The 55517-nt window shown below is 65.7% G+C and carries 60 protein-coding genes and 1 pseudogene (1 of these 61 running past the window's edge); 30 read left to right on the top strand and 31 right to left on the bottom strand.

The features are described 5' to 3' along the window. The 4 genes from A5707_RS02545 to A5707_RS02530 all read left to right on the top strand — a co-directional run. Positions 1–134 carry part of the coding region annotated (locus A5707_RS02545; RefSeq protein WP_065012955.1) for a thiolase domain-containing protein on the top strand (this coding region is incomplete at its 5' end). 789 nt of the annotated region lie to the left of the window's left edge, so 134 of the 923 annotated nt are shown. A 1-nt stretch (position 135) separates the two neighbouring features. Continuing rightward, positions 136–1305 (top strand): thiolase domain-containing protein, encoded by a 1170-nt coding sequence (locus A5707_RS02540; RefSeq protein ID WP_065012954.1) that lies wholly within the window; start codon positions 136–138, stop codon positions 1303–1305. Continuing rightward, positions 1302–2183, top strand: a complete 882-nt coding sequence (locus tag A5707_RS02535) for a TIGR03619 family F420-dependent LLM class oxidoreductase (RefSeq protein WP_065012953.1) — start codon at positions 1302–1304, stop codon at positions 2181–2183. The genes A5707_RS02540 and A5707_RS02535 overlap by 4 nt, the downstream gene beginning before the upstream one ends. Further along, positions 2180–2584 carry a nuclear transport factor 2 family protein gene (locus A5707_RS02530; RefSeq protein WP_065012952.1) on the top strand — a complete coding sequence of 135 codons (405 nt, stop codon included), beginning with the start codon at positions 2180–2182 and terminating at the stop codon, positions 2582–2584. The genes A5707_RS02535 and A5707_RS02530 overlap by 4 nt, the downstream gene beginning before the upstream one ends. Here the strand turns inward: A5707_RS02530 and A5707_RS02525 are convergent. After that, the gene (locus A5707_RS02525; protein ID WP_065012951.1) at positions 2581–3105 is read right to left on the bottom strand and encodes a gamma carbonic anhydrase family protein; all 525 of its coding nucleotides are present in this window, start codon (positions 3103–3105) and stop codon (positions 2581–2583) included. The genes A5707_RS02530 and A5707_RS02525 overlap by 4 nt on opposite strands. Positions 3106–3220: 115 nt before the next feature. Between A5707_RS02525 and A5707_RS02520 the strand changes: the two genes are divergently transcribed. Together A5707_RS02520 and A5707_RS02515 are read left to right on the top strand one after the other, a co-directional pair. Further along, positions 3221–4375 (top strand): Rieske 2Fe-2S domain-containing protein, encoded by a 1155-nt coding sequence (locus A5707_RS02520; protein WP_065012950.1) that lies wholly within the window; start codon positions 3221–3223, stop codon positions 4373–4375. Continuing rightward, complete coding sequence (locus A5707_RS02515; protein ID WP_065012949.1) at positions 4372–4833, top strand: hypothetical protein; 462 nt, start codon at positions 4372–4374, stop codon at positions 4831–4833. The genes A5707_RS02520 and A5707_RS02515 overlap by 4 nt, the downstream gene beginning before the upstream one ends. A gap of 3 nt (positions 4834–4836) precedes the next feature. Here the strand turns inward: A5707_RS02515 and A5707_RS02510 are convergent, their stop codons facing one another. The 5 genes from A5707_RS02510 to A5707_RS23660 form a co-directional block, all read right to left on the bottom strand. Continuing rightward, a complete protein-coding gene (locus A5707_RS02510; protein ID WP_065012948.1) occupies positions 4837–5982 on the bottom strand; it encodes a sulfotransferase family protein in 1146 nt (381 codons plus the stop codon). Further along, a complete protein-coding gene (locus tag A5707_RS02505; RefSeq protein ID WP_065012947.1) occupies positions 5982–6764 on the bottom strand; it encodes an SDR family oxidoreductase in 783 nt (260 codons plus the stop codon). The genes A5707_RS02510 and A5707_RS02505 overlap by 1 nt, the downstream gene beginning before the upstream one ends. Before the next feature lie 2 nt (positions 6765–6766). Beyond that, the gene (locus A5707_RS02500) at positions 6767–7894 is read right to left on the bottom strand and encodes a hypothetical protein (RefSeq protein WP_065012946.1); all 1128 of its coding nucleotides are present in this window, start codon (positions 7892–7894) and stop codon (positions 6767–6769) included. Positions 7895–7982: 88 nt separating this feature from the next. Then, entirely contained in the window at positions 7983–8297 is a 315-nt protein-coding gene (locus A5707_RS02495) for a hypothetical protein (RefSeq protein ID WP_065012945.1), read from the bottom strand. 104 nt (positions 8298–8401) lie between these two features. Beyond that, positions 8402–8581, bottom strand: a complete 180-nt coding sequence (locus A5707_RS23660; protein WP_156657490.1) for a hypothetical protein — start codon at positions 8579–8581, stop codon at positions 8402–8404. A 161-nt stretch (positions 8582–8742) separates the two neighbouring features. On the opposite strand from A5707_RS23660, the gene A5707_RS02490 reads away from it, so the two are divergent. Continuing rightward, positions 8743–9678, top strand: coding sequence for a TIGR03619 family F420-dependent LLM class oxidoreductase (locus A5707_RS02490; RefSeq protein WP_065012944.1), 936 nt, complete (start codon positions 8743–8745; stop codon positions 9676–9678). Here the strand turns inward: A5707_RS02490 and dmpG are convergent. From dmpG to A5707_RS02475, 3 genes are read right to left on the bottom strand one after another with little or no spacing between them, the layout of a single operon-like run. Next, a complete protein-coding gene (gene dmpG / locus A5707_RS02485) occupies positions 9668–10696 on the bottom strand; it encodes a 4-hydroxy-2-oxovalerate aldolase (RefSeq protein ID WP_065012943.1) in 1029 nt (342 codons plus the stop codon). The two genes, A5707_RS02490 and dmpG, sit on opposite strands and share 11 nt — an antisense overlap. After that, positions 10693–11610: an acetaldehyde dehydrogenase (acetylating) gene (locus tag A5707_RS02480; RefSeq protein ID WP_065012942.1), complete on the bottom strand. Its 918-nt coding sequence runs from the start codon at positions 11608–11610 to the stop codon at positions 10693–10695. Before A5707_RS02480 ends, dmpG begins: the two co-directional genes overlap by 4 nt. A gap of 11 nt (positions 11611–11621) precedes the next feature. Beyond that, positions 11622–12407, bottom strand: coding sequence for a 2-keto-4-pentenoate hydratase (locus A5707_RS02475; protein WP_065012941.1), 786 nt, complete (start codon positions 12405–12407; stop codon positions 11622–11624). A 72-nt stretch (positions 12408–12479) separates the two neighbouring features. On the opposite strand from A5707_RS02475, the gene kstD reads away from it, so the two are divergent. Continuing rightward, positions 12480–14159, top strand: a complete 1680-nt coding sequence (gene kstD, locus A5707_RS02470; protein WP_065012959.1) for a 3-oxosteroid 1-dehydrogenase — start codon at positions 12480–12482, stop codon at positions 14157–14159. A 2-nt stretch (positions 14160–14161) separates the two neighbouring features. Further along, complete coding sequence (locus A5707_RS02465) at positions 14162–15022, top strand: MaoC family dehydratase (protein WP_065012940.1); 861 nt, start codon at positions 14162–14164, stop codon at positions 15020–15022. A 63-nt stretch (positions 15023–15085) separates the two neighbouring features. Here the strand turns inward: A5707_RS02465 and A5707_RS02460 are convergent. The 7 genes and pseudogenes from A5707_RS02460 to A5707_RS02430 form a co-directional block, all read right to left on the bottom strand. Continuing rightward, positions 15086–15923 (bottom strand): annotated as a pseudogene (locus tag A5707_RS02460) (DUF559 domain-containing protein). A gap of 117 nt (positions 15924–16040) precedes the next feature. Further along, positions 16041–17201, bottom strand: a complete 1161-nt coding sequence (locus tag A5707_RS02455; RefSeq protein WP_065012939.1) for a lipid-transfer protein — start codon at positions 17199–17201, stop codon at positions 16041–16043. Beyond that, positions 17201–17602: a MaoC family dehydratase gene (locus A5707_RS02450; RefSeq protein ID WP_065012938.1), complete on the bottom strand. Its 402-nt coding sequence runs from the start codon at positions 17600–17602 to the stop codon at positions 17201–17203. The genes A5707_RS02455 and A5707_RS02450 overlap by 1 nt, the downstream gene beginning before the upstream one ends. After that, positions 17599–18552 (bottom strand): bifunctional MaoC family dehydratase N-terminal/OB-fold nucleic acid binding domain-containing protein, encoded by a 954-nt coding sequence (locus A5707_RS02445; protein ID WP_065012937.1) that lies wholly within the window; start codon positions 18550–18552, stop codon positions 17599–17601. Before A5707_RS02445 ends, A5707_RS02450 begins: the two co-directional genes overlap by 4 nt. After that, entirely contained in the window at positions 18549–19712 is a 1164-nt protein-coding gene (fadE29, locus tag A5707_RS02440) for an acyl-CoA dehydrogenase FadE29 (protein ID WP_065012936.1), read from the bottom strand. Before fadE29 ends, A5707_RS02445 begins: the two co-directional genes overlap by 4 nt. Beyond that, complete coding sequence (locus tag A5707_RS02435) at positions 19697–20710, bottom strand: acyl-CoA dehydrogenase family protein (RefSeq protein ID WP_065012935.1); 1014 nt, start codon at positions 20708–20710, stop codon at positions 19697–19699. The genes fadE29 and A5707_RS02435 overlap by 16 nt, the downstream gene beginning before the upstream one ends. Positions 20711–20747: 37 nt before the next feature. Then, positions 20748–22001 carry a cytochrome P450 gene (locus A5707_RS02430; RefSeq protein ID WP_065012934.1) on the bottom strand — a complete coding sequence of 418 codons (1254 nt, stop codon included), beginning with the start codon at positions 21999–22001 and terminating at the stop codon, positions 20748–20750. A gap of 119 nt (positions 22002–22120) precedes the next feature. Between A5707_RS02430 and A5707_RS02425 the strand changes: the two genes are divergently transcribed. From A5707_RS02425 to A5707_RS02410, 4 genes are read left to right on the top strand one after another with little or no spacing between them, the layout of a single operon-like run. Further along, complete coding sequence (locus A5707_RS02425) at positions 22121–23284, top strand: steroid 3-ketoacyl-CoA thiolase (RefSeq protein ID WP_065012933.1); 1164 nt, start codon at positions 22121–22123, stop codon at positions 23282–23284. Beyond that, positions 23285–23656 carry a hypothetical protein gene (locus A5707_RS02420; RefSeq protein WP_065012932.1) on the top strand — a complete coding sequence of 124 codons (372 nt, stop codon included), beginning with the start codon at positions 23285–23287 and terminating at the stop codon, positions 23654–23656. 12 nt (positions 23657–23668) lie between these two features. Further along, on the top strand, positions 23669–24121 hold the full coding sequence (locus A5707_RS02415) for a nitroreductase family deazaflavin-dependent oxidoreductase (protein ID WP_065012931.1): 453 nt from the start codon (positions 23669–23671) through the stop codon (positions 24119–24121). 17 nt (positions 24122–24138) lie between these two features. After that, positions 24139–24591 carry a nitroreductase family deazaflavin-dependent oxidoreductase gene (locus tag A5707_RS02410; protein ID WP_065012930.1) on the top strand — a complete coding sequence of 151 codons (453 nt, stop codon included), beginning with the start codon at positions 24139–24141 and terminating at the stop codon, positions 24589–24591. Between the two features lie 4 nt (positions 24592–24595). Here A5707_RS02410 and A5707_RS02405 read toward each other — a convergent pair whose 3' ends face one another. The 3 genes from A5707_RS02405 to A5707_RS02395 are packed head-to-tail and all read right to left on the bottom strand — an operon-like array spanning position 24596 to position 27314. Continuing rightward, positions 24596–25591, bottom strand: a complete 996-nt coding sequence (locus tag A5707_RS02405; protein WP_065012929.1) for an SDR family NAD(P)-dependent oxidoreductase — start codon at positions 25589–25591, stop codon at positions 24596–24598. Positions 25592–25603: 12 nt separating this feature from the next. Beyond that, positions 25604–26509, bottom strand: coding sequence for an SDR family oxidoreductase (locus tag A5707_RS02400; RefSeq protein ID WP_065012928.1), 906 nt, complete (start codon positions 26507–26509; stop codon positions 25604–25606). A 25-nt stretch (positions 26510–26534) separates the two neighbouring features. After that, the gene (locus A5707_RS02395; protein WP_419866380.1) at positions 26535–27314 is read right to left on the bottom strand and encodes an SDR family oxidoreductase; all 780 of its coding nucleotides are present in this window, start codon (positions 27312–27314) and stop codon (positions 26535–26537) included. Between the two features lie 56 nt (positions 27315–27370). Between A5707_RS02395 and echA20 the strand changes: the two genes are divergently transcribed. Genes echA20 through ipdC form a run of 4 tightly spaced genes read left to right on the top strand, consistent with a single transcriptional unit; the run spans position 27371 to position 30849 of the window. Then, the gene (gene echA20 / locus A5707_RS02390) at positions 27371–28126 is read left to right on the top strand and encodes a (7aS)-7a-methyl-1,5-dioxo-2,3,5,6,7,7a-hexahydro-1H-indene-carboxyl-CoA hydrolase (RefSeq protein WP_065012927.1); all 756 of its coding nucleotides are present in this window, start codon (positions 27371–27373) and stop codon (positions 28124–28126) included. Further along, positions 28123–29001 (top strand): cholesterol ring-cleaving hydrolase subunit IpdA, encoded by an 879-nt coding sequence (gene ipdA / locus A5707_RS02385; RefSeq protein ID WP_065012926.1) that lies wholly within the window; start codon positions 28123–28125, stop codon positions 28999–29001. The genes echA20 and ipdA overlap by 4 nt, the downstream gene beginning before the upstream one ends. Next, complete coding sequence (gene ipdB / locus A5707_RS02380; protein WP_065012925.1) at positions 28998–29741, top strand: cholesterol ring-cleaving hydrolase subunit IpdB; 744 nt, start codon at positions 28998–29000, stop codon at positions 29739–29741. The genes ipdA and ipdB overlap by 4 nt, the downstream gene beginning before the upstream one ends. A gap of 49 nt (positions 29742–29790) precedes the next feature. Continuing rightward, positions 29791–30849, top strand: coding sequence for a (3aS,4S,5R,7aS)-5-hydroxy-7a-methyl-1-oxo-octahydro-1H-indene-4-carboxyl-CoA dehydrogenase (ipdC, locus tag A5707_RS02375; RefSeq protein ID WP_065012924.1), 1059 nt, complete (start codon positions 29791–29793; stop codon positions 30847–30849). 91 nt (positions 30850–30940) lie between these two features. Here ipdC and A5707_RS02370 read toward each other — a convergent pair whose 3' ends face one another. Further along, positions 30941–31621, bottom strand: coding sequence for a DUF899 domain-containing protein (locus A5707_RS02370; RefSeq protein ID WP_156657487.1), 681 nt, complete (start codon positions 31619–31621; stop codon positions 30941–30943). After that, positions 31618–32148: a polyketide cyclase gene (locus A5707_RS02365; protein ID WP_065012923.1), complete on the bottom strand. Its 531-nt coding sequence runs from the start codon at positions 32146–32148 to the stop codon at positions 31618–31620. The genes A5707_RS02370 and A5707_RS02365 overlap by 4 nt, the downstream gene beginning before the upstream one ends. Before the next feature lie 94 nt (positions 32149–32242). On the opposite strand from A5707_RS02365, the gene A5707_RS02360 reads away from it, so the two are divergent. After that, on the top strand, positions 32243–32851 hold the full coding sequence (locus A5707_RS02360; protein WP_065012922.1) for a TetR/AcrR family transcriptional regulator: 609 nt from the start codon (positions 32243–32245) through the stop codon (positions 32849–32851). An 87-nt stretch (positions 32852–32938) separates the two neighbouring features. On the opposite strand, the gene fadA6 is transcribed toward A5707_RS02360, so the two are convergent. The 4 genes from fadA6 to ipdE1 are packed head-to-tail and all read right to left on the bottom strand — an operon-like array spanning position 32939 to position 36627. Then, positions 32939–34087, bottom strand: a complete 1149-nt coding sequence (fadA6, locus tag A5707_RS02355) for a steroid 3-ketoacyl-CoA thiolase FadA6 (RefSeq protein ID WP_065012921.1) — start codon at positions 34085–34087, stop codon at positions 32939–32941. Between the two features lies 1 nt (position 34088). Next, positions 34089–34673, bottom strand: coding sequence for a TetR family transcriptional regulator KstR2 (kstR2, locus tag A5707_RS02350; protein ID WP_065012920.1), 585 nt, complete (start codon positions 34671–34673; stop codon positions 34089–34091). Then, complete coding sequence (gene ipdF, locus A5707_RS02345) at positions 34670–35458, bottom strand: (5R,7aS)-5-hydroxy-7a-methyl-1-oxo-2,3,5,6,7,7a-hexahydro-1H-indene-carboxyl-CoA reductase (RefSeq protein WP_065012919.1); 789 nt, start codon at positions 35456–35458, stop codon at positions 34670–34672. Before ipdF ends, kstR2 begins: the two co-directional genes overlap by 4 nt. Beyond that, positions 35455–36627 (bottom strand): acyl-CoA dehydrogenase IpdE1, encoded by a 1173-nt coding sequence (gene ipdE1 / locus A5707_RS02340; RefSeq protein WP_065012918.1) that lies wholly within the window; start codon positions 36625–36627, stop codon positions 35455–35457. Before ipdE1 ends, ipdF begins: the two co-directional genes overlap by 4 nt. 84 nt (positions 36628–36711) lie before the next feature. Between ipdE1 and fadD3 the strand changes: the two genes are divergently transcribed. Genes fadD3 through A5707_RS02310 form a run of 6 tightly spaced genes read left to right on the top strand, consistent with a single transcriptional unit; the run spans position 36712 to position 43686 of the window. Next, the gene (fadD3, locus tag A5707_RS02335) at positions 36712–38241 is read left to right on the top strand and encodes a 3-((3aS,4S,7aS)-7a-methyl-1,5-dioxo-octahydro-1H-inden-4-yl)propanoate--CoA ligase FadD3 (protein WP_065012917.1); all 1530 of its coding nucleotides are present in this window, start codon (positions 36712–36714) and stop codon (positions 38239–38241) included. Beyond that, positions 38242–39375, top strand: a complete 1134-nt coding sequence (locus A5707_RS02330; protein WP_065012916.1) for an acyl-CoA dehydrogenase family protein — start codon at positions 38242–38244, stop codon at positions 39373–39375. It begins immediately after the preceding gene. Next, on the top strand, positions 39372–40322 hold the full coding sequence (locus tag A5707_RS02325) for an acyl-CoA dehydrogenase (protein ID WP_065012915.1): 951 nt from the start codon (positions 39372–39374) through the stop codon (positions 40320–40322). Before A5707_RS02330 ends, A5707_RS02325 begins: the two co-directional genes overlap by 4 nt. A gap of 2 nt (positions 40323–40324) precedes the next feature. After that, positions 40325–41266: an acyl-CoA dehydrogenase family protein gene (locus A5707_RS02320; protein WP_065012914.1), complete on the top strand. Its 942-nt coding sequence runs from the start codon at positions 40325–40327 to the stop codon at positions 41264–41266. A 9-nt stretch (positions 41267–41275) separates the two neighbouring features. After that, positions 41276–42439: a pyridoxal phosphate-dependent aminotransferase gene (locus A5707_RS02315; protein ID WP_065012913.1), complete on the top strand. Its 1164-nt coding sequence runs from the start codon at positions 41276–41278 to the stop codon at positions 42437–42439. After that, a complete protein-coding gene (locus A5707_RS02310; protein ID WP_065012956.1) occupies positions 42436–43686 on the top strand; it encodes a hypothetical protein in 1251 nt (416 codons plus the stop codon). Before A5707_RS02315 ends, A5707_RS02310 begins: the two co-directional genes overlap by 4 nt. Positions 43687–43701: 15 nt before the next feature. On the opposite strand, the gene hsaB is transcribed toward A5707_RS02310, so the two are convergent. The 4 genes from hsaB to hsaA are packed head-to-tail and all read right to left on the bottom strand — an operon-like array spanning position 43702 to position 47226. Beyond that, entirely contained in the window at positions 43702–44268 is a 567-nt protein-coding gene (gene hsaB, locus A5707_RS02305) for a 3-hydroxy-9,10-secoandrosta-1,3,5(10)-triene-9,17-dione monooxygenase reductase subunit (protein WP_065012912.1), read from the bottom strand. After that, on the bottom strand, positions 44268–45173 hold the full coding sequence (gene hsaC, locus A5707_RS02300) for an iron-dependent extradiol dioxygenase HsaC (protein WP_065012911.1): 906 nt from the start codon (positions 45171–45173) through the stop codon (positions 44268–44270). Before hsaC ends, hsaB begins: the two co-directional genes overlap by 1 nt. After that, entirely contained in the window at positions 45173–46045 is an 873-nt protein-coding gene (hsaD, locus tag A5707_RS02295) for a 4,5:9,10-diseco-3-hydroxy-5,9,17-trioxoandrosta-1(10),2-diene-4-oate hydrolase (RefSeq protein ID WP_065012910.1), read from the bottom strand. The genes hsaC and hsaD overlap by 1 nt, the downstream gene beginning before the upstream one ends. Further along, positions 46042–47226 carry a 3-hydroxy-9,10-secoandrosta-1,3,5(10)-triene-9,17-dione monooxygenase oxygenase subunit gene (gene hsaA, locus A5707_RS02290; protein ID WP_065012909.1) on the bottom strand — a complete coding sequence of 395 codons (1185 nt, stop codon included), beginning with the start codon at positions 47224–47226 and terminating at the stop codon, positions 46042–46044. The genes hsaD and hsaA overlap by 4 nt, the downstream gene beginning before the upstream one ends. Positions 47227–47369: 143 nt before the next feature. On the opposite strand from hsaA, the gene A5707_RS02285 reads away from it, so the two are divergent. Both A5707_RS02285 and A5707_RS02280 read left to right on the top strand, forming a co-directional pair. Beyond that, positions 47370–48437: a ferredoxin--NADP reductase gene (locus A5707_RS02285; protein WP_065012908.1), complete on the top strand. Its 1068-nt coding sequence runs from the start codon at positions 47370–47372 to the stop codon at positions 48435–48437. A gap of 22 nt (positions 48438–48459) precedes the next feature. Then, positions 48460–48990 carry a hypothetical protein gene (locus A5707_RS02280; protein WP_065012907.1) on the top strand — a complete coding sequence of 177 codons (531 nt, stop codon included), beginning with the start codon at positions 48460–48462 and terminating at the stop codon, positions 48988–48990. A 75-nt stretch (positions 48991–49065) separates the two neighbouring features. Here the strand turns inward: A5707_RS02280 and A5707_RS02275 are convergent, their stop codons facing one another. After that, complete coding sequence (locus tag A5707_RS02275) at positions 49066–51174, bottom strand: acyl-CoA dehydrogenase (protein ID WP_065012906.1); 2109 nt, start codon at positions 51172–51174, stop codon at positions 49066–49068. A 263-nt stretch (positions 51175–51437) separates the two neighbouring features. On the opposite strand from A5707_RS02275, the gene kstR reads away from it, so the two are divergent. Continuing rightward, the gene (kstR, locus tag A5707_RS02270; protein WP_197495224.1) at positions 51438–52037 is read left to right on the top strand and encodes a cholesterol catabolism transcriptional regulator KstR; all 600 of its coding nucleotides are present in this window, start codon (positions 51438–51440) and stop codon (positions 52035–52037) included. A gap of 51 nt (positions 52038–52088) precedes the next feature. On the opposite strand, the gene A5707_RS02265 is transcribed toward kstR, so the two are convergent. Next, complete coding sequence (locus A5707_RS02265) at positions 52089–53168, bottom strand: LacI family DNA-binding transcriptional regulator (protein WP_065012904.1); 1080 nt, start codon at positions 53166–53168, stop codon at positions 52089–52091. A gap of 42 nt (positions 53169–53210) precedes the next feature. Between A5707_RS02265 and A5707_RS02260 the strand changes: the two genes are divergently transcribed. The 3 genes from A5707_RS02260 to A5707_RS02250 all read left to right on the top strand — a co-directional run. Next, positions 53211–53969: a LamB/YcsF family protein gene (locus A5707_RS02260; RefSeq protein WP_065012903.1), complete on the top strand. Its 759-nt coding sequence runs from the start codon at positions 53211–53213 to the stop codon at positions 53967–53969. Then, positions 53969–54889: an MBL fold metallo-hydrolase gene (locus tag A5707_RS02255; protein WP_065012902.1), complete on the top strand. Its 921-nt coding sequence runs from the start codon at positions 53969–53971 to the stop codon at positions 54887–54889. Before A5707_RS02260 ends, A5707_RS02255 begins: the two co-directional genes overlap by 1 nt. A 6-nt stretch (positions 54890–54895) precedes the next feature. Then, the coding region (locus A5707_RS02250) for an SLC13 family permease (RefSeq protein WP_269455129.1) at positions 54896–55517 on the top strand (622 nt) is incomplete at its 3' end.

Below are 55517 nucleotides of genomic sequence, written 5' to 3'. Positions count from 1 at the left end.
TCTCTGCCGGGCTGGAGCGCATTGGCTTTGCCGCACAACACATTTTCGACGGCTCCGCAGGGCGGGTGCTGGCGCACGCGACCAGTGGGCCGGTGTTGCAACAGAATCTCGTCGCCGTGCTGGAAGGGAAATAAGATGGCAGGCCAGCTTGCGGCGGTGCTCGGCACCGGACAGACGAAGTACGTCGCCAAGCGCCAGGACGTCTCGATGAACGGCCTGGTTCGCGAGGCTATCGACAAGGCATTGGCCGACTCCGGTTCGACCATGGCAGACATCGACGCCGTGGTGGTCGGCAAGGCGCCCGACTTCTTCGAGGGCGTGATGATGCCGGAGCTGTTCATGGCCGACGCCGTCGGCGCGACCGGCAAGCCGCTGATCCGCGTGCACACCGCGGGATCGGTGGGCGGGTCGACCGGCGTGGTGGCGGCCAGCCTGGTGCAGTCCGGTAAGTACCGCCGAGTGCTGGCGATGGCCTGGGAAAAGCAGTCCGAATCAAATGCCATGTGGGCGTTGAGTATTCCCGTGCCGTTCACCAAGCCGGTCGGCGCCGGCGCAGGAGGCTATTTCGCGCCGCATGTGCGCTCCTACATCCGCCGATCCGGCGCGCCGACCCACATCGGCGCGATGGTGGCGGTCAAGGACCGGCTGAACGGCGCCAAGAATCCGCTGGCGCATTTGCATCAACCGGACATCACGCTGGACAAGGTGATGTCGTCGCAGATGCTGTGGGACCCCATCCGCTTCGACGAGACCTGCCCGTCGTCCGACGGCGCCTGTGCGGTGGTGATCGGCAACGAGGACGCCGCCGACAAACGCGTCGCCGACGGCCAGCCGGTGGCATGGATTCACGCCACCGCGTTGCGCACCGAGCCGCTGGCGTACTCCGGCCGCGACCAAGTCAACCCGCAGGCCGGCCGCGACGCCGCCAAGGCACTGTGGAAGGCCGCGGGTATCACCAGCCCGATCGACGAAATCGACGCGGCCGAGATCTACGTGCCGTTCTCCTGGTTCGAGCCGATGTGGCTGGAAAACCTCGGGTTCGCCCCCGAAGGCGAGGGCTGGAAGCTCACCGAGGCCGGCGAAACCGCAATCGGCGGGCGCATCCCGCTCAACGCCTCCGGCGGCGTGCTGTCGTCGAACCCGATCGGCGCCTCGGGCCTGATCCGGTTCGCCGAGGCGGCCATCCAGGTGATGGGCAAGGGTGAGGCACACCAGGTTCCGGGTGCCCGCAAAGCTCTGGGTCATGCCTACGGCGGTGGATCGCAGTACTACTCGATGTGGGTCGTCGGAGCAGACAAGCCATGAAGTACACCTGCAGCGTCGCGATGGGTCCGATCGACCAGCTGACCGAGCTGGCCAAGACCGCCGAAGAGGTGGGCTTCGACGCCATCGCGCTGCCCGACTCGCTGTTCTACATGGAAAAGGCCGCCGCCGATTACCCGTATACCCCCGATGGGTCGCGGATGTGGAACGAGGACACCCCGTGGGTGGATCCGCTGATCGCAGCCGGTGCGATGGGAGCGGTCACCTCGACGCTGCGGTTCTACACCAACGTGATGAAACTCGGCTCGCGCAACCCGCTGCTGCTGGCTCGCCAGGTCGGCTCGGTGGCCAACCTGACCGGCAACCGGTTTGGCTTCGGCGTCGGGATCGGCTGGGCCCCGGAGGAATTCGAATGGTGTGGCGTTCCGTACAAACGCCGCGGCGCTCGCGTCGACGAGATGATCGAGGTCATCAAACTGGTGCTGGGCGGCGGGATGGTCGAATTCCACGGCGAGTTCTACGACTTCGACCGACTGCAGATGAGCCCGGCGCCCAGCCAGCCGGTGCCGTTCTACGTCGGCGGCCACACCGACGTCGCACTCAAGCGCGCGGCCCGGGTCAGCGACGGCTGGACCAGCGCGATGATGACCGCAGACCAACTAGCCGAGACCATCGGCAAGCTCAGGGCATTGCTTTCCGAATACGGCCGAGCTGACGTTCCTTTCGAATACCAGGCGGTGTGCATCGACAAGTTCGGCGTCGACGGCCATCGCGAACTTGCTGACATCGGGGTGACCGACAACATCGTCATCCCGTGGGTGTTCGACGGGCTGGGCTTCGACGCGCCGCTGGACAAGAAGAAAGACTCGCTGAAGCGCTTCGCCGACACGTACATCCACTCGGGATGGCAGGACAAATGACCAACAACGCCCACCTGGCCGGCCAGCGCTCCCGCGACGCCGTCGCCGCCCGCGACAAAGACGCGTGGCTGGCGGTGTTCGCCGACGACGCGATCGTCGAAGACCCCATCGGCCCGTCGCATTTCGACCCGGAGGGTAAGGGCTACCGCGGCCGCGACGCCATCTCGGCGTTCTGGGACAAGGCGATCGCCCCGACCGACAAGATCGAGTTCAACTTCCTCGACACCTTCCAGTGTGGGAACGAGGAAGCCAACGTCGGCAACATCGTGATCACCATGGGCGGGTACCGAATCACCACCGACGGCGTCTTCACCTACAAAGCCGACGACGACGGCAAGCTGGTTGCCCTGCGCGCGTATTGGGAGGTCGACCGCGCGACGGCGTCCGCGCGCAAAATCTAGAGCGGTTCCAGCCCGGTCAAATAACGGCGGCCCAGATCCTGATACGCCTGCGGATTGGCCTTCACCCACATCTCGGCGCCGGTGCCTGCAATCGGCCCCTTCACCGTGGCCGGTGCTCCCACCACCAGGACCTCGTCGGGAATCTTCGTGCCACCGAGCACGAGCGCACCGGCTGCGACCATGCTGCGCGCACCGATCACCGCCCCGTCCAAGACCGTGGCGTGGTTGGCGATCAACGCCTCGGCCCCGACGTGCACGCCGTGGATGGTGCACATATGGGCCACCGTGGCCCCTGGGCCGATGTCGACCGGGATGCCCGGCGGTGAATGCAACACCGATCCGTCCTGAACATTGGCGCCCTCGCGCACGACGACCGGCCCGTAGTCGGCGCGCAGTACGGCGTTGAACCACACTGACGCGCCGGCTTCGATCGTCACATCACCGATCAACGTCGCGGTAGGCGCAACAAAGGCAGTGGGATCGACCTTTGGCGCGCGGCCTTCGAAGGAAAACAACGGCATCGTTCAGATATACCTCAGAGCGGGTAGGCCCTAGTGAGAGCGGCCGTGATTGCGCGATCCGATGGAAAAACTGTAACGTGTTCTAGTTAGAAGCTGACGAAGTTGGAGGCGTGGGATGGCTACCGAGACGGCCGGCATTCGCGAGATCGACACAGGCACCCTGCCCGACAGGTACGCCCGGGGTTGGCATTGCTTGGGCCCAGTCAAGAACTTCCTGGACGGGCAGCCCCACGGCATCGAGATCTTCGGCACCCACCTCGTCGTGTTCGCCGACTCGCACGGGGATCTGAAGGTCCTCGACGGCTATTGCCGCCACATGGGCGGCAACTTGGCGCAGGGCACCATCAAGGGCGATGAACTTGCCTGCCCATTCCACGATTGGCGCTGGGGCGGTGACGGGAAGTGCAAACTGGTGCCCTACGCCAAGCGCACGCCGCGGCTGGCCCGCACCCGCGCCTGGACCACCGACGTGCGCGGCGGGCTGCTGTTCGTCTGGCACGACCACGAGGGCAACCCGCCACCGGACGAGGTGCGGATCCCGGAGATCCCGGAGTGGTCTGGCGGTGAGTGGACCGATTGGCGATGGAACAGCATGGAGATCAACTCCAACTGCCGCGACATCATCGACAACGTCACCGACATGGCGCACTTCTTCTACATCCACTACGGGCTGCCCACGTATTTCAAGAACGTCTTTGAGGGCCACATCGCCTCGCAGTACCTACACAATGTCGGTCGGCCCGACGTGAACGACATGGGCACCACCTACGGAGAGGCACACCTGGATTCGGAGGCAAGTTACTTCGGGCCGTCGTTCATGATCAACTGGCTGCACAACAGCTACGGCGGCTACAAAGCCGAATCGATCCTGATCAACTGCCACTACCCGGTGACCCAGGAGAAGTTCGTCCTGCAGTGGGGCGTGATCGTCGAAAAGCCCAAGGGCATGGACGAAGCGATGACCGAGAAGCTCGCCGATGCGATGACCGACGGGGTCAGCAAGGGCTTTTTGCAGGACGTCGAAATCTGGAAACACAAGACCCGCATCGACAATCCGCTGCTCGTCGAAGAGGACGGCGCGGTCTACCAGATGCGCCGGTGGTACCAACAGTTCTATGTCGACGCCGCCGACGTCACACCGGAGATGACCGACCGCTTCGAGATCGAGGTCGACACCACTGTGGCCAACGAGAAGTGGCACGTCGAGGTCGAGGAGAACCTCAAACGCCAGGCCGAAGAGAAAGAGAAGGCCGAACAGGGCTCGTCATGACCGGCAGCGAGCAGCCGCCCGACGTCGACCAGCTGGCCCGGTCGATGTTGGCCCTGCACGGCCCGCACGACGACGACCACCACGCTTCTTCGGGCGATCCCGCCAGCGGCCGCTGGGCGAAGGCACCGGATTTCGCCAACGACCCCCAGCGCGCCGCCGCTATCGCCGAATCCACCCGCGCCGACCGCGAACGCTACCTCTCGTCGGGCCTGGTGCCGGTGGACTGCCGGTTCTGCCACGCAACGGTTGCCGTCAAGAAGCTCGGGCCGGGACATACTGCGGTGCAGTGGAATTCCGAGGCGGCGCAGCGTTGCGCATTCTTCGCCGACCTGCGCGCCGAAGGGGGGCACAGCAGCCGCGCCCGGTCCTGTCCGAAGCTGGCCGACAGCATCAAACACGCAGTCGCCGAGGGCTGTTTGGAGGAAGTGTCCAGCGCGCCGGCCCCCGGCGACGGCTAGCGATCACAGCCCGGCGAAGCGTTCCCTGACCTCATCGGCGGTCAACCCGTAGTCGGCCAGCGAGTAAGTGTGTTTGGGTGCGCGTGGACCGCTCTTGCTCTGGGCTTGGCTGTGCGCCATGGCTTCTCGGGCGGCATCGGACAACGGTATGCCGAACTGACGGTAGATCCACTCGACGGTGGCCAGCGGATCGGCCACGAAGTCGGCGTAGTCGACGTCGCAGAACTGAGCCGGATCGTGTTTAGCGCGCTCTGCGTTGAACAGCTGCAGACCGCGCGACCAGGTTTCCATCGCGTCCTCACCGATCTGGGCGCCGACGAAGCTGTTCGACCATCCGTCAGTGGTGTGCTGGGCCAGCGAGCACATGGACGCCATGATGGTCTCGGCGGGCCGGTGGCACTGCACGACAAGTGCGTCGGGGTAGGTGGCCATCAGCGCGTCCAGCGCGAACAGATGGCTAGGATTCTTCAGCACCCACCGCTTCTCGGCCTCGTGCAGGCCGATCAACTGCAAGTTTTTGCGGTGCCGGCGATATGACGGTCCCCAATCTTGCGCGGACAGCCATCGTGCGTAGCTCGGCAGGTGTGCCAGGGTTTCATACGACACCGAATGCAGGGACTGGCGCAGCAACTGCCAGCACTCCTCGAGCTCGTCGGCGGTCATGAAGTGCAGTCCGGTATAGCCCGGATTCTCCTCGTGGTGATGAGAGAACTGAGCTTGAAGTTGCTGGAAAACCGGGTTGGAGTCCCAGGTTTCGCGCGGAGGACGCGGCTGCGGGTACTCGGCCAGCCACATCTGCAGGCCCTGATGAGCGGGATCGGCGCCGAGCAACCGGTGCAGGGCGGTCGTGCCGGTGCGCGGCAGCCCGGTGACGAAGATCGGCCGCTCGATCACGACGTCGGCATGCTCGGGGAATTGCTGCCAGGCGGCTTGGGACAGCAAGCGGGCCACCAGTGCGCCACGCAAGAAGAACCGGTTCATCTTGCTGCCCAGTTCGGTGAGGTCGGCCTCCCGCTGGTAGGACTCGAGCAGCACGCCGAGCGCTTCCCGGTAGTTATCGTCGTCGGTGCCGAAATCGTCCAGCCCAACCAACTTGGTCGCCGAGGCGTGCAAGTCGTCGACGGTGCCGACGTTGGTTCGCGAGGTCATCAGGCCTTGTACTCACCGCAGTTGACGTCGAGCGTCTGCCCGGTGATGCCACTGGACAGATCGCTGGCCAAAAACAGGATCGCCGACGCTACCTCGTCCTCGGTGGGCAGCCGCTTCAGGTCCGAGTTCGCGGCGGTGGCGGCGTAAATCTGATCCACCGTAGTCCCGTACTTGCCAGCCTGGTGGGCGAAGTATCCCTTGAGGGTGTCGCCCCAGATATAGCCTGGTGCAACCGAATTGACCCGAATACCGTCGTCACCGAGCTCGGTGGCCAGTGACTGTGACATCGACAGCAGCGCGGACTTAGCCATCTTGTACGCGCCGTATTTGGCCTGCGAATGCCGGATCACCATCGAATTGACGTTGACGATCGAGCCTTTGGACTCGGCCAGCGCGGGCGTGAAACTCTGAATGAGCCGTAATGCGCCGAGCACGGTGAGCTCGATGGCATCACGAATATGTTGAAACGTGGTGCCGGCCAACGGTTTCATCGACGGGACCCGAAAAGCATTGTTGATCAGCACGTCGACCTTGCCGTAGGCGGCTAACGAAGCCTCCACGAGATTCGCCACCTGATCGTCGTCGGTGATGTCGGTCGAGACCGCCACCGCGCGCCGTCCGGTGTCGGTGATCTGCTTGGCAACATCGTCGAGTCGCTCGACGGTGCGCGCCGCCAACACCAGGTCGGCGCCATCCTCGGCACAACGCCGGGCCAGCGTGGTGCCGAGCGCAGGGCCCACGCCGCTGATCACCACGACCTTGCCGTCGAGCATTCCTGGCATCACTACCCCAGCATTCTGTTGGCGATTTGGTTCTGGCGCTGGGCGATTCGCGCGCGCCAGCCGTCTTCGGAGATCTTGTTGTGCTCGTAATGCGGCAGCGCGGCCGGGACCGCATCGAAGTCGACGAGCTCGACGCTGGGTCCGTCGGCTTCGGTGAGCTGACGCGACACCCGTTGCCAGCGAAACTGTAGGAATCCGCGACGGTGTCCCAGTGTTTCGACCCAGTTGGTCACGCCGGGGTTCTGGTCGGCGACGACGATGCGGATCTTGCCGTCCGGATCCGCCTGAGCCTGAGCGGCATTCAGCGAGGTTTGGTGGTTGATGTAGTCCAGCGAGATGTACCACATGCTGCCCAGCTGAAAGCCGAGATACGGCGCGTCCGTCACCGGCAACGTGACGATCAGAGCCTGGTCGGGCCGCAGGTCGAAATGACCCGCCGACGAGTACTGGGTCGACAAGCCGCCTGGTGTGAGCCGCGGTGCCACCATGGTGTTGACCGGGATGTTCAGATAGAACCACTGCGGGAACTGCAGCCAGGTCTTTACCCGGTTGACGAGTTGCTTTCCTGCTGTGCTGTAACGCTTTTCGATAGTGGCACGGGTCAGCGGCGGCGGCGCGGTGCCTGCGGTGTCCAGGCGGGTGACCGCCACGGTGCCGCGCTGCTGCGACCAGTCGCCGTAGACCTCGCGAATCACCAGCTGGGCGGGACCGGTCGGCCGTACCCGCCACTCGAAACTGCCGTCCTCGGCGATCTCGAGCTCACGGTCGTCGAACGCGGCCTGGCTGGCCGGCACATTGTCGTCGGTGTATTCGCCGCCGAGCAATTGGAAGCTCAGGTCCGTCGTAGTGCCGCGCGTTCCGGTGACCAGGTAGTCGTGGTTGGCATGCACCCGGCAGCCGAAATAGAGGGTGTCTGGGTTATCCAGACCCATCTTGGTGAACGGTCCAGTGCCAGAAAGCAGGAATGGATGGTCACGTTCGTAGTCGAACGCCAGGTGTGTGCAAGCGGCGACACAGCCAGCCAGGTATTGCAGTCCTTCGAGCAGGTCAGCTTCGGTCTCGATGTGCGGCGCGGCCACTACGAGTTCCTCGGCCTCGGCGATGGCGTCGATGAGTGGCTGGGAGAACACGCCTAGACGCTAGAACGTGTTCTATTTTTCGTCAATGGGCGAACATTCCCGGGCGTCGGCCGCGAGGTTCAAAGACGAGGCCGACTCACTACGGGGCGCACTGCTGAGACAGATCGATCAGATGCTGCCGCACGTCGGGATGCCGGTTCAGGTAGTCGATGGCGCTGCCGTTGCCGCCCTCGGCCCGCGACTTGGCCTGCAGCTGGGCGTGGAGGTCGGGATGCCGCTGCAGATACGAGTCGATGGAGTCGCCAACGGTCTGATCGCACGGTGCCTGCGCGTTCGCCACCGGTAATGCCACGGGCATCGGCACCGCGATCACCGCAGCGGCAATGGCGCTCAGCAGGCCACCAGCGACCAAGCCGGACAGTCGGCGGCGGTTTGGGCTGGAATTCACGGTCATTGGCTCGGTCCTCATCACGCGGTTATGCAGAACTTTTGGTGTAAATCGAGAATACGCCCGACGGCATAACTGCAGCTGAGGCCGCCGGATACGTGATTTTTCAATCAGCGGCTGTTGGGTTGGTGGCATCCCGCCTCAGATGGCCCCTGCGCCTGGTGAGTCGGGCTGCAGGGGCTCGGCGCGGAGTGCGCCGCGGGCACCATGGCCACCACGCCGGCCATCAGTAGCGCCCCGGCGAACATGCCGTAAAGCCCACGGCGTAGCGCCGTCGCTGACATTTGCATCGGACTGCTCCTCGCAGTTAGGAAGTTCCCCACCTGTCGACAACCATTGCCCGATGCGGGGCGGGTCAAACATGGGTTAAGCGGCCGGCGCGAAACGACGTCGGCGCCGACGGTCGGCGTGTTGTGGGCGTCATAATCATGGCCGCCGGGTAGGAGGAGACATGCCGATATCGCCACAGATCTCGCTTCAGCTGCGCACATTCACCGACGATCAGGACCACGAGTGGAGGTCGACGCTAGCGTTGGCGCAGGCCATGGACGCGGCGGGCGTCGACCGCGTGGTCGTCTCTGACCACGTCGTGTTCGGCGAAAACCCGGCCGCATACAGCAACCCGGCGCTGGGTGGGATCGCCGGTGGTCGCCAACCGACTGGACCCGATGGTCAGTGGCTCGAGCCGCTGACGGTGCTCACCGCACTGGCGGCCATGACGACCCGCATCCGGCTCGGCACGGCGGTATTGCTGGCGGCGCTGCGCCGCCCTGCTGTCCTTGCCAAGCAGGTCTCGACTCTGGACGTACTGTCAGGCGGCCGGGTTGATCTGGGCGTGGGTGTGGGATGGCAGCGCGAGGAGTACGAGGCGGCGGGTTTGCCGTTCGAGCGCCGCGGGCGGCTGCTCGATCACACGCTGGAAGTATGCGACGCGCTGTGGACGCAGCAGCGCAGTTCCTATCGATCGCCCGAATTGTCGTTCGAGACGATTCACCAGATGCCCAAACCCGTTCAGGCCGGCGGTGTCCCGATCTGGGTCAGTGGCACCGTCAATGACGCCGTCGCACGCCGGTTGAGCAGGTTCGGTCGAGGCTGGATCCCGTGGGGTCCCGCCGCGGCCGATCCGGCGGGAGCGATCGCAGCGATGAAGGACAAGCTCTCCGATTTCGGTGCCGATCCGACCGACCTGCAGGTGCTCGGCCACGCGACGACGGTCAAACGACCTGACCGTTCCGTCGACATAGCGGCCACCGTGGCATCGGCTCCGCCGCTGATCTCGGCCGGGGTGACCGACGTGCGGATCACCATGGCGTTGCCGCGGAACGTCAACCGCGCGACCGAGCTGCTGAGCGAACTCGTCGAGGCGTTCCGCGCCGCTACCTGCTAGCCGCCTCTTCGCGCTTGATCTCCAACGCGATATCGATGAGCTGGTCTTCCTGGCCGCCGATGAGTTTGCGCTGACCGGCACGGTGCAGCAGCTGGTGGGCGGGCACGCCGTAGCGTTCGGCTTGCCGGACGGCGTGCTTGAGGAAGCTGGAATACACCCCGGAATAGCCCATGATCAGCGCGTTGCGGTCGAGTAGGCATTCGGCGGGCATCGCCGGGCGCACCACGTCTTCGGCGGCGTCGGCGATGTCGAAGAAGTCGATGCCGGTCTTGACGCCGATCTTGTCGAACACCCCGATCAGCGCCTCGACCGGCGCGTTGCCGGCGCCGGCGCCGAAGCGTCGCACCGACCCGTCGATCTGCTTGGCCCCGGCCCGGACGGCCTCCACGCTGTTGGCCACTCCGAGCCCAAGGTTTTCGTGCCCGTGAAAGCCGACCTGGGCGTCGTCGCCGAGTTCGGCGACCAGCGCCGAGACCCGGTCCCGCACGCCTTCGAGGACCAACGCGCCCGCGGAGTCGACGACATAGACGCACTGGCAGCCGGCGTCAGCCATGATCCGGGCCTGTTTGGCCAGCTTCTCCGGCGGAATGGTGTGGGCCATCATCAAGAACCCGACGGTCTCCAGGCCCAGCTCGCGGGCCAAGCCGAAGTGCTGGATGGAAACGTCGGCCTCGGTGCAGTGCGTCGCGATCCGGCAGATCGACCCGCCGTTGTTCTGCGCTTCTTTGATGTCCTCTTTGGTACCGACACCGGGCAGCATCAGAAAGGCGATCTTGGCCTCGTTGGCTGTCTCGGCGGCCAGCTTGATCAGCTCTTGCTCGGGTGTCTTGGAGAACCCGTAGTTGAAGCTCGACCCGCCCAGCCCGTCGCCGTGGGTCACCTCGATCACCGGCACCCCGGCCGCGTCCAGCGCCGCGACGACGGCGCCGACCTCGTCCTTGGTGAACTGGTGACGCTTGTGGTGACTGCCGTCCCGCAGCGACGTGTCGGTGATGCGAACGTCCCAGATGCTGGTCATCGGGCACCTCCTGCGGTGGCAGACAGTGATTCCTTGGCGATTTCCTCGCCGACCTTGGTCGCGGCAGCGGTCATGATGTCGAGGTTGCCGGCGTAGGGCGGCAGATAATCGCCGGCGCCTTCGACCTCGACGAAGGTGGTCACCAGTGCCTGCCCGCCGGAGTTCATCGACGGGTCGTCGAACTGCGGTTCGTTGAGCAACCGGTAGCCGGGCACATAGGTCTGCACCTCGGCCACCACGTCGCGAATGGACTGGGCGATCGCGTCGCGGTCGGCGTCTTCGGGAATGGCGCAGAAGATGGTGTCGCGCATGATCATCGGCGGGTCGGCGGGGTTGAGGATGATGATCGCCTTGCCGCGCTTGGCGCCGCCGATCGTTTCCACCCCTTTGGACGTGGTCTTGGTGAACTCGTCGATGTTCGCCCTGGTACCGGGCCCGGCGCTCACGCTGGCCACGCTGGCCACGATCTCGGCGTAGGGCACATCGACGACTCGCGACACCGCGTACACGATCGGGATGGTGGCCTGACCGCCGCAGGTGATCATGTTGACGTTGGGGGCGTCCAGGTGCTCGCGCAGGTTCGCCGGGGGGATCACCGCCGGCCCGACGGCCGCCGGGGTCAGATCGATGGCCCGGATCCCGGCCTCGGCATAGCGCGGGGCCGCGTCGCGGTGCACGTAGGCGCTGGTGGCCTCGAACACCAGGTCGGGCTTTTCGTCCTGGGCCAGCAGCCAGTCCACTCCTTCGTGCGTGGTCTCCAGGCCCAGTTTGCGGGCGCGGGCCAGTCCCTCGGACTCCGGGTCGATGCCGACCATCCAGCGCGGCTCCAGCCAGTCCGAGCGCAAGAGCTTGTACAGCAGGTCGGTGCTGATGTTGCCCGATCCGACGATGGCGACGCTTGCCTTGGACGGCATATTTGCTCCTCTTATTCGAACGTCAGCCGGACGGACCCCAGTCCGGCGAAATCGGCGACAAAATCGTCCCCTGGGCGCGCATCGATAGCCCGGGTGCACGAACCGGGCAACACGATGTCGCCGGCGCGCAGCCGCACCCCGAAACTTTCCACCTTGCGTGCCAGCCACGCCACCGCAGTGACCGGGTTGCCCAGCACCGCGTCGCTGCGGCCCTTGGCCACCACTTCCCCGCTGCGGGTCAAGACGGCGTCGATGCTCGTGATGTCGATGTCGGCCGGCGACACGCGGGCTTGGCCCAACACGAACCCGGCCGACGACGCGTTGTCGGCGATGGTGTCGCACAGCTTGATCTGCCAATTGGTGATGCGGGTGTCGATCAGCTCGATCGACGGCACGAACGCCTCGGTAGCGGCCAGCACGTCGTCTTCGGTGCAGCCCGCGCCGGGAAGGTCGGCGGCCAGGATGAACCCCACCTCCACCTCTACCCGCGGGTAGAGGTAATTCGCCGCGGTGACGGGTTGATCTTCGAACACCTGCATCTCGTCGAGCAGGTGACCGTAGTCCGGCTCGTCGACGCCCATCATCTGTTGCATCGCCAGCGACGACAGCCCCACCTTGTGACCCACGATGCGGGCTCCCTCGGCCACCCGCTGACGGATGTTGATCAGCTGGATCTCGTAGGCGTCGACGACGTCGATGTCGGGGTGGGCAGCCGTCAACGGCGCAATCGGCTCACGACTCCGCTCCGCCTGCGCCAGGTCGGCGGCCAGCTCGTCACGGGTGGCAACCGGGATCATTGACCGAAGTCCCCTCGTCGGTGTGACCGGGGCGGTAGCGCCCAGCCAGGGCAATTCTATAACGTGTTCTACATGACAGCTCAGGAGTACGACGTCGTCGTAGTCGGCAGCGGCGGCGCGGGCATGGTCGCTGCCCTTACCGCCGCTCACCGGGGTCTCTCGACAGTAGTCGTCGAGAAGGCCGCACACTACGGCGGTTCGACCGCTCGCTCGGGGGGCGGCGTCTGGATTCCCAACAACGAGGTCCTCAAGCGCGACGGCGTCACCGACACCGCCGACGCGGCACGCACCTATCTGCACGGAATCGTCGGCGACGTCGTCGAGCCCGAACGCATCGACACCTATCTGCAGCGCGGGCCCGAGATGCTGTCGTTCGTGCTGCAACACACCCCGCTGAAGATGTGCTGGGTGCCGGCCTACTCCGACTACTACCCGGAGGCGCCGGGCGGACGTCCCGGCGGCCGTTCCATCGAGCCGAAGCCGTTCAACGCCAACAAGCTGGGCGATGACCTGCCCGGGCTGGAGCCGCCGTACGGCAAGGTTCCGCTCAATGTGGTTGTGATGCAGCAGGATTACGTCCGGCTGAATCAGCTCAAGCGTCATCCGCGCGGCGTGCTGCGCAGCCTGAAAGTCGGCGCGCGCACGATGTGGGCCAAGACAACCGGTAAGAACCTCGTCGGGATGGGACGCGCGCTGATCGGGCCGCTGCGAATCGGATTGCAGAAGGCCGGTGTTCCGGTGCGGCTGAACACCGCTTTGACGGATCTTTACGTCGAGGACGGCGTGGTGCGCGGGGTGTATGTCGTCGACAGCGCTTCTGACGCAGCGGAGCCCACACTGATCACAGCGCGGCGCGGAGTGATCCTGGCCAGCGGTGGATTCGAGCACAACGAGCAGATGCGGGTGAAGTACCAGCGCGCGCCGATCACCACCGAGTGGACGGTCGGGGCCAAGGCGAACACCGGTGACGGCATTGTTGCGGCCGAAAAGCTCGGCGCCACATTAGAACTGATGGAAGACGCCTGGTGGGGGCCGACGGTGCCGCTGGTCGGCGCACCGTGGTTTGCGCTGTCGGAGCGCAACTCCCCCGGCTCGATCATCGTCAACATGTCAGGCAAGCGGTTCATGAACGAGTCGATGCCCTACGTCGAGGCATGCCATCACATGTACGGCGGAGAACACGGCCAGGGACCGGGGCCGGGCGAGAACATTCCCGCGTGGCTGGTGTTCGACCAGCAATACCGCGACCGCTACATCTTTGCGGGATTGCAGCCCGGACAACGTATTCCACGCAAGTGGATGGAGTCCGGGGTGATCATCCAAGCCGACACGCTCGAACAGCTCGCCGAGAAGGCAGGCCTGCCGACCGACGAGTTCGTAGCAACCGTCCAGCGCTTCAACGGCTTTGCGCGCTCCGGCGTCGACGAGGACTATCACCGCGGGGAGAGCGCCTACGACCGCTACTACGGCGATCCGACCAACAAGCCCAATCCCAACCTCGGCGAGATCAGCCGCCCGCCCTATTACGCGGCCAAGATGGTGCCCGGCGATCTGGGTACCAAGGGCGGTATCCGCACCGACGTACACGGGCGTGCGCTCCGCGATGACGGCAGCGTCATCGAAGGGCTGTACGCGGCGGGCAACGTCAGCGCCCCGGTGATGGGCCACACTTATCCCGGGCCGGGCGGCACCATCGGGCCGGCGATGACATTCGGTTACCTGGCGGCGCTGCACATCGCAGGGGAGGCATAGGAATGCCAATTGATGTCGACGTTGCCCTTGCTGCCGAGTTGGAGCCGATCGAATTCTCTTGGAGCAGCAGCGATGTGCAGCTCTACCACTTGGCCCTGGGTGCCGGCGCCGATCCGATGGATTCCCGCGAGCTGCGTTATCTGATCGATGACACACCGCAGGTTCTGCCGACGTTCGGCAACGTGGCCGCTACCTTCCACGCCACCAAACCGCCGACCGTGCAGTTCCCCGGGATCGACATCGAGTTGAGCAGAGTGCTGCATGCCAGCGAACAGGTTTCGGCGCCCGCGCCGTTGCCGCCGTCCGGTTCGGCGCGCGCCGTCACCCGGTTCACCGATATCTGGGACAAGGGCAAGGCCGCGGTGATCTGGTCCGAAACCACCGTGACTGCGCCGGACGGCACCGTTCTGTGGACGCAGCGGCGGTCGATTTTTGCCCGCGGCGAAGGCGGGTTCGGTGGCGAGCGCGGACCGTCGACCTCGGCGGCCGCACCGGATCGCGGGCCCGACGTCGAGCTGGAAATACCGATCCTGCCGCAGCAGGCGCTGCTCTACCGGCTGTGCGGGGATCGCAATCCGCTGCATTCGGATCCCGAATTCGCCGCTGCCGCAGGCTTTGACCGTCCGATCCTGCACGGCCTGTGCACCTACGGCATGACGTGCAAGGCCATCGTCGACGCGTTACTGGACGCCGACGTCGCCGCCGTCGGCTCCTATGGCGCCCGCTTCGCTGGCGTGGCGTTTCCCGGCGAGACGTTGCGAGCCGACGTCTGGAAGGAAGACGGGCGCATCCTGGCCAACGTGGTCGCGCCGTCGCGGGAGAACGCCGTCGTGCTCTCGGGCGTCGAGCTGGTGCCGGCGTAGTTTTCTTCTTCGGCGCCGAGCGTGAACTTAAGTTCACGCTCGCGCTCGAGAGTGAGATTAACTTCACGCTCGACGGGCTAGTGCCGCGCGGACACGGCGAATGATGTCGATTTCCCGATCGCCGGCCAGCACCCGGATGACAATCCACCCGCAGCGTTGAAGCTTCTCATGTCGCCTGACGTCCCACCTGTAGCGGATGCGATCTTTTCGATGTTGTTCGCCGTCATACTCGACTGCCACCTTCACCTCGGGCCAGCCCATATCGAGATAAGCGAACACCTCACCGAAGTCGTCGTAGACCGGGATTTGGGTCCGCGGCCTAGGTAGCCCCGCCTGAATCACGATGACGCGCAGCCAGCTCTCCTTCGGCGACTCCGCGCCGGCATCGACCAGATCCAGTGATACCCGTGCGCGCAATCCCCCGCCGACCGTCGCAGCGCTGCATGATTGCCTGCACCTCTACGTCTTTGAGCTCAGTGGCGCGAGCCAACGCATCGAGGCCGGCCACCGCGGGGATTGTGGGATGCCAGCAGGCCAGATCAACCGCAGTCCTGGCTGGGGTGGTGACCAGCAGGCCGCCAATGTCCTGGATCTCGTCGGGATAGAGCTGATCGCTACGCACGTGGAGCCCGGCCAGCCGATGGCGGTTGTCGTGGATGAGTTCGGCGGGCTGCGCGGCGTCCACCCATTCGCTGCCATGCAGAGCCGAGGCCGAGAAGCCCGCGACGACGCCGCGCCGTCGCGACCACAACCACGCTGCGGTAGCACGGTCGGCAGCTGTGATCTCGCTGTCGTTGGCGATGTAGACATCGCGGAACAGCCGGGTATGACGCGTGGTCAGCTGGCTCTTGGTCAGAGTGCCAGCTGAGATGGCTTCGCTGGCGATGAATGGTCCCGCCATGGCGGCAGCGTGTCACGGGTAGCACCGCGCGTCACTTCACCCGTCGAGCGTGAAGTTAGGTTCACACTCGGCGGCCAACGTGAACCTAAGTTCACCCTCGGCGGGAAGGGAAGAAGCTCAGCCCAGGATCAAGCCCGATGTCGGCACGCCGGTGCCGGCGGTGACGAGTACATGTTCGACGTCGGGAACCGGGTTCACCGACGTTCCCCGCAATTGCCGCACGCCTTCGGCGATCCCGTTCATGCCGTGGATGTAGGCCTCGCCGAGCTGACCACCGTGTGTGTTGATCGGCAGCCGCCCGCCGATCTCGATCGCGCCGTCGGCGATGAAGTCCTTGGCCTCGCCCCAGCCGCAGAATCCCAACTCCTCCAATTGGATCAGCGTGAACGGGGTGAAGTGGTCATACAGCACCGCGGTTTGGATGTCGGTGGGCTTCAACCCGGACTGCTGCCACAGTTGCTTGCCGACCAGTCCCATCTCCGGCAGGCCGTCGAGCTCGGGCCGGTAGTAGCTGACCATCGAATACTGGTCGGGACTCGACCCTTGGGCGGCGGCCTCGATGACCGCGGGCCGGTTCTTCAGATCCTTGGCCCGCTCCACCGATGTGACGACGAGGGCCACCGCACCATCGGTCTCCTGGCAGCAGTCCAGCAGCCGTAGCGGTTCGGCGATCCACCGCGAATTCTGGTGATCCTCAATCGTAATCGGCTTCTCGTAGAAGTAGGCCTTGGGATTTTTGGCAGCGTGCTTGCGATCGGCCACCGAAATCGCACCGAAGTCGCGGCTGGTCGCGCCGGACAGGTGCATGTAGCGCTTGGCGATCATCGCAACCTGCGCGGCGGGTGTCGATAGGCCGTGCGGGTACGAGAACGAGTTGTCGACGCCGGTCGAGTCGGCGTTTTCCACCAGCCGGGTCTGCACCTGCCCGAACCGCATGCCCGATCGTTCGTTGAAAGCCCGATACGCCACAACACAATCTGCGACACCGGTCGCCACCGCGATGGCTGCCTGCTGGATGGTGGCGCACGCCGCGCCCCCGCCATGATGGATCTTGGAGAAGAACTTCAGCTCCCCGATTCCGGTGGCCCGTGCAATCGCGACCTCGGTATTGGAGTCCATCGTGAAGGTGACCATGCCGTCGACGTCGGCCGGTGTGAGGCCCGCGTCGTCGAGCGCGTCGAGAACGGCCTCGGCGGCCAACCGCAACTCGCTGCGACCGGAGTTCTTCGAGAAGTCGGTGGCGCCGATACCGGCGATCGCGGCCTTACCCGACAGCATCAGGCATCTCCGATCGTCAACGTCGCATTTGCGATGACGTGGTCGCCAAGGCTGTTGCTGCCCACGACTTTACATGTGATCAGGCCGTTCTCGATCGCCGTGACCTCGCCCTTGAACGTCACCGTGTCGTAGGCGTACCACGGCACACCCAGCCGCAGCCCGATCGACTTGATGATCGCCGTCGGTCCGGCCCAGTCGGTGAGGTAGCGCTGCACCAAACCGGTGTCGGTCAGGATGTTGACGAAGATGTCCTTGGATCCCTTGGCTTGCGCCTTGTCCCGATCGTGGTGCACGTCCTGGTAGTCGCGAGTGGCGATCGCCGTCGAGACGATGAAGGTCGGGTCGCCGTACAGCTTGAGCTCTGGCAGCACCGTGCCGACCTCGGCAACCGGCGCGCTCATGCGTCGGGCTCCCACGCGTACAGCGTCCACGCCGGACCCACGTCGTTGGCGGGAAAGTCGATATACGTTGCGCGTACGGGCATTCCGATCTCCACCGATGCGGGGTCCACGTTGCGGAGCTCACCAAGCATCCGCACGCCTTCTTCGAGTTCGACCAGCGCGATGACGAACGGCAACGTGCGGCCGGGCACCTTCGGTGCGTGGTGCACCACGAAGCTAAATACGGTGCCCTTGCCGCTGGCGACGACGTAGTCGATCGGCGCTTGTTTGTCCTGCCAGATGGCCGGTACCGGCGGATGCTGCAGGCTGCCGTCATCGCGCTTCTGGATGCGCAACTCATGCGCGTTGACACCGTCCCAGAAAAACTTGGTGTCCCGCGACGACGCCGGCCGCATCATCTTGTCGGCCTCGAGGTCGTCGGGAACCGGCGCAGCGTCGGACTGCCGGTCGCGCGGAATGAACTTCAAGATCCGCCAGTTCATTTCGGCGACGTCCTCGTCGCCCACCTGCCAGACGATGTGCTGGTTGATGAAATAGCCCTCGCCCAGCGCGGTCTGCTTGGGGCCGACGACGTCTGTCAGCTCGGCAGTGACGCTGACTTCCTCGCCGGGGCGGAGGTAGCGGTGGTAGGTCTGCTCGCAGTTGGTGGCGACCACCCCGACGTAGCCCGCGTTGTCGAAAAGCTCGATGATTTTGCCGAGCGGATCGTCGTCCGGACGAGAGCCGCCGAGCCCCATCATCGTCCAAACCTGAATCATTGCCGGCGGCGCGACAATCCCAGGGTGGCCGGCGGCGTTGGCCGCCGCCTCGTCGACGTAGATCGGGTTCTGGTCGCCGATGGCGTCCACCCAGTGGTGAATCATGGACTGGTTCACCGGATCCCGCCCAAGCCGCGGCTTGCTCTTGCCCGCCGCTTTGACTTGCTCGACGGCAGCGTGCAGATCGCTCATCGCGGGACCCTCGGCACCTTGAGCCCAGCGGCCGCGATCATCTCACGCATGACCTCGTTGACCCCGCCGCCGAAGGTGATCACCAGGTTGCGCTTGGTCTGAGAATCCAGCCACTCCAGCAGCTCGGCGGTCTCCGGCTCGGCGGGGTTGCCATACTTGCCGACGATCTCCTCGGCAAGTCGGCCCACGTACTGGACACGCTCGGTGCCAAACACTTTCGTTGCCGCGGCGTCTGCCACGTTGATGTCTTCGCCTGCGGCAGCAACCTGCCAATTGAGCAATTCGTTGATCCGCCAGATCGAATGGATCTCACCCAGTGCACGTTTGACATCGTCGTGATCGATCGGAGTGACGCCGTCGCTGCTGGGCTTGGACGCCCACGCATGCACCCTGTCGTAGATGCTGGCAAAGCGGCCGGCGGGACCGAGCATCACCCGCTCGTTGTTGAGCTGGGTGGTGATCAGCCGCCAGCCGCCATTCTCCTCGCCGACCAGCATGTCGGCGGGAACCCGAACGTCGTTGTAGTAGGTGGCGTTGGTGTGGTGAGCGCCGTCAGCCAGGATCATCGGCGTCCACGAGTAGCCGGGATCTTTGGTGTCGACGATCAGGATTGAAATCCCTTTGTGCTTCACGGCATCGGGGTCGGTGCGGCAGGCCAGCCAGATGTAGTCGGCGTCGTGGGCACCGGTGGTGAAGACTTTCTGCCCGTTGACGATGTACTCGTCGCCGTGGCGCACGGCGGTGGTCCGCAACGACGCGAGGTCGGTACCGGCTTCCGGCTCGGTGTAACCGATCGCGAAGTGCACCTCACCGGCCAGGATCGCCGGCAGAAACTTCTCCTTCTGCATTTCACTGCCGAACACCTGCAGGGTGGGGCCCACCGTCTGCAGTGTCACGGCAGGCAACGGCACGTCGGCTCGATGAGCTTCGTTGACGAAGATCTGCTGCTCGATCGGGCCGAAACCCAGGCCGCCGAACTCTTTTGGCCATCCGACGCCGAGCTTACGGTCCTGGCCCATTCGCCGGATCACCGCCCGGTAAGCCTCGTTGTGCCGGTCGGATTCCATCGCCTTGGCTTCATCCGAGCTGATCAGATTCGAGAAATACTGCCGCAGTTCGGCTTGCAGCTGTCGCTGCTCGGGCGTCAGATCGATGAACATTGCGCTCCCACCAAGTCGAGACGATGCGACGGGCCGCCCAGCAGCCGGGTCAGGTCCTTGATTGTGGAGTAGTAGCGGTGCATCGGGTAGTCGATGTCCATCCCCATCCCGCCGTGCAAATGGTGACATATCTGCATCACCGGCGGCGCCTGCGACGTGATCCAGTAGCCGAGCACGTCGAGGTCGTCGGCGGCGTCGCGGCCTTCGGCCAGTCGCCACACCACCGACGTCGACGCCAGATCGATGGTCCGGGAAGCGATGTAGACCTCGGCGAGTTGTGCGGCCACTGTCTGGAAGGTCGACAGCGGCTTACCGAATTGCTCGCGACTGCCCACGTAGTCGGCGGTCAGCCGAAGCGCACCGGCGACCAATCCGGCGGCGTAAGCGCCGATCATCGCCAACGCCAGTTGGTTGACCCGATGAGCGCTCGCCCCGTCGAGCACACCGTCCACCTCGACGTCGGAGAAGGTCACAGCGTACTCGTCAGATCCATTGGAGGTCGGGGTTTTCACCACCTGTACGCCATCGGCCTTGGGTGACACGACGACGACTCCGCTGTCGGCGGTGACCAGGATCCACTCAGCGTGTTCGGCATATCCGACGCCAACCTTCGTGCCGGACAGCTGCTTCCCGGTCAGCGTGGTGGCCGGCCGCTCCGGCAGCGCCGCGCCGGGCTCATTCAGCGCGGCGGTGATGAGCGTGCCTTTGGCCAGGCCGGCGAGGTAGCGGTCCTGCTGATCGTCGGAAGCCAGGTCCAGCATCGGCACCGCGGCAAGTCCGAGGACGGCGAGCGCCGGCCCGACGAGACCGTGGCGACCGATCTCGGTCAGTGCCGTCGCCACCTCGGGCAGACCGACACCGTCGCCGCCGAGACGTTCCGGCACCGGCAGCGCGGTCACTCCGCCCGCGACTAACGCGTCAAAGCTGTTGTCCCGGTCCAGTACCGAGGTGACCACATCGGCGACAGCCTGTTGTGCCGGGTCCGGACTGAAATCCACCCGAATCCTCCTTGATTCATTTCCCCGCAGTCTGCGATCAGTGCGCGACGGGGCACTTGCCGCTGTAGTCGACCTGCCAGTGCTTGATGCCGTTGAGCCACCCCGACCGTAGCCGCTCGGGTTGAGCCAGCGGCAGCATGTCCGGTGCGTGGTCGGCTACCGCGTTGAAGATCAGGTCGATCGTCAACCGGGCCAGGTGGGTGCCGATGCAGTAGTGCGCGCCGGTGCCGCCGAAGCCCACATGCGGATTGGGGTCGCGCAGAATGTTGAAGGTGAACGGGTCGTCGAAGACTTCCTCGTCGAAGTTGGCCGAGCGGTAGAACATCACCACTCGCTGCCCCTTCTTAATTTGCACACCGGACAACTCGTAGTCCTCCAGCGCGGTGCGCTGGAAGCAGGTGACGGGCGTTGCCCAGCGGACGATTTCGTCAGCGGTAGTTGCTGGGCGCTCTTTTTTGAACAGCTCCCACTGGTCGGGGTGCTCGGAGAACGCGATCATGCCGTGGGTGATCGAGTTGCGAGTGGTCTCGTTGCCGGCGACCGCCAGCATCACCACGAAAAACCCGAACTCGTCGTCGGAGAGTTTCTCGCCTTCGATGTCGGCGTTGATCAGCGTGGTGACGATGTCTTCACCGGGATTTTCCGTCTTGGCGGCGGCCAGTTGCATGGCGTACTGGATCAGCTCGACCGACGACATCTGCGGGTCGATGTCGGCGTATTCGGGGTCTTCGCTGCCGGTCATCTCGTTGGACCAGCGGAACAGCTTGTCGCGGTCTTCCAACGGAACGCCGAGCAGACCGGCGATGGCCTGTAGCGGCAGCTCGCACGACACCTGCTCGACGAAATCACCGGTCCCAGCCGCCGCGGCGGCTTTTACGATGTTTTGCGCGCGTTCGTTGAGTTCGTCACGCAGCCGCTCGATGTTCCGCGGAGTGAAGCCTCGCGAAATGATGCGGCGCAGCCGGGTATGGTGTGGTGCGTCCATGTTGAGCATGACGAACCGTTGAACCTCGATGTTCTCCCGCGCCATGTCGTCTTCGAACCGCGGAATCACGCAGTTCTCGTAACTGGAGAAGACCTCGCTGCGCAGCGACACTTCCTTGACGTCCTTGTGCTTGGTGATCGCCCAGTAGCCGCCGTCGTTAAAGCCACCACCCTTGCCCGGGGCCTGTTCGATCCAGTGGATCGGCGCGAGGCGACGCAACTCGGCGAACTCCTCGACCGGAAGACCTTCGACATTGATGTCAGGGTTGAGGAAATCGAACCCAGCGGGCAGATTGGGGGTTGGCATGTTGTGCGCTCCTCAATGCAACGTGTTCTAGTGCCAGTAAAACACGGCTTCACCGCAGACAAAAGGCGGGAACGCATCCTCGCTTGTCAGAGTAATGAAACGTGTTCTAGCCTGGCCGCATGGGTAATCCTGTCATTGTTGAAGCCACCCGCAGCCCGATCGGCAAACGCAACGGATGGTTGTCGGGGCTGCATGCCACCGAGTTGCTGGGCGCCGTGCAAAAGGCGCTGGTCGACAAGGCCGGCATCGACGCGGGCGACGTCGAACAGGTCATCGGTGGGTGCGTCACCCAGTACGGCGAGCAGTCGAACAACATCAGCCGGGTGGGCTGGTTGACGGCGGGGCTGCCGGAGCACGTGGGGGCCACCACCGTGGACTGCCAATGCGGCAGTGGGCAACAGGCCAACCACCTGGTGGCGGGATTGATCGCGGCCGGCGCCATCGACATCGGGATCGCTTGCGGCATTGAGGCGATGAGCAGGGTCGGGCTGGGCGCCAACGCCGGCCCGGACCGTGGCGCCATCCGAGCCGAATCATGGGACATCGACATGCCCAACCAGTTCGAGGCCGCCGAGCGCATCGCCAAGCGGCGCGGCATCACCCGAGCAGACATCGACGAGTTCGGACTGGCATCGCAGCTTCATGCCAAGCAGGCCTGGGACGAGGGTCGCTTCGATCGGGAGATCTCACCGATCGAAGCACCGGTGCTCGACGAGCAGAAGCAGCCGACGAGCGAGCGGCACATGGTGAGCCGTGACCAGGGTCTGCGCGACACCACGCTGGAAGGCCTGGCCGGATTGAAGCCGGTGCTCGACGGCGGTATCCACACCGCGGGCACGTCGTCGCAGATTTCGGACGGCGCGGCGGCGGTGCTGTGGATGGACGAGGACAAGGCGAAGGCGCTGGGTTTCAAGCCGCGCGCCCGCATCGTCAGCCAAGCACTCGTCGGCGCGGAGCCCTACTACCACCTCGACGGCCCGGTGCAGTCCACCGCCAAGGTGCTGGAGAAGGCGGGCATGAAGATGGGCGACATCGATCTCGTCGAGATCAACGAGGCGTTCGCGTCGGTGGTGCTGTCCTGGGCGCGGGTGCACAACCCCGACATGGCCCGGGTCAACGTCAACGGCGGCGCGATTGCGCTGGGGCATCCGGTGGGTTGCACCGGCAGCCGGTTGATCACCACCGCGCTGCACGAACTGGAGCGCACCGACCAAAACACTGCGCTGATCACCATGTGTGCCGGCGGCGCCCTTTCGACCGGCACCATCATCGAGCGGATTTAGGTGAGTCAGGTTTCCGACGCCGAGCGGATCGCCGCCGCGCAGTCGTATATCGACGCCCTGGCCACCCACCGCGCAGACGCCGTCCCGTTCGCGCCGAACTGCGTCAGGATCGAGGCCGGACTCAAGACCGGCTTTTCCGGAAACCACTTGCGGCGCAGCCTTAATCGCGGACCGCAGTACCGGGTGATCGCGGAAACCACCACGCCGGAGTTCAGCGTCGACGGCGATCAGGTGCGGGCGCGGTTCGACGTGATCACCAAGCCGTCGTTCGCCGGGCGCCGCGTGTGCGCGCATGTCGACGAGACGTTTCTCATCCCGGACGGCACGATCCATCACATCCGGGCTCACCTTCGCCCGTTCATTCGACGTTAGGTCACACCGCAGATGGCAAATCCGCCGCGCGCCCTCAACTCTGCCCGCACCGGCACCTTCATCAAATGGATGTCGCGAGTCAACTCGTGGTTGTACAAGGCGACCGGCGGCAAGGTCGGCGGCAAGTTCCTACAGGGCGCGCCGGTGGCGCTGTTGACCACCACCGGTCGCAAGACCGGCCAGCCGCGGGTCAGCCCTTTGTTGTTCCTGCGCGACGGCGACCGCGTAGTGCTGGTGGCGTCGCAGGGCGGGCGCACCAACAACCCGATGTGGTACCTGAACCTCAAGGCCAACCCCCGAGTGCAGGTGCAGATCAAAAAGGAAGTGCTGCAGCTGACGGCGCGCGACGCGACCGACGACGAGCGCGCACACTACTGGCCCCGGCTTGTCGAGATGTACTCCTCTTTCGACGATTACCAGTCCTGGACCGACCGCGTCATCCCGGTCGTCATCTGCGACCCGTAACTTCTATTCTGGGTGATGTGACGCAGCAACGCTGGATTCGCAATTCCCGGTTCTTGGCCCTGTTGCTCAAATACTTCGCCCGCGCGCACATTTGGGTGTATCGGCGCACTAATGGCCGACTCGGTGCGAAATTGTTGTGGTTTCCGGCGGCGCTGCTGACCACGACCGGCCGTAAGTCGGGCGCGCCACGGACCACACCGACGCTGTATCTGCGCGACGGCGACCGGGTGATTGTGCCGGCGTCTTTCGGTGGCCGCGCCGAGAACCCGACCTGGTACCTCAATCTCCAAACCAATCCGATGGTCGAAGTCCAAATCCGCGCCGAGCGGCTGCAACTTGCCGCCCGGGACGCCACCGACGAGGAGCGGGACCGCTACTGGCCGCCGCTCACCCGGATCTATCCGCCCTACCGCGGATACCGCGACGCCACCGACCGGGTGATCCCGTTGGTGGTCTGCGAGCCCGCCTGACGCGTCAGCCCGGCAGCCTGCCGACTTGGCGCAGCCCGGAAAAGGTGTCGGCCAACGTCTCTCGCGGGTCGCGGTAGGTGATGCCGAGATCTTGCTCGCTTGGTGTGTCATCTGACGGTGGCATCTGCGTGTAGTACCGCATTGCCGCCTCGCTGATCGGCGTATCGAAGGGCAGATACCCACCGACCTTGTCGAAGGCCAGGCCGATGCCTCGCAACAGAATGTCCGGCAGCGGGTACACCCGAAGTGGGCGGCCCGCGGCCGAACCGATCATCGACGCCAAGTCGCCGACCGGAACGCGTTGGCCCCCGGCCGTATAGCGGCGTGGACCCTTGCCGGGCGTGAGCAGCGCAGCGTGCAGCGCCGCGAGGTCACGCACGTCGACGATGGTCCAGGCGGCGCTGCGCCCGGGCAGGCCGCGCATCTGGATCGCCGCCTGCACGCCGTCGGCGGCCTCGCCGAACTGGCTCCCGGCGGGCGGACCGAGCACCATTCCCGGATAGGTGATGGCCACCGGCGCTCCCGACTCCTGCAGCGACCGCGCATATCTCTCAACTGCCGCCTTGGACCGGCCATAGCCGTCGGTTCCGCCGACCACCGGAAGTCCGGCCCGAAGCATTTTGAGCCCTGGCCGGAACAACGCAGTAAAGCTTGACACATGCACGATCGGATCCAGCCCGCGTTCCACGGCGGCGCCCAACACGTGCCGTCCGCCGTCGAGGTTCGTCCGCAGCATCGCATCCGCCTGGTGCGGATCCGTGGAAACCATTGCCGCGCAGTGGATCACTGCGTCACAGCCGTCCAACGCAGCACCGGTCGCCTCGGCGTCGGCAATGTCGCCGACGACGTGGTCTGAGGTCTCTACGCCGAGCCGTGCTGCACTGGACTCCAGCCGCGCCGGATTGCGGACAAGGAACCGCACCTGATGACCGGCATCAGCCACGGCCTTCGCCGTCCACGCGCCGACGAAACCGGTGCCGCCGGTCACCAGAACTTTCACCGCTGACTGCTCTCAGGCCCCATAGACCGGGACCGGGGGCCGCGCCTTGGTCAACAGGTCGGCGACCACCGGGCCGAGTTCGGCCGGATCCCACTTGGCGCCCTTGTCGACCTGCGGGCCGTGCGCCCAACCTTCGGCGACACGAATCTTGCCGCCCTCGACCTCAAAAACCTTGCCGGTCACATCTCTTGATTCGCTGCTGCCCAGCCACACCACCAGCGGCGAGATGTTCTCCGGCGCCATCGCGTCGAAATCGTCGTCCTGAGTGGCCATCATCTCGGCGAACACGGTCTCGGTCATTCGGGTGCGCGCCGAGGGTGCGATCGCGTTGACGGTAACGCCGTACCGGCCCATCTCGGCGGCGCCGATGAGCGTCATGGCCGCGATGCCGGCCTTGGCCGCGCTGTAGTTCCCCTGCCCGACGCTGCCCTGCAGGCCCGCACCCGAACTGGTGTTGATGATCCGCGCGTCGACGGCTTTGCCCTCTTTGGACAGGCCGCGCCAGTACGACGCGGCATGGCGCATCGTGGCGAAGTGCCCTTTGAGGTGCACGGCGATCACCGCGTCGAACTCCTCCTCGCTGGTGTTGGCCATCATCCGGTCCCGCACGATGCCGGCGTTGTTGACCAGAACATCCAGACCACCGAAGGTCTCGACCGCGGTCTGAACCAAAGCTGCCGCCTGATCCCAGTCGGCGACGTTGGATCCGTTGGCGACGGCTTCGCCGCCGGCCGCGGTGATCTCGTCGACCACGCCTTGTGCTGCGCTACCGCCGCCCGCCGGCGAGCCGTCCAGACCCACCCCGATGTCGTTGACCACGACACGCGCACCTTCGGCCGCGAATGCCAATGCGTGCGCACGGCCGATGCCGCCGCCCGCTCCGGTGACGATGACCACCCGGCCGTCGACTATTCCCATCCCCTACCCATCCTTTTCGACTCCTCTACGTGATCGCGGTCGTTGTAGCCAGATAATGCGGCGGCTCACCGCCCCCGTGCACTTCCAACGCGGCACCGCTGATGTAGGACGCCGCATCCGACGCCAGAAATGCTGCCGCCCAACCGATGTCGTCCGGCTTGGCAAGTCGGCCGAGCGGCACGTTCTTCGAAATCGCGGCGATCGACTCAGCATCGCCGTAGAACAAGTCGGCCTGCTCGGTTTCGACCATGCCCACCACCAACGCGTTCACCCTGACCTTCGGCGCCCATTCCACCGCCAACGTCTGCGTGAGGCTTTCCACACCCGCCTTGGCCGCACCGTAGGCAGCGGTGCCCGGAGTCGGCCGTCGACCGCTGACACTGGTGATGTTGACGATCGAGCCACCACCTGGCTGATTTTGCATCTTGTCGTTTGCATGTTGTGAAACCGACAGCGCGCCAATGAGATTGAGTTCGATGATCTTGCGGTTGAACTTGACGCTGGAATCCGCGGTGAGCACGTACGGGGAACCACCGGCGTTGTTGACGACGACGTCCAGGCTGCCGTGCCGGTCGACGACGGCATCGATCATCGCCTTGACGGCGTCGTCGTCCCGGACGTCGCAGGAGTGAAACTCATAGGGCAGGCCCTCGACCGCACGCCGCGCGCAGGTGACCACGGTTGCGCCTTGTCCGGCGAAAACCGCGCTGATCCCGGCGCCCACCCCACGAACGCCGCCGGTCACCAGCACTACCCGCCCGGCCAGGCCCAGATTGATTGCAGGGTCTCCTTCGGTGCGGGTCACTGTGCTAGCGTACCAAGCAAGTGCTTGCTTAGGTAGCCGACCCCAGGGAGTGCCAATTGACGATCACATCCGCCGTCAAAGAACCGGGCATCGTCGCGGTCACCGTCGACTTTCCCCCGGTCAACGCCATTCCGTCGGGCGGCTGGTTTGAACTCGCCGACGCGCTGACCGCCGCCGGCGACGACCCCGACACCCACGCGGTGATCCTGCGGGCCGAGGGCCGTGGCTTCAACGCGGGCGTCGACATCAAGGAGATGCAGCGTACGGAGGGCTTCACCGCGCTGATCGATGCCAACCGCGGTTGCTTCGCCGCGTTCCGGGCGGTCTACGAATGTGCGGTCCCGGTGATCGCGGCGGTCAACGGGTTCTGCGTCGGCGGCGGGATCGGGCTGGTCGGCAACGCTGACGTCATCGTTGCGTCCGACGATGCCACGTTCGGTCTACCGGAGGTGGAGCGCGGCGCGCTGGGCGCGGCCACCCACCTGTCCCGGCTGGTGCCGCAGCACATGATGCGGCGGCTGTTCTTCACCGCGGCCACCGTTGATGCCGCCACCCTGCACCACTTCGGCTCGGTGCACGAAGTGGTGCCGCGAGATCAGTTGGACGAGGCCGCGTTACGGGTCGCCCGTGATATCGCAGCCAAGGACACCCGGGTGATCCGGGCAGCCAAGGAAGCCCTGAACCTCATCGACGTGCAGCGCGTCAATTCCAGTTACCGCATGGAGCAAGGCTTTACCTTCGAACTCAACCTCGCGGGCGTCGCCGACGAGCACCGCGACGCGTTCGCCGGCACGGAAAAGGGCAAGAAGTGAGCGACAAGCGGACCACTCTCGACGATGCCGTTGCTGAACTGCGCAGTGGGATGACCATCGGGATCGGCGGCTGGGGGTCGCGGCGCAAGCCGATGGCGTTCGTTCGTGCGATCCTGCGTTCGGACGTCAAGGATCTGACCGTCGTCACCTACGGCGGCCCAGACATCGGCTTGCTGTGCTCAGCCGGCAAAGTGCGCCGCGTCTACTACGGCTTCGTCTCACTGGACTCGCCGCCGTTCTATGACCCGTGGTTCGCCAAAGCGCGCACCAGCGGCGCGATCGAAGCCCGGGAAATGGACGAGGGCATGCTGCGTTGTGGGCTCCAGGCAGCGGCGCAACGCTTACCGTTCCTGCCGATCCGCGCCGGGCTGGGCAGTTCGGTGCTCGACTTCTTCGAGGGCGAACTGGCCACGGTCCGCTCGCCGTATCCGGCGCCCGACGGGCGGCACGAGACGCTGATCGCGATGCCGGCACTGCGCCTGGACGCGGCGTTCGTCCACCTCAATCTCGGTGATGCGCAGGGCAATGCCGCTTACACCGGTATCGATCCGTACTTCGACGACTTGTATCTGATGGCCGCCGAGAAGCGCTATTTGTCCGTGGAGCGCCTGGTCTCGACCGAGGAGCTGGTCAAAGCGGTGCCGCCGCAGGGCCTGCTGGTGAACCGGATGATGGTCGACGGTGTTGTAGAAGCCCCCGGCGGCGCCCACTTCACCACCGCTGCACCCGACTACGGACGCGACGAGAAATTCCAACGGCACTACGCCCAGGCCGCCGCGTCGGAAGAAACCTGGCAGCAGTTCGTCGCCACCTATCTGTCCGGCAGTGAAGCCGACTATCAAACGGCCGTGCGCAAGTTCGAGGAGTCCGCATGATCACCCGAGCCGAAGTTTGCGTGATGGCCTGCGCCGAGCTGTTCCGGGGCGCCGGCGAGATCATGATCAGCCCGATGACCACAGTGGCCTCGGTCGGCGCGAGGCTGGCCCGGTTGACGTTTTCGCCCGACATCCTGATCACCGACGGGGAGGCACAACTTTTGGCGGATACCCCGACGTTGGGCGCCACCGGCGCCGTCGAAGGGTGGATGCCGTTCGGGCGCGTGTTCGAGACGCTGGCCTGGGGCAGACGGCATGTGGTGATGGGCGCCAATCAGGTTGACCGCTATGGCAATCAGAACCTGTCCGCGTTCGGCCCGCTACAGCACCCGACCCGGCAGATGTTCGGCGTCCGCGGCGCGCCGGGCAACACGATCAACCACGCCACCAGCTACTGGGTCGGCAACCACTCCAAGCGGGTGTTCTGCGACGCCGTCGACGTAGTGTCGGGGATCGGCTACGACAAAGTCGACCCGGAAAACCCGGCGTTCCGGTTCGTCAACGTGCACCGGGTGATCTCCAACCTCGGCGTGTTCGACTTCGGCGGTCCCGACCACACGATGCGGGCATTGACCCTGCACCCGGGCGTATCCGCTGAGGACGTGCAGGAGGCTACCTCGTTCGAGGTACATGGCTTGTCCGACGCGCAAGAGACCCCGCCGCCGGGCGAGGACGAGCTGCGGTTGATCCGCGAGGTCATCGATCCGAAGTCGTTGCGCGACAAAGAGGTGCGGTCATGATTATTCCGCCTTCTCCGCATCGCTTGGCTCTGCGTCGTCGGCGGTGGCTATGAGGTTGCGGACACCGCTGACCGAGTTGGTCGGCGTCCAGCACCCGGTGGTGCAAACCGGGATGGGCTGGGTGGCCGGGGCGCGACTGGTCTCGGCCACTGCGAACGCCGGCGGCCTGGGGATCTTGGCATCTGCGACGATGACCGTCGACGAGTTGGCGATTGCGATCGGGAAAGTCAAGGCCGCCACCGACAAACCGTTCGGTGTCAACATCCGCGCCGATGCCGCTGACGCCGGCGACCGGGTGGATCTGATGATCCGCGAGGGCGTGAAAGTGGCGTCGTTCGCGTTGGCGCCCAAGCAGGAACTGATCAACCGGCTCAAAGACGCCGGCTCAGTAGTGATTCCGTCGGTCGGCGCCGCCAAGCACGCCCGCAAGGTGGCCTCCTGGGGTGCCGATGCGGTGATCGTGCAGGGCGGCGAGGGCGGCGGGCACACCGGCCCCGTCGCGACGACGCTGCTGCTGCCGTCGGTGCTGGACGCCGTGAAGATTCCGGTGATCGCGGCCGGCGGCTTTTTCGACGGCCGTGGTCTGGCCGCGGCGCTGAGTTACGGGGCGGCCGGGGTGGCGATGGGCACCCGGTTTCTGCTGACCTCGGATTCCACTGTTCCCGACGCGGTCAAACAGCGGTATCTGGAGTCCGCGTTGGACGGGACCGTGGTTACCACCCGCGTCGACGGCATGCCGCATCGCGTGCTGCGTACAGGGTTGGTGGAGAAGCTGGAAAGCGGCTCGCGGGCAAGAGGTTTCACTGCCGCGATCCGCAACGCCGGGAAATTCAAGAAGATGTCGCAGATGACATGGCCATCGATGATCCGTGACGGCCTGGCGATGCGGCACGGCAAAGATCTCACGTGGTCGCAGGTGGTGATGGCCGCTAACACCCCGATGTTACTGAAAGCCGGTCTGGTGGAAGGTAACACCGATGCCGGCGTATTGGCCTCCGGTCAGGTGGCCGGCATCCTCGAAGATCTGCCGTCGTGCGCCGAGCTGATCCAGACGATCGTGGCTGACGCCGTCAAACATCTGCAGGCGGCATCGGCGCTGGTGGAGTAGGCCCTTTATACCGCGAGCGTGCGTGTCCCCGGTCGACACGCCGCTGGTTATTGCGGGATTGCGCTCGCTCGCGGACGACGGGTCAGATTCGTTAGGCGCCGTAGGCGCGCACGATCTCCTCTGAGCTTGCCCACCCGCTGTAAGTAGGGTGTTGGGGCCAGCCGTCGGGTGAATCCTGCCACTCTTCCTGCCGCCCGTACGGCAATATGTCGATCAGCGCGAACGAATGACTAAGCTGTTCAACCCCGCGCCCGTTGGTATGCCAGGTGCGATACACCCGATCCCCATCGCGTAGAAAGACATTCACCGCAAACCCGCCGCTGGGCGGAGCTCCGACATCGGCTCCGAACGAGCTATCGGCAGTCGAGTACCACGTCATCCGGTTACCCACACGCCGCTTGTACGCAAGCGCTTCGTCGATAGGACCCTGGGTGACAATGACAAATCGTGCGTCGTAGCTATCCAGGAATTCCAGCCGGGTGAACTGCGACGTGAATCCCGTGCAGCCGGAACATTGCCATTGTTCACCCGGGAACCACATGTGGTTGTACACGATCAGCTGCTGCTTGCCGTCAAAAACCTCGTCTAGCCGGACCGGTCCGTTCTCGCCTTCCAATATGTATACCGGCATCTCGATCATCGGCAGGCGTCGTCGCTGCGCGGCGATCGCGTCGAGTTCGCGGGTGGCGGCCTTCTCCCGGGCGCGCAACACATCGAGTTCACGCCGCCAGGTCTCCTGGTTCACCACGGGCGGTAATGCGGCGGTTATCACGACGGTCTCCCTTCATCGTTAATACCTGAAATAGCGCGGGAACCCGGGGCCGCCTCGGCGGCAAGCCCACCGAGATTCAACAGCGAGTTCTTCAGGTGGTCGAGCGCGAACGGCGGGAATTGGATGTGCTCACGTATCGCGGCAGACACCGCCGACCAGTCGTAAGTCAAGCTGACCTGTGTCTCGGACGGACGCACTGGCGCAAGGTCGTATCGCCAAATCCACCCGCCGAATTCGATGCTGCCATCGCCAGCGATGTCTTGCCCCGGTTTCCACGCGATGGCGCGCGGCGGCTCGAAGACGATCACCTGGTTCGCCATCTCGTAGGTTCCCGTTGGGTGATTGTCGTGATACATCGCCATCCGAAAAATCTGTCCCACCTCGGCCAATTGCCGTCCGTCAAGTGCTTCGCGGACCCACCCGGTCCCGTCGATGGCGGCGTGCGTCGCCGGGTCGGCGAGGAGGCGAAACACGGTGGTGGCCGGCGCATCGATGATGGCAACCTCGCTGACTACATCGTCCGTCATGGTGGCTCCCGGGTGCTATCGGTGTATATGTTCACGCTGTCAACATTTGGGGTAATGTTCACACCGTACACTTGAGCCCGAGGAGGGTCAAGAGTTGGCTGAATCCAAGACCGCTTATCACCACGGGGATCTGCGGACCGCACTGATCGACGCAGGCCTCGTACTCACCCGCTCCGGCGGACCGGACGCACTCACCATCCGGGAAGCGACTCGGCGAGTTGGAGTTTCGCCTAACGCGGCATACCGTCACTTCGCCGACCGCGAAGCATTACTACGCGCAGTAGCCACCGCCATCCAGCACCGGATGGCCGCGCAGATGCACAGCTCGACGCACCCGCGCGGTTCTATCGAGCTGCAGGCAGGTGCCCGGCTGCGGGCGGTCGGGCTGGGCTACATCAAGTTTGCGCTTGACGAGCCTGGCTGGTTTTCGACGGCCTTCTTCGGCGCCGATCTAGCCTACGATCCGACCGAAACTGGTATTGCCCCACCGTATCTCGCCCTGGTGGAAGCCCTTGACGCCATGGTAAAGGCGGGCGTTATGCCCGCCGAACGACGCGCCGACGCCGAGTGGCCCTGTTGGTCGGCGGTGCATGGGTTCGCCGAACTGGTGCTTCGCGGACCCCTACGGCGGGCGAATCGCCGTGAGGTCAACGCGTTGGCGGGGCGCACGGTCGACGACATCATTGCCGGCTTGTCACGGTGACGGCTCGCCTTTGATGCCGCGAGCGTGCGTGTTCCCGCGACACGCCTCGGCGTGTCGCCCGGGGACACGCACGCTCGCGCAAAAGGGTTACAGGCGTTCGATGATTGTGACGTTGGCGGTGCCGCCGCCCTCACACATCGTCTGCAAACCGTACCGACCGCCGGTGCGCTCCAACTCGTTGAGCATGGTGGCGAACAGCTTGGCCCCGGTTGCACCGAGCGGATGACCCAGGGCGATCGCGCCGCCGTTGGGATTCACCTTCTCCGGGTCGGCCTTGATCTCCTTGAGCCACGCCAACACGACCGGCGCAAACGCCTCGTTGATCTCGACCACGTCGATGTCCTCGATCGACAGCCCGGTCTTCTCCAACGCATAGCGGGTCGCCGGAATGGGGCCGGTCAACATGAACACCGGGTCGGCGCCGCGGGCACTGATGTGGTGGATGCGGGCCCGCGGTGTGAGCTTGTGATCCTTGAGGGCCTGCTCGGACGCCAACAGCACCGCGCTGGCGCCGTCGGAGATCTGGCTGGCGACCGCTGCGGTCAACCGGCCTCCCTCGGACAGGGTCTTCAGTGACGCCATCTTCTCCAGCGACGTCTCGCGCGGACCCTCGTCGATCCGGAACCCGTCGACCTCGACGATCTCGTTGTCGAAGTGCCCGCCATGGATCGCGGCCAGCGCACGCTGGTGGCTGCTCAGTGCGAACTGCTCCATCTCTTCGCGGGAGATGTTCCACTTCTCGGCGATCAGCTCCGCGCCACGGAACTGCGAGATTTCCTGATCACCGTAGCGGTGCAGCCAGTTCTTCGACTCGCTGGTGGGCGAAGTGAAACCGAACTCCTTGCCGACCACCATCGCCGACGCGATCGGGATCTGGCTCATGTTCTGCATGCCACCGGCCAGAATCACATCCGCGGTGCCCGACATGATCGCTTGCGCGCCAAAAGAAATCGCCTGCTGACTGGACCCACATTGGCGGTCGACGGTGACGCCCGGAACCTCTTCGGGATAGCCGGCCGCCAACCAGGCGTTGCGGCCGATGTTGCCGGCCTGCCCGCCCAGTGCGTCCACGCAGCCCACGACGACGTCGTCGACGGCGGCGGGGTCGACGTCGACGCGGTCGAACAACCCGTGAAATGCGGCCACCCCCAAGTCGATCGGATGCACACCGGCCAGCGATCCGTTGCGCTTGCCGACCGCGGTCCGCACAGCGTCGATGATGTACGCGTCAGTCATTTCAGACTCCTTCTCTATTTGCGGTGATTCCGCCCAGGACTATCGCGAGGTATTGCTGGCCCACCTGCTGAGCGGTAAGCGGTCCGCCGGGCTGATACCAGCGCACCGAGACCCAGGTGGTGTCGCGGATGAAACGGTAAACCAGGTCGACGTCGAGATCGGGGCGTAGGTAGCCCTCCTCGATTCCCTGGTGCAGCACGTCGACCCACATCTTGCGCTGCCGTTTGTTGAGGTCTTCGACGTAGGAGAACCGGGGCTGCGACGACAAACGCTTGGCCTCGTCCTGGTAGATGACGACTTGGGCGTGACGGTGTTCGATCGCGTCGAACGACGCCATGAACAGGCCTTTGAGTCGCTCCAACGGATTGGGTTCGGTGTCGATGATTTCCTGGTAGCGGTCAAACAGCCAGTCCAGAAAGCCACGCAGCACTTCGTCGACCATCTCCTCCTTGGAGGAGAAGTGGTGATACAGGCTGCCGGACAGAATGCCTGCGCCGTCGGCGATATCGCGGACGGTCGTGGCGCGCAGGCCGCGCTCGGCCATCATCGTCGCGGCGAGCTCCAGGAGTTCTTCACGCCGGGTCATGGGTGCTGGCTCGATACCGAAATCACTTCTCCGGTCAGGTAACTGGAGTAGTCGCTGGCCAGGAACGCGATGGTGGCGGCCACCTCCCACGGCTCGGCGGCGCGGCCGAAGGCTTCGTCGGCCGACAACCGGTCGAGTAGTTCGGTCGAGGTGGTTTTGTCGAGGAATTTGTGCCGGGCGATGCTGGGCGACACCGCATTGATCCGCACGCCGTACTCGACCGCCTCGACAGCCGCGCAACGGGTCAACGCCATCACCCCGGCTTTCGCTGCGGCATAATGCGATTGGGAGTGCTGCGCGCGCCAGCCCAGGACACTGGCGTTGTTGACGATCACACCGCCGTGGTCGGCTTCGCGGAAGTAGCGCAGCGCTGCGCGGGTGGCCCGGAACACCGATGTCAGGGTGACGTCGAGGACACGGTCCCATTCTTCGTCGGTCATGTCGGCCACCGGGGTTTGACCACCCAACCCGGCGTTGTTGACCAGGACGTCGATGCGGCCCAATCGCGCGGTGGCCGAAGCGATCAGCGCGTCGATTTGCGCGGTGGAGGTGACGTCGCAGAGCACGTGCTCGACGCGGCCTAGTCCCAACGCCGACAGTTCGCCGGCGGTCTCGCCCAGCCGTCGTTCATGGTGGTCGGAGACGACGACGTCGGCCCCCTCCAGCAGTGCACGCCGCGCGGTGGCCGATCCGATGCCGGTGCCCGCCGCGGCGGTGATCACCACGACCTTTCCGGCCAAAAGGCCGTGTCCGTCAATCTCTTTCGGTGTGCTGGCAAGCGTCATCCCTTGATCTCCCGGGGCAGGCCGAGCACCCGCTCGGCGATGATGTTGCGCTGGATCTCATTGGAGCCGCCATAGATGGTGTCGGCGCGGGTGAACAAGTACAGGCGCTGCCATTCGTCGAAGTCGCTGCTGCCCGGCCTGCCGGCCAGTACCATGCCGGCCTTGCCCCGCACGTCCATCGCGATCTCACCCAGCTCCCGATGCCAGTTGGCCCACAACAGCTTCGACACGTTATCTTTTCCGGCGACCCGGCCGCCTCCCTCGACGTCCATGGTGGCCAGCGCATAGCTGCGCATCGCCCGCAGGCCGGCCCAGGACCGGGTCAGTCGTTCCCGGATCAGCGGATCGTCGGCGGCGCCGGTGCGCTTGGCCAGCTCGACGACGCCGTCGAGTTCGCGCGCGTAGACGATCTGTTGCCCCAGCGTCGAAACGCCTCGCTCGAATGTCAGCGTTCCCATCGCGACCCGCCAGCCGTCACCGGGCGCGCCGACCACCAGATCGGCGCCGGTGCGGGCGTCGTCGAAGAAGACCTCGTTGAATTCCGAGTCACCGGTGAGCTGGACGATCGGACGGATCTGCACCCCAGGCTGGTCGAGAGGCACCAGCAGATAAGACAATCCGGCGTGCCGCTTGGAACCCTTTTCGGTGCGCGCGATGACGAAGCACCACTGCGCCCAGTGCGCCAGCGACGTCCACACCTTCTGCCCGTTGACCACCCACTGGTCGCCGTCGAGCACCGCGGTCGTGGACACGTTGGCCAAGTCGCTACCAGCGCCGGGCTCGGAGTAGCCCTGGCACCACAGTTCGGTGACGTCGAGGATCTTGGGCAAAAACCGCTGTTGCTGCTCGGGCGTGCCGAACTCGATCAACGTCGGCCCGAGCAGTTCCTCACCGAAGTGGTTGACCTTGGCGGGCGCGTTGGCAATCGCATACTCCTCGTAGAACGCGACCCGGTGAGCGACGGACAGACCGCGTCCGCCGTGTTCGACCGGCCATCCGAGGCAGGTCAGCCCCGCCGCCGCCAGATGCCGATTCCACGCACGTCGCTCCTCGAAGGCTTCATGCTCCCGACCCGGCCCGCCCAGCCCCTTGAGGGCGGCGAACTCGCCAGTCAGGTTCGCGGCCAGCCAGTCGCGGACCTCGGCCCGGAACTCCTCGACGTCCTGCACCCCTGTAGGCTAACCTACCAAGCACTTGCTTTGTTAGCCCCTGGGTCATTCTGGCCGGCGTGTGGCGAAGTTAGAGGAGCATCGATGTCGTGGGACCCGCAGACCATTCCTGCGGTGTTGGATCGCATCGCTCGCGACCTACCGGACGGTGAGGCAGTCGCCAGTCCCGATCGCAGTTTGACCTTCGGTGAGCTGCGGGACGAGGTGCGCCAAGCCGCGGCGGCGATGGTCAACCTCGGCCTCAACGCCGGGGATCGGGTGGCGATCTGGTCGCCGAACACCTGGCACTGGGTGGTTGCCTGCCTGGCCACGCACTACGCCGGCGGCACCGTGGTGCCGCTGAATACCCGCTATACCGCGGCCGAAGCCACCGACATCCTGGCTCGTACCGGGGCCCCCTTGCTGGTGGCAATGGGTGAGTTCCTCGGGGCAGACAAGGTAGCCGATCTGCGTCGCGAGGCGCTGCCGACGTTGCGGCACATCGTGCGGGTGCCGATAGACGCGGACGACGGCACGTGGGACGAGTTCGTCGCGGCCGGCTCGGACCACACCGCGCTGGCCGCCGCCGACGCCCGCGCCGCCGCGGTGCGGCCCGACGACGTTTCCGACGTGCTGTTCACGTCCGGCACCACCGGCCGCAGCAAAGGCGTGCTGTGCGCCCATCGGCAATCGCTGGCCGGGTCGGCGGCGTGGGCGGCCTGCGGCAAGATCACCGCCGACGACCGCTACCTGTGCATCAACCCGTTCTTCCACAACTTCGGCTACAAGGCCGGCATTTTGGCGTGCCTGCAGACCGGCGCCGCGCTGTATCCGCAGCTGACTTTCGACCCCGAGCGGGCCATGCAGGCGGTGGCCGAGCACCGGATCACCGTGCTGCCGGGCCCGCCGACCATCTACCAGACGCTGCTGGACCATCCGCGTCGCGGCAACTATGACCTGAGCTCGTTGCGGTTCGCGGTCACCGGCGCGGCGACCGTGCCGGTGGTGCTGATCGAGCGGATGCAGACCGAGTTGGACATCGACATCGTGCTGACCGCCTACGGTCTGACCGAATCCAACGGGTTCGGCACCATGTGCCGTTCTGACGACGACGCCGCGACCGTGGCCACGACCTGCGGGCGCCCGATCGCCGACTTCGAGCTGCGCATCGGCGAGCAAGGTGAGGTGTTGCTGCGCGGGCCTAATGTGATGCTCGGCTACCTCGACGACCCGACGGCCACTGCGGCGACCGTGGACACCGAAGGCTGGCTGCACACCGGTGACATCGGAAGGCTGGACGCCGCAGGCAATTTGCAGATCACCGACCGGCTCAAGGACATGTATATCTGCGGCGGGTTTAACGTGTATCCCGCGGAGGTGGAGCAGGTGCTGGCCCGGCTCGACGGCGTGCTCGACGCGGCGGTGATCGGCGTCCCCGACGAGCGGCTCGGCGAGGTGGGCCGCGCGTTCCTGGTGACGCGGCCAGGATGCGGTCTCGACGAGCAGGCGGTGATCGCCCACAGCCGTGAACATCTGGCGAATTTCAAAATCCCCCGTTCGGTGAGGTTTGTCGACACACTGCCGCGCAATCCGGGCGGCAAGGTGGTCAAACCGCTATTGCGAGAGATGTCGTAGATGGACCTTGATTTCGACGATGAGACGCTGGAGTTCCAGCGTGAGGTACGCGAGTTCCTGGCCGCGAACACAGCGTCATTCCCCACCAAGTCCTACGACACCGCCGAGGGCTTTGAGCAGCATCGACGTTGGGACAAGGTACTTTTCGATGCCGGCCTATCGGTGATCAGCTGGCCGCAGCGCTACGGCGGGCGCGACGCGACGCTATTGCAGTGGGTGATCTTCGAAGAAGAGTACTTCCGGGCCGGCGCGCCCGGACGCGCCAGCGCCAACGGCACCTCGATGCTCGCGCCCACGCTGTTCGCCCACGGCACCGAGGAGCAGTTGGACCGCATCCTGCCCAAGATGGCTAGCGGCGAGGAGATCTGGGCACAAGCCTGGTCGGAGCCCGAATCCGGCAGCGACCTGGCGTCGCTGCGATCAACCGCAACCAAAACGGACGGCGGCTGGCTGCTCAACGGCCAGAAGATTTGGAGTTCACGGGCCCCGTTCGGCGACAAAGGGTTCGGCCTGTTCCGTTCTGACCCGCAAGCCGAGCGTCACCGCGGTCTGACTTACTTCATGTTCGACCTGAAAGCCGACGGGATCACCGTGCGCCCGATCGCCCAACTCGGCGGCGACACCGGCTTCGGCGAGATCTTCCTCGACGACGTCTTCGTGCCCGACGTCGACGTGATCGGCGGCGTGCACGACGGCTGGCGGGCCGCGATGAGCACGTCGAGCAACGAACGCGGCATGTCGCTGCGCAGCCCGGCGCGCTTCCTGGCCGCCGCCGAGCGGCTGGTGCAACTGTGGAAGAACCAGGGCGAGAACGCTTTCGGCGACCAGGTTGCCGATGCGTGGATCAAGGCACAAGCGTATCGACTGCACACCTTCGGCACCGTGACCCGATTGACCGACGGCGGCGAACTCGGTGCCGAGTCATCGGTGACCAAGGTGTTCTGGTCTGATTTGGATGTCGCAATCCACCAGACCGCACTGGACATCCGCGGCGCCGACGGCGAGCTCGCCGACCCTTGGACCGACGGGCTGTTGTTCGCTTTGGGCGGCCCGATCTACGCCGGCACCAACGAGATTCAGCGCAACATTATCGCCGAGCGGCTGCTGGGCCTGCCCCGGGAGAAAGCCAAATGAGATTTGACCTCGACGCGCAGCAGCGCGACTTCGCAGCCAGCATCGACGCCGCGCTCGCCGCGGCCGACGTGCCGGGCGCGGTGCGCGCATGGGCCGCCGGTGACACCACGCCGGGCCGCAAGGTGTGGACGCAGTTGGCCGACCTGGGTATCACCGCGTTGCTGGTGCCCGAACGGTTCGACGGCCTCGACGCGCATCCGGTCGACGTGGTCGTCGCGCTGGAGCGGCTCGGGCGCTGGTGCGTACCCGGACCGGTCACCGAATCCGTTGCGGTAGCGCCGCTTCTGCTGGGCGACGACGAGCGCTGCGCAGCATTGGCGGCCGGGGAGCTGATCGTCACAGTCGCCATGCCACCGCAGGCGCCGCGGGCCGTGGATGCCGATGCCGCCGGGCTGGTGCTGCTGGCAGACAGTCGGGTGAGCGCAGCCGAAGCCGGGCAGTGCCACGAGTGCATCGATCCCAGCCGTCGCCTGTTCGACGTCACCGCCACCGGTGACGCATGGGATGCCGACATCGCGCGTGCCTACGAATTCGGCGCGCTGGCCACCGCTGCCCAACTGGTCGGAGCCGGGCAGGCCCTTCTGGAGGCGGCGGTCGACTACGCCAAGCAGCGCGCCCAGTTCGGCCGGGTGATCGGCTCGTATCAGGCGATCAAGCACAAGTTGGCCGACGCGCATATCGCCGTCGAGCTGGCCCGGCCGCTGGTCTACGGGGCCGCGCTGTCGCTGGCCACCGACTCCCCCGACACCGCTCGCGATGTGAGCGCCGCCAAGGCCGCGTCATCCGAAGCGGCGCTGCTGGCCGCCCGCGCTGCTCTGCAGACCCACGGCGCCATCGGCTTCACCGCTGAACACGATCTGTCGCTGTGGCTACTGCGGGTTCAGGCGCTGCGGCCCGCGTGGGGTGACCCCGCTGCGCATCGCCGACGGGTATTGGAGGCGCTCTGACAATGACCGACGAACGGGAACTGCTGCGCGAGACCGTCGCCGCGCTGGTAAACAAGCACGCCTCCCCCGAGGCGGTGCGTGCGGCGATGGAATCGGAGCGCGGCTACGACGAATCGCTGTGGCGGCTGCTGTGCGAGCAAGTCGGCGCGGCGGCGCTGCTGGTGCCCGAGGAATACGGCGGTGCCGGCGGCAGTTTGGCTGACGCTGCCGTCGTCCTCGAGGAGCTCGGCAAGCGCCTGGTGCCCACTCCGCTGCTGGGAACCACACTCGCGGAAGTGGCGCTGCTCGCTGCCGACGAGCCGGACACCGAAACCTTGGAGCAGCTGGCCGAGGGGGCGGCAATCGGGGCGGTGGTGTTCGACCCCGATTACGTGGTCAACGGCGATATCGCCGACATTGTGGTCAGCGCCGCTGACGGCAAGCTCACCCGGTGGACCGAGTTCAGCGTCGAGCCCGTCGCCGCGATGGACCCCACCCGCCGGCTTTCCCGCATCGAACCGCAGAGCAGCACACCGCTGGGCGCCGACCCCGGCATCGCCGACACCGCGGCAATCCTGTTGGCGGTCGAGCAGATCGGCGCGGCGGCGCGCTGCCTGGATCTGACCGTCGACTACACGAAGGAGCGTGTGCAGTTCGGCCGGCCGATCGGCAGCTTCCAGGCGCTCAAGCACCGGATGGCCGACTTGTACGTCGCCGTGCAATCCGCGCGCGCGGTCGTCGACGACGCTGTGGCCGAGCCGTCAGCGACGACGGCGGCGCTGGCCCGCGTCGCGGCAAGCGAGGCGTTCACCGCGGTGGCCGCCGAAGGCATTCAGCTGCATGGTGGTATCGCGATCACGTGGGAACACGACATGCAGCTGTACTTCAAACGCGCACATGGTAGTTCGCAGTTGCTCGGTCCGCCCCGCGAGCACTTGCGACGGCTCGAGTCGCAGGTGCTCTAACCTGGGCGCATGACCGATCGCGTCGCACTGCGCGCCGGCGTCCCGCCGTTCTACGTGATGGACGTGTGGCTGGCGGCCGCCGAGCGGCAACGCACCCATGGCGATTTGGTCAACCTGTCCGCGGGTCAGCCCAGTGCCGGAGCCCCCGAGCCGGTGCGCGCCGCCGCGGCCGAGGCGCTGCGCCGCAACCAGTTGGGCTACACGGTGGCACTCGGCATTCCGGAGTTGCGTGCGGCGATCGCGACCGCCTATCTGAGCCGGCACGGACTGGACGTCGACCCCGATGACGTGGTGGTGACGACCGGGTCGTCGGGCGGGTTCCTGCTCACTTTTCTGGCCTGCTTCGACGCCGGCGATCGAGTGGCGGTCAGCAGCCCGGGCTACCCCTGCTACCGCAATATTCTCGCGGCACTTGGATGCGAGGTCGTCGAAATACCGTGCGGAGCGGATACCCGATTCCAGCCCACCGCACAGATGCTCGCCGAAATCGCCCCGCCGCTGGCCGGCGTGATCGTGGCAAGCCCGGCCAATCCCACCGGGACAGTCATCCCGCCGGACGAGTTGGCGGCGATCGCGTCCTGGTGCGACGCCTCCGGGGTGCGGCTGATCAGCGATGAGGTCTACCACGGGTTGGTCTACGAGGGCGCACCGCAGACCAGCTGTGCTTGGCAGACATCACGGAATGCAGTGGTGGCCAACAGCTTTTCCAAGTATTTCGCGATGACGGGTTGGCGGCTGGGCTGGCTGCTGGTCCCGACCGAGCTGCGCCGCGCGGTGGACCGCCTGACCGGCAATTTCACCATCTGCCCGCCGGTGCTCTCGCAGTACGCCGCCGTCGCCGCGTTCACCCCGGAATCCGCCGCCGAAGCCGACGGCCATCTGCATCAGTACGCGCTCAACCGCAGGCGATTACTCGACGGGCTGCGCGACATCGGGATCGACCGGTTGGCGCCCACCGACGGCGCGTTCTACGTGTATGCCGACGTCTCGGACTTCACCACCGACTCGATGAAGTTATGCTCGAAACTCTTGGCGGACACCGGCGTAGCGATCGCACCGGGTATCGATTTCGACACCGCGGCGGGTGGCTCATTCGTCCGGCTGTCGTTCGCCGGGCCCGCGTCGGATATCAAAGAGGCGCTGAGCCGCATCGAGCCGTGGCTGCGACGGTGAGCCTCGTCATCTCCGAGCACGAGCGGGCGGCGCTGGCCGAAGCGTCGCAGTTCCCGCTGTTCGCTGCGATCACCGGACGGCGGTCACGACGATTCCCGGTCGGTGGCCGCATCCCCGCCGGCGCGCTGGCTTTCACCAGTAGCCGGCCGGTGCAGCCACTATCGGAAGTCGAACGGGCACTGGTGGTTTCGATGACAGCCGGTGCCACCGGCTGGCACAGCGGCATCACTCACCATCCCGGCTACGCGCCGTCGCTACCGAATTACTCGGGCAGCGCGACCGGTCGCACGTTCCCGTCGGCCGCAGGCTTCCACACCAGTCAACTGCTCTTCACCGACGACACCGGCAGCTATCTGTTGCCGACCCGCGACGAGCCGCCACGCGAGTTCCACAGCATCGAGGAGTGGATCGGTCACACCGCGTCGTCGTACGTTCGGATTTCTGCCACTCGCCTCGACCTGCCGCGCGCGGAACCGCACATGGAAGGCCACAACATCTGGATCGGCAACCATCCGGGCAGTCTGCTGGCATTCCCGGTGGCCGACCTCGCCGAACACTTGATGGAAAACCTGTGGTTCTTCGCCGCCAACGGCTACCCGATCGTCGACGACATCACCGGCGGCAAGATCCCTGGGATCCACCAGTTTTCGTCGCTCGCGCATGCCGACGACCCGATCCCGCTGTCCTTCGTCGAGCAATACACGCTCACCGAGGCCAGCGCGGAACTCGCCATCGCCGCCAACAACGGGATGTTGGCGCTGCAGGCGATGGGGCTCGGTGGCTGGATCTACGACGGGCTGAATCGGTTGTCGGTGCTCGACGGGCTGGGCTTTGCCGCCGACGACGACCAGCGATGGCCGTTCCCCAACGTCACCGGGCTACCTGGCTACTTCGAGACCCTCAGCCCGCCGCATGTCCCCTCGGTAGCGGCGGGCGTCGAGAAGCTGGTCGCGCGCAAGTTCGGCCCGGGCGGCCCTTTCGACGCCGATACGCCAGGGCCGTGGTCGGATTCGGTGAAGGTGCGCGCGTCGGCGTTACCGCCCGACGGCATCCAAGAAATCGTCACCGTTGAGGCGTCCTACATCTACGACACCTTTGGCAAGCTGCCGGGCACCGTGCCAACCGTGCACGTGCTGATGTATCTGCAGGCCCAACATCTCGACACCGATTTCTACGACGAGTACTTCCTGCCGGGCGCCTACCTGCCGACCCACGCCGACCACCAGGCTCGCTGGCACGGGCGGTAGTCTGCTCGCCAGCAGTTACAGCCAGGTGTCCTGGGTGGTGGTCGTCAGGAACGCCTCGAGATCGTCGCGCCATTGGGCCGGCGTGGTCTTGTCCGGTTCGATGCCGGTGTAGTCGCCGCGGTAGAACAGCAGCGGCCGGGGTTTGATCTTGGGTACTTCGGAGAGCGACTGGACCGCGCCGAACACCACGAAATGGTCGCCGCCGTCATGTACCGACGCGACCGTGCAATCGATGTACGCCAGTGAGCCGTCGATGACGGGCGAACCCAGTTCTGATGGGGTCCAGTCGATTCCGGCGAACTTGTCCGGCTCCTTGGACCCGAATCGCGAGCAGACGTCCTTCTGGGATTCGGTCAAGACGTTGACACAGAACTTTCCGCTGGCCTCGATGGCCTGCCAGGAGCGCGACACCTTGGTCGGACAGAACAGCACCAACGGCGGCTCCAACGACAACGCCGCGAACGACTGGCAGGCGAACCCGACCGGGACGTCGTCATGCACGGTGGTGATGATCGTGATGCCCGTGCAGAACTGGCCCAGCGCCTGCCGGAAGGCGCGCGGGTCAATCGGCGCGGTATTCATTACTGCCCGCGCGCGCCGACCGTGAAGTCATGACCCCACAAGCTCACCGCGGTGCTTTCCCGGGCGATCCAGTCGCGGTCGTCGACTTGCCTTCCCTCGCAACCGAATTCGACGTCGAATCCGCCCGGAGTCTTCATGTAGAACGACAGCATCAGATCATTGACGTGCCGGCCCAGAGTCGCCGACATCGGCACCTTGCGGCGCAGTGCGCGGTCCAGGCACAACCCGACGTCGTCGGCGTTTTCCACCTCCACCATCAGATGGACGATGCCGCTCGGGGTGGGCAGTGGCAGGAAAGCCAGGCTGTGGTGGCGCGGATTGCAGCCGAAGAACCGCAGCCATGCCGGCGCGCCGTCGGCGGGGCGGCCGACCACTTGCGGCGGCATCCGCATGGAGTCGCGCAGCTTGAATCCCAGCACGTCGCGGTAGAAGTGCAGCGCCTCGGCGTCGTCGCGGGTGGAGAGCACCACGTGGCCCAGGCCTTGCTCGCCGGTGACGAACTTGTGCCCGTACGGGCTGACCACCCGGCGGTGCTCCAGCGCGGCGCCGTGGAAGACCTCCAGACAGTTGCCCGAGGGGTCTTGGAATTGGATCATCTCGTCGACGCGCCGATCCGCCAATTCCGTGGCGGTGGCTTCCTTGTACGGAGTGCCCTCCACGTCGAGCCGACCCCGGATTTCCTGCAGGCCTTCGGCATTCGCGCATTCCCAGCCGGCCACCGAGAGCCGGTCATGTTCACCAGGGACGATCACCAACCGCGCTGGGAAATCGTCCATCCGCAGGTACAGCGCGCCCTCGACAGCGCCGCTGCCCTCGACCATGCCGAGCACCTTGAGCCCGTATTCGCGCCAGGCGGCCATGTCGGTGGCCTCGATGCGCAGATAACCCAGTGAGCGGATGCTCATCACGCACCTCCCAGGAAATCAACCGTCAACTTGTTGAACTCGTCGAACTTCTCCACCTGTGCCCAGTGTCCACACTGCCCGAAGACGTGCAGTTGCACACGCGGAATCGTCTTCACTGCGACCAGGGCCCCGTCGAGGGGGTTGACCCGGTCCTCCCGTCCCCAGACCAGCAGAACGGGCTGGCGCAGCCGGTAGGCCTCGCGCCACATCATGCCCAGCTCGAAGTCACCGGAGGAGAATGATTTGCCCATCGCCTGCGTGGCTGCCAGCGACTCCGGCGTGCTCGCCAGCTCGAACCTCTGGTCGATCAGCTCGTCGGTGATCAGCTTCTGGTTGTAGACCATCACCCGCAGGAACGACTCGAGGTTTTCCCGCGTCGGCGCCATCGAGAACTTCGACAGCCGTTTCACGCCTTCGGTGGGATCCGGTGCGAACAGGTTGACGCTCAACCCGCCCGGGCCCATCAGTACCAGCCGGCCGGCCCGGTCCGGGTAATCCAGTGCGAACCGAACCGCGGTGCCGCCGCCGAGCGAATTCCCTACCAGCGGAACACGTTCGAGTCCGAGTTGGTCGAAGAGGCCCTTGAGAGCCCTGGCCGCGTACCGGTTGAACTGTCCATGCTCGGGTCGTTTGTCGGAGTGGCCGTAGCCGGGCTGGTCGACGGCCAGGATGTGGAACCGTTCGGCGAGCACCGCGATGTTGCGGGACCAGTTGGTCCAGCTCGACGCGCCCGGACCACCGCCGTGTAGCAGCACTACGGTCTGCGGATTGCCGACGCCGGCCTCGTGGTAGTGCAGTTTCAGCGGTCCGTCGACGTCGACGTCGACGAAACGCGACGTGGATTCGAACGTCAGCTCGTCGGTGGCCGTCATACCATCGTGTCGCCGGGGGGCAGCCCGAATTCGTGGTTTCCGAAGATGACGTAGGCACGCTCGGGGTCGTTGGCTGCGTGCACCCGCCCGGCGTGTGCGTCACGCCAGAAGCGTTGGACCGGAGCGTCATTGGCCAGCGCCGTAGCGCCGGAGGCCTCGAACAGCCGGTCGATCGATGCGATCGCCCGACCGGTGGCGCGCACCTGGTCGCGGCGGGCCCGGGCACGCAACTCGAACGGGATCTCCTTGCCGGCGGTCAAACACGCGTACTCGTCGCTGACGTTACCGATCAATTGGCGCCACGCCGCATCGATGTCGCTGGCGGCCTCGGCAATACGGACCTTGGCGAACGGATCGTCTTTGGCCTTCTCGCCGGCGAACGCCGCCCGCACCCGCTTGCCCTGGTGCTCGACGTGCGCGTCGTAGGCCCCGTAGGCCATGCCGACGATCGGAGCGGAGATCGTGGTGGGATGCACGGTGCCCCAAGGCATCTTGTAGACCGGCGCGGTGTTGGTCTGGTAGCCGCCGGCACTGCCGTCGTTCATCGCCTTGTACGACAGGAACCGGTGCCGCGGCACGAACACGTCCTTGGCGACCACGGTGTTGCTGCCGGTGCCGCGCAGGCCGACCACATGCCAGACGTCGTTGATCTCGTAGTCGCTGCGGGGGATCAGGAAGCTGCCGAAGTCGACCGGCCGGCCGTCTTTGATGACCGGGCCGCCCAGAAAGGCCCAGGTGGCGTGATCACAACCCGACGACCAGTTCCACGAGCCGCTGACCAGATAGCCGCCGTCGACCACCGTGCCAGCCCCCATCGGGGCGTACGAGGACGAAATCCGCACCGTCGGGTCCTCGCCCCAGACCTCCTCCTGGGCTTTCTGGTCGAACAGCGCCAGATGCCAGTTGTGCACACCGATGATCGAGCCCACCCAGCCGGTCGACCCGCACGCGCTGGCCAACCGCCGCGCCGCCTCGTAGAACAATGCCGGGTCGCACTGCAGCCCGCCCCACTGTTCGGGTTGCAGCAGCGTGAAGAAGCCGACCTCGTCGAGCGCCTTGACGGTCTCCTCGGGCAGCCGGCGCAGATCCTCGCATGCCTGGGCACGCTCCCGCAGCTGCGGAAGCAAGTCGTCGATGCCGGCTAGGACCGACTGCGCGTCACGCTGTTGAATGGACGTCACTACTGATGCCTCCTGGGAGTGCTGACTTACCACAGAGACTAGAACACGTTCCGATTTGTGTCGAGCAGGGTATTCCTGCGGCTGGTAGCGATACCTAGGCAGGTTTCTGTAACCTGTTCTAGTTACGAAGGAAGGAGGGCCGGGTGACGACGACGGACACCGTTCCCGACGAGCCGCTCGGCAGCCACGTCCTTGAACTGCAGATCGCCGACGTCGTCGCCGAGACCGACGATGCGCGATCGCTGGTGTTCGCGTCATCCGACGATATCCCGCCCGACCGGCTGCGCTACGCGCCTGGCCAGTTCCTGACGCTGCGGATCCCCAGCGAGCGCACCGGGTCGGTGGCCCGCTGCTACTCGCTGTGCAGCTCGCCGTTCACCGACGAAGCGCTCACCGTCACCGTCAAGCGCGACAAAGACGGCTACGCGTCGAACTGGCTGTGCGACCACGCTCACGCCGGGATGCGCATCCATGTGCTGGCCCCGTCGGGCAACTTCGTGCCCAAGACGCTCGATGCCGACTTCCTGCTGCTGGCCGCCGGCAGCGGGATCACCCCGATCATGTCGATCTGCAAGTCGGCGCTGTCCGAAGGCAGCGGGCAGGTGGTGCTGGTCTACGCCAACCGCGATGACCGCTCGGTGATCTTCGGTGATGCGCTGCGAGAGCTGGCCGCGAAATACCCCGACCGGTTGACGGTCGTGCACTGGCTGGAGTCGCTGCAAGGCTTGCCCAGCACGACGGCGCTGGCGCAGTTGGCTGCGCCCTACACCGACCGGCAGGCGTTCATCTGCGGGCCCGCCCCGTTCATGCAGGCAGCCCGCGAGGCTCTGCAGTCGCTCGACGTGCCCAGCGGCCAAGTGCATCTCGAGGTGTTCAAGTCGCTGGATTCCGATCCGTTCGCCGCGGTGAAGGTCGAGGATGACGGCGACGAGCCGCCGGCCACCGCCGTCGTCGAGCTCGACGGTGAAACGCACACGGTGTCGTGGCCGCGCGGCGCCAAGCTGCTCGACGTGTTGTTGGACGCCGGTCTCGATGCGCCGTTCTCCTGCCGGGAGGGCCACTGCGGTGCGTGTGCGTGCAGCCTGCGCAAGGGGAAGGTCAACATGGAGGTCAACGATGTCCTCGAGCAGCAGGACCTCGACGACGGGCTGATCCTGGCCTGTCAGTCCCGCCCGGAGACCGATTCGGTCGAAGTCACCTACGACGAGTGATCGCGGGCGTTAGGTTCTGCTCATGAGCAAGCATCTGGTGGCGGCAATCTCGGGCGTTGCACTGGCGTTGGCGATGGCACCGCCGTCGTCGGCGGCAAGCAACACGGCCACCACGCTCACGCCGATCGACGAGGGCAGCCAGCTGGAAACCCGCGCTCTGCTCGACTGCCACGGCGCTACGGGCAGCTGTGACTTCACCGTGGGAGCCAACTTGCGGACACCCGAGGGAGCGACCGGCTTTCCGTCGGGCCTGTGGGCGCGGCAGAGCACCGAATTCCGCACGATGAACCGGCTGGTCTACCTCGACGTTCATGCCGACGGTCAGAACGAGCGGATCCAGAAGCAGGGCGGGACCGACGTGATGACCGACATCTACACGGGCGAGGGCCCGCCGGAGAAATACCAAAGCACTGGCCGGATCGACGCAACGGATTGGCGCACCGGGCAACCCAAGACCGACGTGAACGTCATCATGTGTACACACATTCAGGTGGTCTATAGCGGTGTGAATCTCACGTCGCCGAGCACCTGCGCGCAGACCGGCTTTTCCTGAGCACCGAGCGTCGAGTTGTTGGGCGAAATCGGGCAATTGAGCGCGACAACTCGACGTTGGGCGAATGGCGGCGGGTCAGCGCGGCAGGCCCAATAGCCGCTCGGCGGCCAAGGTCAAAAGGATTTGTTCGGTGCCGCCGGCGATGGTCAGACAGCGGGTGTTGAGGAAGTCATGCACCGTCTTGTTCTCCACCACACCCCGGCCGTCGGACAACTCCATCCGGAATTCGGACAGCGCCTGGCGGTAGCGGACTCCGATCAGCTTGCGCGCGCTCGATTCCGCGCCGGGGTCCTGGCCGCCCACCGCCAACTGCGCAATACGTTGGTCGAGCAGCGAACCCACTTGCGCCGAGAGAATCAGCGCGCCAAGCCGGTCCTGCTCGCTCACGTCGAGATCACGTGTGGCGACTGTGCGGAGCACCTCTTCCATCGGATTGTCCAGCGCGGTGCCCGCCGCCATCGCCACTCGTTCGTTGGCCAGTGTGGTGCGGGCCAGTCGCCAACCGTCGTTGACCGCTCCGACCACCATGTCGTCGGGGACGAACACGTCCTCCAGAAAGACCTCGTTGAACAGGTCATCGCCGGTGATCTCGCGCAGCGGCCGGATGTCGACTCCGGGCGAGGACATCTCGACCAGGAAGTAGGTGATGCCCTTGTGCTTCGGCGCGTCGGGGTCGGTGCGCGCCAGGCACACTCCCCACTGCGCTTTGTGCGCCGCTGAGGTCCACACCTTCTGCCCGGTCAGCCGCCAACCGCCGTCGACACGTACGGCCTTGGTTCGCAGCGACGCCAGGTCCGAGCCCGCTCCCGGCTCGGAAAACAGTTGGCACCAAAAGATTTCACCGTTGAGGGTGGCGGGAATGAACCGCTCGATCTGCTCGGATGTGCCGTGTTCGAGAATCGTCGGCGCAGCCCACCAGCCGATCACCAGATCCGGCCGCTCCACCCCGGCCGCCGCCATCTCCTGATCGATGAGCAGCTGCTCGGCCGGTGAAGCGTTGCGCCCGTAGGGCGTCGGCCAGTGCGGTGCCTGCAGTCCGGCTTCCGCCAGCGCGCGCCGGCGCTTCTCCACGGGCAGCGCGGCGATTTCCCCGACGGCGGCGCTGATGTCGGGGCGCAGATGCGCAACCGAATCCAAGTCGATGTGCAGTTCGCGCCGAATGCCCTGCTGCGTCAACGTCGCTACCCGACGCAGCCAGCGCGCCCGGCCGCCGAGGAACTGACCGATGCCGTAGGCCCGGCGCAGATACAGATGGGCGTCGTGCTCCCAGGTGATGCCGATGCCGCCCAGCACCTGGATGCAGTCTTTGACGTTGGCCTCGGCGGCCTCGGTGCCCGCAGCGGCGGCGACCGCAGCGGCGATGGACAGCTGCTGATCGCTGGCATCGGTGGCGGCGGCCGTTGCTGCATCGCCGGCGGCGATCGAGGCCTGCTCGGCGCGCAACAACATTTCCGCGCACAGGTGCTTGATTGCCTGGAAGCTGCCGATCGGCTTGCCGAATTGCTCGCGTACCTTCGCGTACTCGGTGGCGGTGTCCAGCGCCCACCGCGCGACTCCGGCGGCCTCGGCTGCCAGCACGGTGGCGGCGAGGTCTTCTGCGCGCTGGACCGGTACCGGAAGGACCGCCGCGGCAACCGAGTCCAGCGTGACGCGCGCCAGCGGCCGCGAGAAGTCCGTGGCCCCCAGCGACTCGACCGTGACGCCGTCGGCCGCGGCGTCGACGACCAGCCAATTGTCGGCCGCCGGCACCAGCAGCACACCGGCCGGGTCAGCGCCGAGCACGTAGTCGGCGCTGCCCGACGCCCGGTCGTTGTCCAATCGGACATCGGCCGACAGCGCAACACCCGCGGTGCGCTCACCCGAGGCCAACGACTCGAGCAGCTTGGCATCGGTGACGAGCAATGTGGCCAGCGCGGTCGTGGCTATCGGGCCGGGGACCAGGGCTTTGGCGGCTTCGTCGACCATGGCGCAGAGGTCACCGGCGCTGCCACCGGCGCCACCGCGGTCCTCGGGTATCGCGACTCCGAACAGCCCCAGACCGGCCAGGCCGTCGAAGACCGGCCGCCAGGCCTCGGGCTTGCCCTGCTCGATGTCGCGGATCGCCGCCTTGGAACTAGAGCCGGCTGCCCAATCGCGCACCAACTGACGCGCCGCGAACTGTTCGTCAGTGATGGTCGCTGGCACGATCGGCTCCTAATTCGACGTAACAAGGGCGCTAAGCAACACTAGAACGTGTTCTAATAGTGCCAGCGATCGACCCTCAAGTCGAACGCCATCGCAGCAGGACACCCCGGTGTCCCGGCCGCACGGAGGTGGGAAATTCGCGCTCGGCATGCGTATCGTTTGACAGCGAAACGCACGAAGAAGGAGCTGCCCGTCAGATGTCGTCGCCAGCGAACAGCGGCTCGAACCGCGCGTCGGATGCGCAGCCTCGTGAGGTCATGAACGTGGCGGTACTGGCCGAGTCCGAGCTCGGGTCCGAGGCGCAGCGGGAGCGCCGCAAACGCATCCTGGACGCGACGATGGCGATCGCGTCCAAGGGCGGCTACGAGGCAGTGCAGATGCGCGCGGTGGCCGACCGCGCCGACGTGGCGGTGGGCACCCTGTACCGGTATTTCCCGTCCAAGGTGCATCTGCTGGTATCGGCGCTGGGCCGCGAATTCGAACGCATCGACGCCAAGACCGACCGGTCCACATTGACCGGAGGGACGCCTTTTCAGCGGCTGAACTTCATGGTCAGCAAACTCAACCGGGCCATGCAGCGCAATCCGCTGCTGACCGAGGCCATGACCCGTGCCTATGTGTTCGCCGACGCTTCGGCGGCCGGTGAAGTCGACCACGTCGAGAAGCTGATCGACTCCATGTTCGCCCGCGCGATGAGTGACGGCGAACCGACCGAAGATCAGTACCACATTGCCCGGGTGATCTCTGACGTGTGGCTGTCCAACCTGCTGGCCTGGCTGACCCGGCGCGCCTCGGCGACAGATGTGAGCAAACGGCTGGACCTGGCGGTGCGACTGCTGATCGGCGACCAGGAGGGCCCCTAGGGGTGATCGCAAGCGCGGCGGAGCCGGGCGCAGCGGGTCACCCCAAAGCACTCAGCTCGGTGGCCCGGCGGTGCGGCCGCGGATCAGCTCGGTATCCAGGATTTCCACAGACGGCTGAATCGCGTTGCGGTGCAGTAATTCTCCGGCGCGACGGCCTTTCTGCAGACTCGGCTGGGCTACCGTAGTCAGTCCCCGCCGCCGCGCCTCCGGCACGCCGTCGAAGCCCGTGACGGTCATCTGGCCCGGCACGTAGATGCCGCGCCCGCGCAGATAATCCATGGCCGACAACGCCAGTACGTCGGCGGTACACATCAGGGCGGTGATGCGCGGGTTGGCCGCCAGGGCGACCTCGGCGGCAATACCGCCCGCAGTCGGCGTGTGGTCGTAGCTTTCCACCACCGTCAGCGCGTCTGGGTTCAATCCGGCTGCCGTCATTGCCTCGCGAACACCGGTTACGCGTTCGCCCTGCACCTGAAACATCGCTGACCGCAGGCGTTCGGCCGCGACCAGGCCCTGGCGGCGCTCACGGTGCAGCCGCATCGTCAGCACACCGATTTCGCGGTGGCCCAGCTTCAGCACGTGGTCGGCAAGTTCACGCATCGCCGTCCGGTCGTCAATGCCCACCTGGGATGCGCCGGCAACGTTCTTGGGCTGATCGACTACGACGACAGGCAGCCGTCGCTGCAGCACGACCTGGAGGTAGGGGTCGTCCACCGCCACCGAATACACCACGAAGCCGTCGACCCCGGCGGCGAGCACCGACGCCGTCCCCTCGGCGACCGTCCGGGTGGGGCCGACCGCCACGAGCATCAGCCCCTGCCCCAGTTCTTCGCACGACTGTGCCAGTCCCGCAACGAAATCCAGCGCGGCCGGATCACGAAAGGAATAGGTCAGCGGTTCGGTGCTCACCAAACCGACCGCCCCGGCCTTCCGGGTACGCAACGACCTGGCCACCGGGTCGGGGCCGGGATATCCCAGCCGCTTTGCGGCGGCAAGCACCCGCTCACGCAGCTCGGCAGAGAGCTGGTCGGGCCGGTTATAGGCATTCGAGACGGTGGTCCGCGACACCTTGAGGTCAGCGGCCACCGAGGCCAGGGTCGCCCGCCGGCGCGGCGTGGGACTCCTGGACATGCTCACTGACGGTACAACGATCCCGGCCTTAAGCTAGCGACCGTGGCCTGTGTGGATCTCAACGCCGACTTGGGCGAGGGGTTCGGTGTTTGGCGACTCGGCGACGACGACGCCATGCTGAGCATCGTCACCAGCGCCAACGTCGCGTGCGGTTTCCACGCCGGCGATCCGGCCGGGCTGTTGCGGGTGTGCCGGGAGGCCGTCGCACGCGGCGTGCGCATCGGCGCCCAGGTCGGCTACCGCGACCTGGCCGGATTCGGCCGCCGTTACATCGACGAGACGCCCGAGGACCTGCTAGCCGACGTTGTCTATCAGATCGGTGCGTTACAGGGGCTGGCACAGGCCGCCGGCTCGTCGGTCTCCTACGTCAAACCCCATGGCGCGCTGTACAACACGATCATGTCCAATCGGGTACAGGCGGCCGCCGTCGCCGAGGCGGTGCGCATGGTGGACGCCGATCTGCCGGTGCTGGGCTTGGCAGAGTCGGTGTTCTTCGACGAGGCCGGCCAGCGAGGGGTGCGTACCGTGCCGGAGGTGTTCGCCGATCGCGCTTACCGGCCTGACGGCCAGTTGGTGTCGCGGCGGGAACCCGGCGCGGTGTTACATGATCCGGCTGCCATCGCCGAACGGGTGGTGACGATGGTGACTACCGGGCAAGTCGCTGCAGTCGATGGCACAGTGGTCGGTGTGCAAGCCGAATCGGTGTGCGTCCATGGCGATTCACCGGGTGCGGTGCAAATCGCTGCCGCGGTGCGAGATCGGTTGGCGGCAAACGGTATCGACGTGAAAGCGTTCAGCTGATGCGGCTACGCCCGGGTCGGCCCGACATCGCACGGTATTCGCACCGGTTCACCGTCCCGCCTGCCGCAACCGACGCGCCACTGACGGTGACGTGGATGGGAGTGTCGACGCTGCTGTTCGACGACGGGTCTGCGGCGCTGATGACCGACGGCTATTTCTCTCGGCCCAGCCTGACGCAGGTCGCGTTGCGTAAGGTTTCGCCGTCGCCGGCCCGCGTGGACGGATGCCTGGCACGGGCCCAGGTGTCACGACTGGCTGCAGTGGTCCCGGTGCACACCCATATCGACCACGCGTTGGACTCTGCGCTGGTGGCCGACCGCACCGGCGCGCAACTGGTCGGCGGCGAGTCGGCGGCAAATGTCGGCCGTGGCTACGGTCTTGCCGAGGACCGCCTGATGGTGGCCACACCGGGCACGCCGATTGCGCTGGATCCGTTCGAGATCACGCTCATCGAGTCACACCACTGTCCGCCGGACCGATTTCCCGGCGCGATCACCGCACCGGTGGTCCCCCCGGTGAAGGCGTCGGCGTATCGCTGCGGGGAGGCGTGGTCGACGTTTGTGCAACACCGCCCCTCGGGCCGGCGAGCTCTGATCCAGGGCAGTGCCGGGTTCGTGAAAGGCGCTCTGGCCGGGCAGCGCGCCGACGTGGTCTACCTCGGTGTGGGTCAACTCGGGCTGCAGCCGCAGACATACCTCGTCGACTATTGGACGGAGACGGTGCGCGCAGTCGGTGCGCGTCGAGTGGTGCTGATCCATTGGGACGATTTCTTCCGCCCGCTCTCAAAACCGTTGCGGGCGTTTCCGTATGCGGTTGACGACCTGGACGCTTCGATGCGCGTGCTGGACAAGCTCGCTGCGCAGGACGGTGTCGCGTTGGATATGCCGACGGTATGGCAGCGCGAAGATCCCTGGGCCTGAAGTCCGTTGTCGCTATTCCTCGCGCTGCTGCTGCTTGCCGTCGTGCTCGGCTTTGCGGTCGCGCGCCCGCGGGGCTGGCCTGAAGCGTTCGCCGCGATACCAGCCGTCGCGGTGCTGATCGGGGCCGGCGCCATATCGGTACACCAGGCCGCCACCGAAGCAGCCAGCCTGGCCCGCGTAGTCGCGTTTCTGGGTGCAGTGCTGGTGCTGGCCAAGCTGTGTGACGACGAAGGCCTGTTCGAGGCGGCCGGAGCGGCGATGGCGCGGGCCCGATTCGGCTCACAACAGCTGCTGCGGCAGGTGTTCGTGATCGCCGCCGTCATCACCGCCGTGCTGAGCCTGGACGCGACCGTGGTGCTGTTGACCCCGGTCGTACTGGCCACGGTCCGCTGGCTGGGAGCGCCGGTCCGGCCACATGCCTATGCCAGCGCGCATTTGGCCAACGCCGCCTCGCTGCTACTACCGGTGTCGAATCTGACCAATCTGCTCGCCTTCCACACCGCCGACCTGTCGTTCATCAAATTCACTGCGGTGATGGCGTTGCCATGGCTGGCCGCGGTGGCGGTCCGATCTCCTGCCGCTCCGGCGACACGTCCAGATCGCGCGCGAAAAACCAACGAAAGACCAG

Source organism: Mycobacterium kyorinense (genome assembly GCF_001672775.1).
GTDB classification, from domain to species: Bacteria; Actinomycetota; Actinomycetes; order Mycobacteriales; family Mycobacteriaceae; genus Mycobacterium; species Mycobacterium kyorinense_A.
The sequence above is the reverse complement of the archived record's forward strand: the minus strand, read 5'-3'. Positions and strand labels throughout refer to the sequence as shown.

Bases quoted from the DNA above. Each gene is read 5' to 3' on its own strand.
- A5707_RS02540 (WP_065012954.1), top strand. From the start codon at position 136: ATGGCAGGCCAGCTTGCGGCGGTGCTCGGCACCGGACAGACGAAGTAC.
- A5707_RS02535 (WP_065012953.1), top strand. From the start codon at position 1,302: ATGAAGTACACCTGCAGCGTCGCGATGGGTCCGATCGACCAGCTGACC.
- A5707_RS02530 (WP_065012952.1), top strand. From the start codon at position 2,180: ATGACCAACAACGCCCACCTGGCCGGCCAGCGCTCCCGCGACGCCGTC.
- A5707_RS02525 (WP_065012951.1), bottom strand. From the start codon at position 3,105: ATGCCGTTGTTTTCCTTCGAAGGCCGCGCGCCAAAGGTCGATCCCACT.
- A5707_RS02520 (WP_065012950.1), top strand. From the start codon at position 3,221: ATGGCTACCGAGACGGCCGGCATTCGCGAGATCGACACAGGCACCCTG.
- A5707_RS02515 (WP_065012949.1), top strand. From the start codon at position 4,372: ATGACCGGCAGCGAGCAGCCGCCCGACGTCGACCAGCTGGCCCGGTCG.
- A5707_RS02510 (WP_065012948.1), bottom strand. From the start codon at position 5,982: ATGACCTCGCGAACCAACGTCGGCACCGTCGACGACTTGCACGCCTCG.
- A5707_RS02505 (WP_065012947.1), bottom strand. From the start codon at position 6,764: ATGCCAGGAATGCTCGACGGCAAGGTCGTGGTGATCAGCGGCGTGGGC.
- A5707_RS02495 (WP_065012945.1), bottom strand. From the start codon at position 8,297: ATGACCGTGAATTCCAGCCCAAACCGCCGCCGACTGTCCGGCTTGGTC.
- A5707_RS23660 (WP_156657490.1), bottom strand. From the start codon at position 8,581: ATGCAAATGTCAGCGACGGCGCTACGCCGTGGGCTTTACGGCATGTTC.
- A5707_RS02490 (WP_065012944.1), top strand. From the start codon at position 8,743: ATGCCGATATCGCCACAGATCTCGCTTCAGCTGCGCACATTCACCGAC.
- dmpG (WP_065012943.1), bottom strand. From the start codon at position 10,696: ATGACCAGCATCTGGGACGTTCGCATCACCGACACGTCGCTGCGGGAC.
- A5707_RS02480 (WP_065012942.1), bottom strand. From the start codon at position 11,610: ATGCCGTCCAAGGCAAGCGTCGCCATCGTCGGATCGGGCAACATCAGC.
- A5707_RS02475 (WP_065012941.1), bottom strand. From the start codon at position 12,407: ATGATCCCGGTTGCCACCCGTGACGAGCTGGCCGCCGACCTGGCGCAG.
- kstD (WP_065012959.1), top strand. From the start codon at position 12,480: ATGACAGCTCAGGAGTACGACGTCGTCGTAGTCGGCAGCGGCGGCGCG.
- A5707_RS02465 (WP_065012940.1), top strand. From the start codon at position 14,162: ATGCCAATTGATGTCGACGTTGCCCTTGCTGCCGAGTTGGAGCCGATC.
- A5707_RS02455 (WP_065012939.1), bottom strand. From the start codon at position 17,201: ATGCTGTCGGGTAAGGCCGCGATCGCCGGTATCGGCGCCACCGACTTC.
- A5707_RS02450 (WP_065012938.1), bottom strand. From the start codon at position 17,602: ATGAGCGCGCCGGTTGCCGAGGTCGGCACGGTGCTGCCAGAGCTCAAG.
- A5707_RS02445 (WP_065012937.1), bottom strand. From the start codon at position 18,552: ATGAGCGATCTGCACGCTGCCGTCGAGCAAGTCAAAGCGGCGGGCAAG.
- fadE29 (WP_065012936.1), bottom strand. From the start codon at position 19,712: ATGTTCATCGATCTGACGCCCGAGCAGCGACAGCTGCAAGCCGAACTG.
- A5707_RS02430 (WP_065012934.1), bottom strand. From the start codon at position 22,001: ATGCCAACCCCCAATCTGCCCGCTGGGTTCGATTTCCTCAACCCTGAC.
- A5707_RS02425 (WP_065012933.1), top strand. From the start codon at position 22,121: ATGGGTAATCCTGTCATTGTTGAAGCCACCCGCAGCCCGATCGGCAAA.
- A5707_RS02415 (WP_065012931.1), top strand. From the start codon at position 23,669: ATGGCAAATCCGCCGCGCGCCCTCAACTCTGCCCGCACCGGCACCTTC.
- A5707_RS02400 (WP_065012928.1), bottom strand. From the start codon at position 26,509: ATGGGAATAGTCGACGGCCGGGTGGTCATCGTCACCGGAGCGGGCGGC.
- ipdB (WP_065012925.1), top strand. From the start codon at position 28,998: ATGATCACCCGAGCCGAAGTTTGCGTGATGGCCTGCGCCGAGCTGTTC.
- ipdC (WP_065012924.1), top strand. From the start codon at position 29,791: ATGAGGTTGCGGACACCGCTGACCGAGTTGGTCGGCGTCCAGCACCCG.
- A5707_RS02365 (WP_065012923.1), bottom strand. From the start codon at position 32,148: ATGACGGACGATGTAGTCAGCGAGGTTGCCATCATCGATGCGCCGGCC.
- fadA6 (WP_065012921.1), bottom strand. From the start codon at position 34,087: ATGACTGACGCGTACATCATCGACGCTGTGCGGACCGCGGTCGGCAAG.
- kstR2 (WP_065012920.1), bottom strand. From the start codon at position 34,673: ATGACCCGGCGTGAAGAACTCCTGGAGCTCGCCGCGACGATGATGGCC.
- ipdF (WP_065012919.1), bottom strand. From the start codon at position 35,458: ATGACGCTTGCCAGCACACCGAAAGAGATTGACGGACACGGCCTTTTG.
- fadD3 (WP_065012917.1), top strand. From the start codon at position 36,712: ATGTCGTGGGACCCGCAGACCATTCCTGCGGTGTTGGATCGCATCGCT.
- A5707_RS02330 (WP_065012916.1), top strand. From the start codon at position 38,242: ATGGACCTTGATTTCGACGATGAGACGCTGGAGTTCCAGCGTGAGGTA.
- A5707_RS02325 (WP_065012915.1), top strand. From the start codon at position 39,372: ATGAGATTTGACCTCGACGCGCAGCAGCGCGACTTCGCAGCCAGCATC.
- A5707_RS02320 (WP_065012914.1), top strand. From the start codon at position 40,325: ATGACCGACGAACGGGAACTGCTGCGCGAGACCGTCGCCGCGCTGGTA.
- A5707_RS02315 (WP_065012913.1), top strand. From the start codon at position 41,276: ATGACCGATCGCGTCGCACTGCGCGCCGGCGTCCCGCCGTTCTACGTG.
- hsaB (WP_065012912.1), bottom strand. From the start codon at position 44,268: ATGAATACCGCGCCGATTGACCCGCGCGCCTTCCGGCAGGCGCTGGGC.
- hsaC (WP_065012911.1), bottom strand. From the start codon at position 45,173: ATGAGCATCCGCTCACTGGGTTATCTGCGCATCGAGGCCACCGACATG.
- hsaD (WP_065012910.1), bottom strand. From the start codon at position 46,045: ATGACGGCCACCGACGAGCTGACGTTCGAATCCACGTCGCGTTTCGTC.
- A5707_RS02280 (WP_065012907.1), top strand. From the start codon at position 48,460: ATGAGCAAGCATCTGGTGGCGGCAATCTCGGGCGTTGCACTGGCGTTG.
- A5707_RS02265 (WP_065012904.1), bottom strand. From the start codon at position 53,168: ATGTCCAGGAGTCCCACGCCGCGCCGGCGGGCGACCCTGGCCTCGGTG.
- A5707_RS02255 (WP_065012902.1), top strand. From the start codon at position 53,969: ATGCGGCTACGCCCGGGTCGGCCCGACATCGCACGGTATTCGCACCGG.